Raw genomic sequence first — 49,396 nt, 5'->3', positions numbered from 1 at the left:
GTTCCCACACCTCTCGGTGGGCCGCAATGTGGCGTTTGGTATCCACCAGCTGCCCAAGGCTGAGCAGGCTGCCCGCGTGGCTGAGGTGCTGAAGCTCGTGGGGCTGGAAGGCAGCGAGCACCGCTACCCGCACGAGCTCTCGGGCGGGCAGCAGCAGCGGGTGGCCCTGGCACGGGCGCTCGCGCCGCGCCCGCAGCTCATGCTGCTGGACGAGCCTTTCTCCAACCTGGATGTGGACCTGCGCGAGCGCCTGGCGCACGAGGTGCGCGGCATCCTGAAAGCTGCAGGCGCCACGGCCTTGTTCGTCACGCACGACCAGTTCGAGGCGTTTGCGATTGGCGATGTGATCGGCGTGATGCACGAGGGCCATCTGCACCAGTGGGATGACGCCTACACCCTGTACCACCGCCCTGCCACGCGGTTTGTGGCCGACTTCATCGGCCACGGCGTGTTCGCCCCCGCCACACTGGAGCAGCGCGGCGACAACGTGGTGGCACAAACCCCGTTGGGCGAGCTGACCGACCTGGACGAATGCCCGCTGCCCGGCAGCTACCCCGGCGGCGCCTGCGACGTGCTGCTGCGCGCCGACGACATCGTGCACGACGACCATGCGCCGGTGCAGGCGCAGATCGTGCGCAAGTCGTTCCGGGGTTCGGAGTTTCTGTACACCCTGCGCCTGGCCAGCGGCCACACCCTGCTGGCCCATGTGCCCAGCCACCACGACCACGCGCTGGGCGAGTGGATCGGCATCCGCGCGCAGGTGGACCATGTGGTCACCTTTCCCCGCGAATCCGCACCAAGATTTGAATAAAAACAGGGCTTACCGCGCGTCCATCAAGCGCTGATAGCTATTATTTATATAGCAATCAAAGGTTTGCATCCTGCTCCAGAAACCGCGCCCGGTGCTCGGGCGCTGGCAGCATGCAGGTGGCAGAACGGCCCCAGATGCGGTAGCGGTTGCGCGCCACCCAGCGGTACAGCGCGTCGCGCAGCGGGGCGGGCACCAGCCAGCCCACCCAGGCCAGCCGCCACGGCCAGCCCAGGGCATGCAGCACGCGCAGGATGGCGGCCGTGTGTTGCCAGCTGCGCTCGCCGTCGATGACCAGCAGGGTCTGCAGGCCTTCGACCCGCAGCCCCGCCCGTGCCAGCAACTGCTGCCCAACGGCACTCTGGATGGAGACAAACCGGATGCGCTGAGACCGGTCATGCCGCAGCAGAAACTGCACCCAGCCATTGCAGAGCAGGCACTGCCCGTCAAACACCACGATCATGCGGGCGCCCCTAGCTCTACCCCGGCCGCGCCCGGCGGCACGAGCAAGTGCCCCTGGTAGCTGACCACGCGCCCCACGCCGGGCACGGTGGCCGACACGCGAAAGTGCAACGCATCGCCCACCCCGGATTCTTCGGCCACCACCTCTGGGCACAACCATGCGGGGCACGGGATGCCGCAGAAATGCAGCTGCTGCAACTGCATCACCAGCCGCCCATCGGCCTCATGCAGCACAAAGGTCAGCCGCGCGGCCCCCAGGTGTTCCACCACCCGGCCTGCGGCCTCGCGCAAGGTGGACTGCATGGTCTGGGCAGGAAAGCGGCGGGTCCACACCTCGGCATCGGGGCGCGCCTGCAGTTCGAAGGTGATCGCCCCCTGCACCGCGCGCTGGGGCGCGCCCAGGGCCCAGGCCAGCACACGGCCCGGCCAGGTGGCGGGCGCCTCGACCTGCACCTGGCCCACCAACCGGTGCGGGCCCGAAAGGCCATGGAACCGCGCCAGCGCGGGCGCCAGCCGCTGGTAGGCGGGGCCCAGGACTCGTTGGTACAAAGACAGGGGGAGCATGGAGCGAAGCGGGAGAAATGGATGACCCAGGCCAGTCTATCGCCAGCCACCCAGCCACCGTCCGCAGGCAGCAAAGAAAAAAGCCGACAGCCGTCGGCCCTCGTGCACGAATACGCGAGCCGTGCGAATTTAGAAGGTGTGAATGAATCCGGCGGGCCCGAGCAGGCCGCCAAAACGCGCTCGATCTAGGCGCAAAGCGCAGCCATAGCTCGGGCTATGGCGAGCATTTGCAACGACGAGCGGGCATGGCGGGTTCGTTCGCACCTTCTCAGGACTTGCCCTTGCGCTGCAGCCCCTCCAGCCCGTTCAGGTCCAGCTGCGACATCAGGCCCTGCAGCTCCTTCACGCCGATCTTGTCGCCCTCGATGCTGACCACCAGGCCGTTCTTCAGGATGGTCTTGAACTCTGCATGGCTGCCGTCCTTCTCGTAGCGGGTGTGCAGCGTGCGGCCGCCCTCCTGCCAGGTCTTCTCGGCGCTGGTCTGGTCTTCTTTTTCGCCCTGTGCCATGCCCATGGCCATCGCGGCCATCTGGCCCAGGCCGCCAATGTCCACGATCTCCAGGCGCAGCTGCTTGTCGTCGTTGCCATACTGCGCGCTGGCCTGGCTGGTGGGCAGGCCCAGGGCCGCGCCGTCCTGCACGTCAAAGCCGGTGCGCGGCAGGCCCGCCAGCTTCTCGGGCAGGGCCGCCTTGAGCGCCTGCGCCGCAATGGCCTGGCCGCCGCCCAGCATGCCCGCAGCGGCCTTGGCGGCGTCGCCCGTGGCAGCTGCGATGGCGGCAGGGTCCTGGCTCTTCTGGGCCTCTTCCATCTTGCGGGCGGCTTCTTCCATCTTCTTGCCCGCAGCTTCCAGGCCCGCCGTGTCGATGGACACCTTGCCGCCGGGCGTGTTCATGGTGATGGCCGGGGCCCCGGCACCGCCAAACAGCGCACCGCTGCGCGGCATGAACAGCGCGCTGACGGCACCGATGACCACGCCCATCACGATGGCGGCAACGATGACCACCACGGTGTAGCCCACCGACTTCTCGGGCGCGCTGCGCATGAGCACGGGCAGGCCCGTATAGAGCAGGTAGATGGAATACAGCGCCGCCAGCAGCCCCAGCATGGACAGCGCGGGCAGCAGGCTGAAGATGCCGCCCAGCAGGGCCGCCGTGCTGGCGTACACCGCCACCTTCACCGCCTGGATCTGGTTCTTCTGGCCGCCAAAGGTGGGCGCCAGCGCATCGATGATCAGGCCCAGCACGAAGATGCCGACGAGACTGAGCACGTACGAAATGACCATGTTCATCAGGCCCGAGACAAAGGGCACACGGATGGTGACGCCAAAGCCCCCAAAGCCGATCAGCGACATGCCGATGAAACCGCACACGGCGGGAATGGCCGCGAGGACCATCGCATAGCGCGTGAACAGCGTGGCCACATCGGTGCTCTCGCCATCGATGGTGGCCCAAGTGTCCTTGGGTTGCAGAAGAATGCTCTTGGTGCGTTCGATCAGGTTCATGGTGCCCTCCCGGCAATGTGGATGGGCCTGCCAATGCGTTTGCATGCGCTGGCAGGCCGAAAGTCGCGGACGATACGGGAAATTGCGCGGCGTTGGCGTGGGATGCGCGGCCCACGCAGCCACAAACGTGCAATATGCACGCTTTTGCGCACCGAAACCAGCGTGGACAGGAACCCGCTGGCGCACAGCGCCTCAGCGAAGTGGCTCAGGCCTTGCGCAGTTGGTCCACGGTGTCGTGCAGGTGCTGCGTCCAGGTGCGCCGGTCGCGCTCACCCGCCAGCTGGGGCAGGCCGTAGTGCACCACGGCCTCGATGGGCGGGGCGCTGAGCGTGCGCCAGATGGACCCCACCAGGGTTTCGTCGCCGATGTAGCTGGGCGCAAAGCTGGTAGCGCCCGTGGCCTGGTCGGCAAAGCGCAGGCCCACGGGCTGCACCGGCGCCTGCGCGGCCACGGCGGCCTGCAGCAGGTTGGCGTGGAAAGGCAGCATCTCGCGGCCATCGCCCGTGGTGCCTTCGGGGAACACGGCCAGCACCTCGCCGCGCTCCAGCGCCTCCTGCATGGACCGCACCATGCGCAGCGCGTCGCGGCGCGAGCTGCGTTCGATGTAGAGCGTGCCTGCGGCCGTGGCCAGGGTGCCGATCAGCGGCCAGCCCTGCACGTCGGACTTGGAGACAAAGCGGCAGTGGCGCGCAGCGTGCATCACCGGGATGTCGAGCCAGGAGATGTGGTTGGCCACCAGCATCACCGGCCCGGCGACGGGCGGTTGGCCCAGGATGCGCAGGCGGATGCCGGCGTGTGCGAGCAGCTCCAGCGACCACGCCTGCACGCGGGCGTGCTGCTGGTCGGGCGAGAGCGCAGGAAACCGCAGCGCCACGATGGCCAGCCCTTTGACGATGTGGCCGAGCAGGCGCAGCAAACGCCAGCTGGCACGCAAAGACTTCACCGCAGGGCCTCGCAGCGTCGCACCACCTCAGCCTCGATCAAAGGCGACCTGGCCACCCACCAGCGTCATGCGCACGCGGCCGGGCAGTTCGTAGCCCGAGAAGGGGGTGTGTTTGCCCTGGCTGCGCAGCGCATCGTCCTGCACGGTCCACGCGGCCTGCGGGTCGAAGATGCACAGGTCACCCACGCCGCCTTCCACGATCTGGCCCACGCTGGCCTGCAAGGTGCCCAGCGCGTTGCCCAGCACGCGTGCGGGCTCGGCTGTGACCACTGCCAGCGCGCGCTGCAAGGGCACGCCGCTGTCCCGCGACCACTTGAGCGCGAGCGACAGCAGCAGCTCCAGCCCCGTGGCGCCGGGCTCGGCCTCGGCAAACGGCAGGGTCTTGGCGTCTTCATCCACGGGCGTGTGGTCGGACACCAGGGCGTCGATGGTGCCGTCGGCCAGCGCGGCGTTGAGTGCGTCACGGTCGCGCTGCTGGCGCAGCGGTGGCGACAGGCGTGCACGGCTGTCGAAGAAGCCGATGTCCACGTCGGTGAGGTGCAGCGAGTTGATGCTCACGTCGGCCGTGACCTTGAGGCCCTCGGCCTTGGCGCGGCGGATCAGGTCCACACCCGCAGCGCTGCTGATGCGGCACAGGTGCACGCGGGCGCCCGTGGTCTTGAGCAGTTCAAAGATGGTGTGCAGCGCAATGGTCTCGGCCGCCACGGGCACGCCCGACAGGCCCAGGCGCGTGGCCAGCGGGCCGCTGGCGGCCACGCCCTTGCCCAGATGCATCTCTTGCGGGCGCAGCCACACGGTGTAGCCAAAGGTGGCGGCGTACTGCAGCGCGCGCTGCAGCACCTGGGTGCTGGCCAGCGGCACTTCGGCCTGGCCAAAGCCCACGCAGCCGGACTCGGTCAGCTCGGCCATCTCGGTGAGCACCTCGCCCGCCAGGTTGCGGGTGAGCGCACCGAGCGGGAACAGGCGCGACTGGTGCAGCTTCTCGGCGCGGAACTTGAGCATCTCGACCAGACCGGGCTCGTCGAGCACGGGGTCGGTGTCGGGCGGGCAGACCAGGCTGGTCACGCCACCGGCCACGGCGGCGGCCATCTCGGATTCGAGCATGCCTTCGTGTTCGTGGCCGGGCTCGCGCAGGCGCGCGGCCAGGTCCACCAGGCCGGGCAGCACGATGCAGCCAGTGGCATCCACCACGCGCTTGGGCGCGAAGTCGGGTGGCACGCGGTTCACACCCACGATGCGGCCTGCGGCAATCGCGATGTCACAGGTCTGGTCGAGGCCCGAAGCGGGGTCGATCAAGCGGCCGTTCTGGATCAGTATCTTCATGATTTCAAGCCAAATGGGCTGCTTGCGCGCATCTGACATGCGCTAGCAGCTATGAAAACAGGAGCATTCATTCCAAGCATCATGCTTCGTTACCAGCAACGATGGACATCACGGCCATGCGCACGGCGATGCCGAAGGTGACCTGCGGCAGGATCACGCTTTGTTTGCCATCGACCACGGCGGAGTCGATCTCCACGCCGCGGTTGATGGGGCCGGGGTGCATGACGATGGCGTCGGGCTTGGCCAGCTGCAGCTTTTCCTGCGTGAGGCCGAAGCTCTTGAAATACTCCTGGCTCGACGGCAAGAGCGCACCGCTCATGCGCTCGTTCTGCAGGCGCAGCATGATGACCACGTCGGCATCCTTGATGCCTTCTTCGAGCGTGTGGCACACGCGCACGCCCATCTGCGCCATGTCGGACGGCACCAGGGTGCGCGGGCCCACCACGCGCACTTCGGCACAGCCCAGCGTGGTGAGGCCATGGATGTCGGACCGCGCCACACGCGAGTGCAGCACGTCGCCCACGATGGCCACAGTGAGGTTGCTGAAGTCCTTCTTGTAGTGGCGGATGGTGTACATGTCCAGCAGCCCCTGCGTGGGGTGGGCATGCCGGCCGTCGCCCGCATTGATCACATGCACATGGGGCGCCACATGCTGCGCGATGAGGTAGGGCGCGCCCGACTCGCTGTGCCGCACCACGAACAGGTCGGCCGCCATGGCCGAGAGGTTGGCGATGGTGTCGAGCAGCGACTCGCCCTTGCTGGCCGAGCTGCGCGCGATGTCGAGGTTGAGCACGTCGGCCGACAGGCGCTTGGCCGCGATCTCGAAGGTGGTGCGGGTGCGCGTGCTGTTCTCGAAGAACAGGTTGAACACGCTCTTGCCACGCAAGAGGGGCACCTTCTTCACTTCGCGGTCGTTCACGCTCACGAAGTTGGCCGCCGTGTCGAGGATGTGCGTGACGATGTCGCGCGGCAGCCCTTCGATGGACAGCAGGTGGATGAGTTCGCCGTTGCCGTTGAGTTGGGGATTGCGCTTGTGCAGCACGGTCAGGCCTCTTTGACTTGGAATTGGAAGATGCCGCTGTCGTCGCGCGCCAGGGCCAGCGACTGGGCGGCAGGCAGGGCCACGCGGGCGGCGGCAAAGTCGGCCTGCACGGGCAACTCGCGCCCGCCCCGGTCCACCAGCACGGCCAGGCGCACGCTGGCAGGGCGACCATAGTCGAACAGCTCGTTGAGCACGGCACGGATGGTGCGGCCGGTGTAGAGCACGTCGTCCAGCACCAGCACGTCGGCGCCGTTCACGTCAAACGGCAGCGCGGTCTGCGCGCTGGCCGACAGGCCGCGCTGGGCGAAGTCGTCGCGGTGCATCACCGACGAGAGCACACCGGCGGGGCCTTCCAGGCCCAGGTCCTTTTGCAGGCGCTCGGCCAGCCAGGCGCCGCCCGAGGCAATGCCCGCCAGGCGCGTGGTGGGGGTGAGCATGCTGCGCACGCCGCGCAGCAGCTCGCGGTACAGCGCCTCGGCGTCGAGCACCAGACTGCCGGACATTCCGGGGGATGGGGTGGTCATGGGAGATTCCTCAAAAACTGTTCCAGGATGATGCAGGCCGAGGCGGCATCGGCATCCTTGGCACCACCGGCGATGGCTTCAGTGGTGCTGTAGCGTTCGTCCACCTCGAACACCTGCAAGCCGAATCGGCCGCGCAGCTGGCGGCCGAATTTGAGCGCGCGCTGGGTGTTCTCGTGGCTCGCGCCGTCGGGGTGGTAGGGCACGCCGATCACCAGCGCGTCGGGTTGCCATTCCTTGATGCGCTCGGCCACCTGGGCAAAACGGGCATCGCCCTCGGCCTGGATGGTGCGTTGCGGCGTGGCGCTGCGCAGCATGCGGTTGCCCGACGCCACGCCTGTGCGCTTGAGGCCAAAGTCAAAAGCGAGAAAGGTCTGGAAATGCGCAGGAACGGCTGGCGGCAGGATCGACTGAACGGGCGAACCGGTCATGCGTGCCCCGCCTCGGGCGACAGCATCCAGGCCTTCAGGCCCAGTAGCGACAAGGCCCGGTCGTAACGCTCGGGCACGGGGGTGTCGAAGATCACCGACAAATCCGCCGCCACGGTCAGCCATGCGTTCTCGGCCAGCTCCGATTCGAGCTGCCCCTCGCCCCAGGACGAGTAGCCCAGCGTGATGAGCACGCGGCGCGGCCCGGCGCCGGTGGACAGGGCTTCAAGCACGTCCTTGGAGGTGGTCATCTCCAGCCCGCCGGGGATGGTCATGGTGGAGGCATAAGCCGATTCGTCGGTCTCGGCCTTGTCCATGAGCATGGGTTCGTGCAGCACAAAGCCACGCTCGGTCTGCACCGGGCCGCCCTGGAAGACGGGCTCCCGGGTGAGGTCTTCGCGCCGCAGCGACAAATCGACTTTGTCAAACAGGCTTTTGAGGGTGATGTCGGAGGGCTTGTTGATGATGAGCCCGAGTGCGCCACGTTCGCTGTGCTCGCACAGGTAGACCACACTGCGCGCAAAAGACTCATCTTCCAGGCCGGGCATCGCAATCAGGAAGTGATGCGTCAGGTTGATGGGCGCAGAATCGAAAGACATTCCTCAATTTTAACGGTGAACATGGCGCCCTCTTCCAGGCCTTGCGGACCTTCCGAGTCTACTTACCTCAGCGGCCTTGTCTGGTTCCGCCGCGACCTGCGCACTGCGGACCACGCCGCCCTGTACCGGGCGCTGACGCAGTGCAAGCAGGTGCACTGCGCCTTCGTGCTGGACCGGGAGATTCTGGACGGCCTGCCCCGCAGGGACCGGCGGGTGGAATTCATCCTCGCGTCGCTGGAGGAACTGGATGCCTCGCTGCGCGCCCTGTGTGGCCACCCGCAGGGCGGGCTCATCGTGCTGCATGCCGTGGCCAGCGAGGCGATCCCGGCCCTGGCGCAGAGCCTGGGCGTGCAGGCCGTGTTTGCCAACCACGATGATGAGCCCCAGGCACTGGCACGCGACAGCCTGGTGCGCACCCGCCTGGCTGCTGCGGGCAAGGCGTTCCACACCTTCAAGGACCACACGATTTTTGAACGCAGCGAGGTGCTGACGCAGACCGGCAACCCCTACAGCGTGTTCACGCCCTACAAGAACGCCTGGCTCAAGAAAATCGACGCTTTCCAGCTCCAAAGTTACCCGGTAGAGCGCCACGCACACCGCCTGGCGCCGCGCCCCCAGGCGCACTGCCAACCCGTGCCCGCACTGGCGTCGCTGGGGTTCGAGACCAGTGTTTCGCCAGCCCCCGGGCTGCCCACCGGCGCCCGTGGCGCACAGCAGCTGTTCGACGACTTTCTGGGCCGCATCGAGCGCTACGACCATGCGCGCGATTTTCCCGCCGTCAAAGGCCCCAGCTACCTCAGCGTGCATCTGCGCTTTGGCACCATCTCGCCACGCGTGCTGGCGCGCACCGCGCACGGGCTGGCACAGGCAGGCAACCCCGGCGCCGCGACATGGCTGAGCGAGCTGATCTGGCGCGACTTCTACTTTCAGATCCTGCACCACCACCCCCATGTGGTGGGCCACAGCTTCAAACCCGCCTACGACGCCATTCAGTGGGAAACCGGCCCCGAAGCCGACGCCCTGTTTGCCGCCTGGTGCGAAGGCCGCACCGGCTACCCGCTGGTGGATGCCGCCATGGCGCAAATCAACCAAACGGGCTACATGCACAACCGCCTGCGCATGGTGGTGGCGAGTTTCTTAGTGAAGGATCTGGGCATCGACTGGCGCCGGGGTGAGGCCTACTTTGCCACCCACCTCAATGACTTCGACCTGGCCGCCAACAATGGCGGCTGGCAGTGGGCCAGCTCCAGTGGGTGCGATGCCCAGCCCTACTTCCGCATCTTCAACCCGGTGAGCCAAAGCGAGAAGTTCGACCCGGAGGGCAAATTCATCCGCCGCTACCTGCCCCAGCTCGCAGCGCTCCCGACCAAGGCACTCCACGCCCCCTGGCTGGCGCTCCCCCTGGAGCTGCAGGAAGCGGGTGTGCACCTGGGAGCCACCTACCCCTTGCCTGTGGTGGAGCACGATGCCGCACGGCAACGCACGCTGGAGCGGTATGCCGTGGTGAAAACGGCTGCAGGGTAGTAACACACGGCTCTGCGGATTGAAGCAGGCCGCCGCCGTGCATTAGCGATGCGCCACGGGCGGCGGGTCGCCCTGTGGTGGTTCCTCAGGCGACATCTGCATGCCCTCGCCACCCAGCGAGGCACCGGCTGCGAGCCGCAGGCGCAGACGCACATCGGTGCGGTTGTCGGCATTGGCTATCGCTTCTGCGGGTGAGATGACACCCAGTTCGACCATGGACAACAGGGACTGGTCGAAGCTCCACATGCCCTGCTCCCCGCTGCGGGTGATGGCCGTCTTGAGTTCGTCAATCTGGCCTTTCTGGATCAGTTCGGCCACGTAGGGGGTCAGCAACATGATCTCTGTGGCGGGCACCAGGCTCCCGGCCAGCCCTGCGACGAGCCTCAAGGCCACCACCGCGCGCAGATTGAGCGACAGGTCCATGAGCAGCTGGCGGTGGGCATCCTCGGGGAAAAAATTCAGGATGCGCTGCACCGCCTGGTTAGCGTTGTTGGCATGCAGGGTGGACACGCACAGGTGCCCGGACTCGGCATAGTGCAGCGCGTGCTGCATGGTGGCCCGGTCGCGGATCTCGCCGATCAGGATCACATTGGGGGCCTCGCGCATGGCCCGCCGCAGGGCCTCGTCATAGGACAGCGTGTCGAGCCCTACTTCGCGCTGGGTGACCAGCGACTTCTTGTGGGTGTGCAGATACTCAATCGGGTCTTCCACGGTCAGGATATGCCCGCCCGCGTGGGTGTTGCGGTGGTCCAGCAATGCGGCCAGCGTGGTGGTCTTGCCCGAACCCGCAGCCCCTACCGTCAGCACCAGACCACCTTTGAGAAACGCCAGTTGTTGCAGCACCGGGGGCAGGCCCAGCGTCTGCAGGTCGGGTATCTGCGCAATCACATGCCGTATCACCATGCCCACCTGTCCACGCTGGCGGTGCACATTGACGCGAAAACGCTCGCCCTCGGGGGTCTGGAACGACAGGTCGCACTCCATGGTGGTCTCGAACTCCTGCCGTTGGGCATCGCGCAAGATGGAGTAAGCCATCTGCCGCACGTCGTCCGCCGACAGCACCTGCTGGGCAATCGGCGCAAACGCGCCCTGCCGCTTGATGGTGGGCGGGGCACCCGCCAGCAGAAAAAGATCGGAGGCACGCTCCCTGGCCGCAAAGGCCAGGCACGCCAGCAAGCGAGGATCGGCAGTGTGCGACAGCTCTGCCGGGTCCATCAGCACACCTGCCATCTGCGAAAGGCGGGCTGCGGCGAATCAGCCCATGGACGCGCTTCACCACCTGCCATAGCGCCACCCATCACGGAAACATGGCACCCCAAAAAACCACAGCCCCGCCGGTGAAGGACGGGGCTGTGGGTGTTGCACATGGTCTTTCAGGCCTCGGCCGCTGCCGCGATGCGGGCGTAGTGCTGGATCAGGCTCAGCAGCTCCTCATCCGAGTACGGCTTGCCCAGATAGTGGTTCACACCCAGCTCCATCGCATGCTCACGGTGCTTCTCGGCGATGCGCGAGGTGATCATGATGATCGGCAGGTCGCGCAACGCACCGTCTGCACGGATGTTGCGCGCCAAGTCGAAGCCGTCCATGCGGGGCATTTCGATGTCGGACAGCACCACGGTCGGACGCTCCTCCTGCAGCCGCTCCAGGGCCTGCAGGCCGTCGGCCGCCAGGGCCACCCGGTAACCTTCGCGCTGCAGCAGGCGCTGCGTGACGCGGCGCACGGTGATGGAGTCGTCCACCACCAGCACCAGCGGCACCTGGCTGGTGCCCGCCAACTGGGGCGAGACCACCTGCTTGCCACCACCAGTGCCACCTTCCACCGCTTCCGGGGCAGGCGCCATGCCCACACTGGCAGCGCGCACCTGATCGCCGTACACCGTGGCCAGCGCCACCGGGTTGTAGATCAGCACCACGGCACCCGAGGCCAGCACCGACATCCCGGCCAGGCCTGGCAGGCGGGACAACTGGGGGCCGAGGTTTTTCACCACGACTTCCTGGTTGCCCAGCACTTCGTCCACATGCATGGCCACACGCTGCGCTGCGCTGCGGAAGATCACCACGGGGCGGGTCTTGCCTGCGGGCTCATGGCTGCGCGCAGACGCCTGCAGCAAGGCACCGGACCAGAAGAAGGGCACCTTCTCCATCCCGTCGTCAAACACGCCGGTGCGGTAGGCTTCCTCCAGGTCGGCCGCAGAGGTGCGGCGCACGATTTCCACCACGTTGGCAGGCACGCCCACCGCCAGATCGCCAGTGCGCAGCATCACCACCTGCGTCACCGCCGTCGTCAAAGGCAGCACCATGCGGAACGCCGCGCCCTTGCCAGCCTCAGTCGAGGTCTCGATGCGCCCCCCCAGGGCGTTGATTTCGGCACGCACCACGTCCATGCCGATGCCGCGTCCAGCCAGGCCGGTCACTTCGGATGCCGTCGAGAAGCCCGGCATGAAGATCAGGTTGGCGGCCTCGGCATCGCTGAGTTCCACACCGGGTTCCACGATGCCCTGAGACAGGGCCTTTTCGCGGATGCGCGGCAGGTTCAGGCCCGCGCCGTCGTCGCGGAACTCCACCGATACGTCGTTGCCTTCGTGGTGCAGATCCACGGTGATCGTGCCGGAGGCAGGCTTGCCCGCCGCCACCCGCACTTCGGGATCTTCGATGCCATGGGCCACACAGTTGCGCAGTAAGTGTTCGAACGCCGGGGTCATGCGGTCCAGCACGCCACGGTCCATTTCGATGGAGCCGCCGGTGATGTCCAGCTTGATCTGCTTGCCGGTCTCCTTGGAAGCCTGGCGCACCACGGCGTAGAGGCGTTCGGCAATGCCTTCGAACTCCACCATGCGGGTGCGCAGCAGGTCGCGCTGCAGCTCACGCGCCTGACGGCCCTGGGCGATCAAATCGTCTTCCGCGCCTTCCATGGCGCGTTGCAGATTGCGCTGCACCGTGGCCACGTCGTTGACCGACTCGGCCATCATGCGGGTGAGTTCCTGCACACGGGTGAAGCGGTCGAACTCCAGCGGGTCGAAACCGGCGGCCGAATCCTTGGACAAGGCCAGACGCGACTGCATCTGCGATTCGGCCTGCACCTCGATGTCGCGCAGTTGCTGACGCAGCCTGTCGAGGTTGCCCGAAAGGTCGGAAAGCGAGCTGCGGAACTGCCCCAGGCGCACATCCAGGCGCGAACGGCTGATCATCACCTCGCCCGCCTGGTTCACCAGGCGGTCCAGCAACTGGGCTCGCACACGCACCGACTGGCTGGCGGCCACACGCAAGGGCGCCAGTTGCGACGGGCCGGGCAGCCGGACCGCCGGAGCGGCTGGTGCGGCCGCAGCGGCACCCGCCACAGCTGCAGCAGGCGCCGTGGCCTGTTCTGCGACATCCGGACGGCCATGGGCGGCTTCGACGGGCAGTGTGACCACCGTGTCGGCAGGCGTCTGGCCAATGGCACGCAGGGCGTCGAAGTTTGCCTGCAGACCGTCAAAACTGCCCTGCAAGGGGTCGATCTGGTCGGCGGTGACGGTCTCGGCATCGAGCTGCTCGATGGCCGACTCCAGCCGGTGGGCCATTTCGCCCAGGCGCATGGCACCAGCCAGTCGCGAGCTGCCCTTGAGCGTGTGCAAGGCGCGCAGCACTTCGCTGCGGGCACCCAGGTTGTCGGGCCGTGCAGCCCATTGGCGCAGGGCGCCCCCCAGTTGGGGCAACAGCTCGGCAGCCTCTTCCTCGAAGATCGGGAAAAGGTCGGGGTCGATGACGTCAATCGCATCGATGTCGTCATCCACATCCGGAGACAGCGCCACGGCGTGGGCGATCGCGTCGTCGATCAGTTGGTCCTGATCGTGGGCCACCACCGACAGCGCGGGCGCCACATGGCCCTGCGGGATGATGAGCGGTGCAGGCTCCAGCGTCGCCTCGGCAAACGCCTCGGGTTCGTCGGCTGGTTCCATGGCGGGCGCGGGTTCCGACACCGACACTGGCTCGGTGGCCACAGGCTCCACCATCTCGATCGGGAAGGCTTCGGCAGCATCCTCTTCGGGCGGCGACAGGGTGGGAACCACCTCGGCTTCCAGGATCTGGCGCAGCTGCTCCAGAACCTCCTCGTTGGGCTCCTTGAGGAAACCCGCAGCAAATTGGTGCAGAAGGCGGCGGATGTCTTCGGCCGCACCCATGAAGGCCTGGGCCTGCTCCTGCGTGCCACCGGATTGCAGCTGCACATGCTGCATCGCGTGTTCCAGTGCCCGAGCCAACTCCGACAGGGCGGTGAAACCGACCGTGGCAGAACTTCCCGCCAGCGAATGTGCCAGCGCCACCGCCACGTCGGGCAGGGGCTCATGCAGCTCCAGCGACCACTCCTGGAGACAGGTCACCAGGCGGCGCGACCATTCGTCGGCCTCGTTCAGATAGACGTTGTACAGCGGGATGCTGATGCGCAGGGTATCAATCACCTTGACCGCATCGTCACTGGCGCCGCTGTCCTCTTGCGGCAGGGCGTCCAGAAGCTCGGCCATTTCAGAGTCCAGCTCGACATCGGCAGGTGCAGCCGCCTCATGGGCCTCAGCCACCACCGGCGCCTCCGCAGCAGCCGCTGCGGACTCTGCTTCCAGCAACCGTTCCAGGGCTTCGACATCCAGCGACGCCAGAGCATCCGATGCCTCTGGCACTTCAGCGTCGATGTCTGCGGGTACGGCGGCTTCTGGGGCTGCGCTCACTTCTGCTTCAGGCACAGCGGACGCTTCGACCGGAGCGTCCAGCAGCGGCTCCGGTGCGGCGGCCACGGCCGCAACCTCGGCAACAGGCGCCACATCGGGCAGGTCCAGATCGGGCAACTCCAGGTCGAGCACGAAATCGGCGCTGGACGGATCCACCACGGGCGCTGGGGCCGAGTCTGCATTCAGGGCGGCGGTGAAGACGGAGAAATCAATGTCCTCGGCCACCTCTGCCACGCCAGGTGCAGCGGCCAGTTCAGGTGCAACGGGCGCAGGCGGTTCAGGGACATGCTCCGAAATTTCGGTCGCCTGGAAGTCCATCAGACCCAGATCATCCTCAGGGGCCTCGGCCGCTTCGACCACCACGGCACCGGCAGGCACGCTGGCCGTTTCGGGCTCCAGCTCCACCAGGGCATCGATCTCCGAAACAGCCGCCAGGGGCTCACCACTCTCGGAGGGCACCACCAGAGGCAGCAGCGTGCCATCCAGGCGCATGGCATCTGCGGATTTGCGGAAGGACTCGGGGTCCCAGCCAGTTGCACGGCCTGCCGCAATGTCGTCGGCCCATCGGCCAAAGGCCCGCAAGGCGTCCGAGGACAGTGTCAACAAACCCGGTTGCATGGGCTTCTGTTCAGCCAGCCAGGCGTTGAGGATCTGTTCCATCGACCAGGCGGCCTCGCCAAAGTCGTTGAGGCCCACCATGCGAGAACTGCCCTTGAGCGTATGGAAGGCACGGCGCAAGGTGGTCTGTTCGCTCAGATTGCCAGGCTCTTCCTGCAGCAGGTCGGTGGCGGCCAATCCGTTGACCACCACTTCGCGTGCTTCTTCCAGGAAAACTTCCAGTAGCTCATCTTCCACATCGGGCACAGCCGCCTTGGCCGTGGAGGCGGGGGCCTCCGCAGCAGTGACAGCCGACGCGGGTGTAGCAGGTGCCGCCACATCGAAGGAAATGTCCGGAGCGAGGCTTTCAGGCTCTGCCGGAGCCACGGGCTCGCTGGCTGGGGCAGCCCCCAGATCCAGGATGGGGGCAAAGTCCGTGGGTTCGCTGACCGGCTCTGGCACAGGGAAACGCGGCAACACGTCAGGCACCAGAGTGTCTGTGCGCTCCTCCAGTTTGGCGGGCGCTTCCTCCATGGCATCCGATGCGCGCGCACGGGTCTTGCCCATGAGGATGCGCAACTCGCCAAGGTTCTCGTCATAGACAAAGAGCTTGCGCGCCATCGTGCGCTGGTAGCTCAGCATGTCGATCAGGAAACCCAGCGCACCCAGGCTGTTGCCGAGCTTCTCGAAAACAGCCTGGCGACCTTCTTCGGGCACTTCGTTGATGAGCAGGCGCTCCACCGTGTCGCGCATGCGTACCACCGCCAGGGAAGCCTGGTCCAACCCGAGCACCGACAACACGCCGCGCATCTGGGCCAAGTGCCCGGGCACCGTGGCCAATACGGCCGTGTCCTGCGAATTGCGGAAAAACTGATCCAGTGCCTTCTCGGCCTCGCCCAAGGTCAAACGCAACTCGTCCACCACACTGCCCATGGTCTGGTTGTCGCTGACCCTGCGGTACAGCTCTTCCATCCAGGGCTCCAGAGGCTCGGGTTCGGCTCCCGCAGTCACTGCATCCAGGCGCTCAGCCAGGCGGGTCGCTCGCGACTCCATCTGGTCGTCGGCCGCATCCAGCTCTTCAAACGCGGCTTGGAGGTACAGCACCGAGGTTGCCACCTCCATCGCCAAGGCGGCCGAGGGCGGCTCACCCGAGCGGGTGGTGAACTCCATCGCCCGCGTCAGCGCCTGGGCCAGGTTTTCGCTACCGGGGTGCAACTTTCTCAGCGAATCACACACCAGACTGAACTGGTCTGCCGCCGGTTTGAGTTTGTTGCGATCTCCACCAGCCAGCGCTGACCAGGTCTCGGTAGCCGACGCGATGCGCTTGCGCGCCTGCGCCAGCACTGCTGGATCAAAACGCCCGAAGCGGGCGGTTTCGTAATCAACGGGCTTGAAACGGTCCAGGGAAAACGCCTGGCGCACCGCGCGCAGCGAAGGCGCTGCCTCAGCAGGCAGCTCGGACGCCTTGGCCTGAGAGCAGAAAAAGAGCAGATCCTGCACCAGGCGGTCGGCGATGGTGGGATCCCCCTTGGCCAGGGTCGCGTACTGCATCAGCACCCGCGAGGCCACACGCTTGACGTACACGTCAGGCGCCAGCAAACCGGAACCAAATGCCTCGAAGAAGCCCGCGCAGATCTTCCAGAAGGCGCGTGCCTGGCGGTCCGTCTGGGCCGCCACAAAGCCAAGACAGGTGTCGCGCAGGTTCAGCGCAGCCCGGAGATCGCCGGACTTGACGATGCGCAGAACGGCCGCATCCAGCCGCGCCCGCGCCTCGGGGCCATAAGGCAATGGCGCAAGGGTCACCGTCCCTTCAGGCTCGCGGAAACGACGCTCCACAGGCCATAGGTCTGCGGGGTGTACACGGTCAGCGCCCGCCAGAGCCTGGGCATCACGGTACTGTGGGAACAGGGCGACCGGAGACACCGACTTGCCTGCCAGCACGGTCTCCAGGTACTCAATCAGCGCAAAGCTTGCGCGCTCGATCACGGCCGCAGCATCGTCGCTGCAGGTTTCAGGCCGTTGCACAAACTTCTGGACGGCCGACTCCATGGAGCGCAGCACCAGGGCTGGCGGGCCCATGCCCACCATCTCCAGCGCACCACAGGCCTGGTGCAATTGCTGGCGCGCAATGCGCAGAGCACCCGCATCCAGGGCCGCCAGATCGGATTCCCGCGCGACCTCCGCATCGCGCACAAAGCGGCGCATGGCCTTGACCGCACCGTCGAGTGACTTACGCAGTTCGTCAAGCACCCAAGCCAAAGGACCCAGGTCCTGATCTCCCTGGGTCCCTTCTGCGGCCGGTGCATTGTTGGCATCAATAGATGACATGGATTTGTCCCCGGCTGCAATGAGCCAGCTGGTTGATGACTACTGCTGTCAGGCGATCTTGAAACGTGCCACCGATTGGCGCAGTTCTTCGGCCATGTGCGACAACTCACGCACCTGTTGTGCCGTGGTGCGGGTACCTTCACCCGTTTGCTCGGTCACCGCAAAAATGTGCTGGATGTTGTCGGCCACTTCGTTGGCCAGAACGGCTTCGCGGGAAGTCGAAGACGAAATCTGCTCAATCAGTTCAGCAAGGCGGCGCGACACGCGGTCAATTTCGGTCAGTGCGGTACCGGCTGAGTCGGAGAGGCGGGCCCCTTCCACCACACCCTGCGTGGAGCGCTCCATAGCGGCCACGGCATCCTGGGTGTCGGTCTGAATGGCCTTCACGAGTGCCGAGATCTGGCGCGTAGCGTCTGCGGAACGTTCAGCAAGGCGCTGCACTTCTTCCGCCACCACCGAGAAGCCGCGACCGGCTTCACCAGCGGATGCTGCCTGGATGGCTGCGTTCAGCGCCAGCACGTTCGTCTGCTCGGTAATGTCGGAAATCAGCTCGGTGATTTCACCGATCTCCTGCGACGACTCGCCCAGGCGCTTGATCCGCTTGGAGGTGTCCTGGATCTGGTCGCGGATGGAGTTCATACCACCGATGGCGTTCTGCACGGCCTGCAGACCCGAGTCGGCAGCTTGCAGCGATTGGCGGGCCACAGTGGCCGACTCTTGGGCTTGTGTGGACACTTCGTTGATTCGGGTTGCCATGTCCAGAACGGAACGGCCGGTTTCGCGAATTTCGCGCAGCTGCTCGGTCGATGCGGCCAGCAGCTCGGTGGAGGTGTTGTCCACCTGCGCCGTCGTCTGCGCCACACGAGTTGCCGTGTTCTGCACGCTGCCCACCAGCTGGCGCAGCTCTTCCACCGTGTAGTTCACCGAGTCGGCAATGGCGCCCGTGATGTCCTCGGTCACCGTGGCTTCTTGCGTCAGGTCACCTTCAGCAACCGACTGCAGTTCGTTCATCAAACGCAAAATGGCAGCCTGGTTGGCGTCGTTGACGCGCTTGGCTTCCTGCTCCTGGCGCTTGGCGTCCTTTTGCTGCGTTTCGGCAGCCGCTTGGCGGCCCCGGCTGTCCAGCAGCTGCACGCGCGAAATGCCGATACCGCACAGCAGCACGAACAGACCTGCCAGTGCCAGGGCGGCAAACTGGCCGGCACCCAGACCGGTCTGGGCAGACAGCTTGCTTTGCAGGCCTTCCAGCTGGCGGCGCAGCGGTTCGCTGTCGGCAATGATGGCGGATTGCGCTTCACGGGCAGACACCAGGCCTTGCAGGTTGCCCAGAATGGCGCTGGCCTGGGTACGGGTCTGTTCGTAGAGCTTGACCAGGGCTTCGAGTTGTTCGCGGGTCTGGGCGTCCTTGGTGGCGGCCAGGCGCAGTTCCGGGCTGCCGTCCAGCAGGCCCTGGGCGATTTCCTTGAACGAGTTCAAGTCCTTGCCCAGCAGGAACACGGCCTCGGGGCTCACGCCTTCCATGGTCTGGAATTCGTTGGCCGACTTGCCGATACGCTGGGTCAACATCACGAGCTGACCAGCGGCAGAAATTTCAGCGGCCGGGGCATTCTGCTGGAGCTTCAGCGAGGACACGGTTTCGGCGATTTCCAGCAGGTCGGAGGACTGGCGGTTGATGGTGCGCAGAGCGTCACCCACCTGGGTCAGGATCTTCTGCTGGCCCATCACCACACTGGCGTTGCGCTCGGCGCGCTCCATCAAGGGATTGACGGCATCCAGATCGGGCTTGAACGGCTCGCCCAGCGACTGCACACCCAGCTCGCTGTCACCCGCATTCAGGGCGCGCACGTTGCGCGCCAGCACGCCCGAGCTTTCCACCACATCCGGAAAGGCCTGGGGGCTGCCCACCAGAGCCTGCGACACCGACTTGGCCAGACGCTGCGACTGCATCAGCGATTGACCGGTAGCGGCAAGCTGCTGCGCGGAGCGGTCCGCCTGCTGCAGCACCCAGAACGCAATCGCACCCAGCACCAACACACCCACCAGCAGCAGGGCCAGCAGACGGCGTTGGTGGCCTGCGGCCGTAGACCGGCCCAGCAAGGGCAGGGAGATCAGCTCCTCGTCCGTTTCCGAAGCTGCCAGCTCGGAGGGATAACCACCATCCGGGTCCCCCTGAACGCTGTTCATGGCCTCTGCCTGATAGGCATCACGCAACTGCGCGCCATCCAGGGCGCCCGTGGCCAGGACATCCTGTCCATCGTCCGCCGTGCCAGCGGCTGCGCCTGCATCCGGCGTAGCGGGTTTCCGGTTGAACAGTTTTCCAAATTGATTGACGACGGACATGGTGCAGCCTTACAGAAAAACTCAAGCACTGATGCTCAGGAATGCGGGATGTTGGGACAGGATCTGCAGGTTCAGCTCCTGCCAGCGTGTGCCGCTGGAATCGATATAGGTGGTGCCGAAGAAGCTGGGCGCATCTTCAGCCGGTGGCTCGGACGACACAAAGGCGTCGGTTCCGCGCAGACCCGCCAGGCGGTCCACCAGCAATGCCGCGTTGACATCCAGCGCGGCATTGAAGGCCAGCAGGCTGGACTCGGCCAGGGCCTGTTCGGTGCGGGGCGCTGCCGATCCCAGCAGGCCCGCCAGGTCCACAACGCCCACCAGCCCACCACGCAGGTTGGCAACGCCCAGAAACCAGCTTTGGGTGTAGGGCACAGCCTGGACGGAGGCCCAGGGGAAAATCTCCCCGGACTGCCCCAGGGGCAACAAGTAGAAACTCCCGGCGGACTCGACAGCCAGCCAGGATGACACAGAGGTCCCTTCGGTTCTTGCAGCCTGCAGGCGGCTGGCAAGTCGGGTCTGCAGCTCTCGCAGGGCTTCGCGGTTGGCCATGAGCGCGCCGCAGCCTCAGTTCAGAGCGTCGATTTTTGCCTGCAATTCGGCGGGATCCACCGGCTTGGTGATATAGCCGCGCGCGCCCTGACGCATGCCCCAGACACGGTCGGTTTCCTGGTTCTTGCTGGTGCACATGATGATCGGCACATCGGCATACAGCGGGTCGCGGGTAATGGCACGCGTGAGCTGAAAACCATTCTGGCCGGGCATGACCACGTCCATCAAAATCAGGTCGGGCTTTTCTTCAGCGAGGCGGCGGAAGGCTTCGTCGGCATTTTCTGCAGTACGGACTTGCATGCCTTTTTTCTGAAGCAGGTCCGTCAAAAACATCAACTCGGTCTTCGAGTCGTCGACGACCAATACTTTCTGAATGGGCATTACATGGCTCCTTGTTGGGAATTGCCAAACTGTTGAACTGCCTGCAACAGCTGGTCTTTGGTAAATGGCTTGGTGAGATATTCCTGGCAGCCGACCATGCGCCCGCGCGCCTTGTCGAACACGCCGTCCTTGGAGGACAGCATCACCACCGGAGTATCTGCAAAACGGGCGTTGCGCTTGATGATGGCGCAGGTCTGGTACCCGTCGAGCTTGGGCATGAGGATGTCGCAGAAAATCAGCTGAGGCTGGTAATCGTTGACTTTGGCCAAAGCATCAAAGCCGTCGTCTGCCAACAAGACTTCGTGCCCCCCCTGCTTGAGAAAAATCTCGGCGCTTCGACGGATGGTGTTGCTGTCATCCACCACGAGCACTTTGAAAGATGCGCCTGTTGTAGTCAATTGTCACTGCTCCCGATGGAGAAAATAAACAACGCCGCAGCAAGTGGTGCCGGGGCGTCTCAGATCTGAACCATCTCGAAATCTTCCTTGCGGGCGCCACATTCAGGGCAGGTCCAATTCATGGGGACCTGATCCCAGGGCGTGTTGGGTGCAATGCCGTGCTCAGGGGACCCCTCTGCCTCGTCATAAATCCAGCCGCAAATCAAACACATCCAAGTTTTAGAGTCGGTCACAGCTTAAAGGGCCTTCACATAGAATGCAACGATTGTATCTAGTCATCTCCATGGGCTGCGGCTTCGGTGCCCCCCTCAAGCAGGATCTGGTCCATGACCATCAAAGCGTCTCCTCCCCCCTCAGAAATCACAGAGATCGACGATGACGGTGCGGAGGAAGCAAGCCCTGCCTGTGTGCTTGTCTTCAATGCCAGCGACCCCAGCGGCGCAGGCGGGCTGACCGCCGACATCACCACCATTGCGTCTGTCGGCGGGCACCCGATTGCCGTGGTCACAGGCGCTTACGCCCGCGACACGGCAGAGATTTTTGACCACTTCGGCTTTGACGACGAGGCCGTGGCCGAGCAGGCCCGGGCCGTGCTGGAGGACCTCCCGGTCCAGGCCATCAAGGTCGGCTTCGTGGGCAGCCCCGAGAACATCAGCACCATCGCCGAAATAACTACGGACTATGACGAAGTCCCGGTGATAGCTTACATGCCCAACCTTTCCTGGTGGCGCGACGAGCTGATCGACGAGTACCTGGACGCCTTCCGCGAATTGTTGTTGCCCCAGACCTCAGTGTTGGTTGGAAACCACAGCACGCTGTGGCGCTGGCTGCTGCCCGACTGGAGCGGCGAGCGCAACCCCACGGCCCGCGACATCGCCCGGGCTGCGTCTGAAATGGGTGTGCCCTACACCCTGGTCACCGGCATCCCCCTGCCCGAACAGTTTGTCGAGAACGTGCTGGCTTCTCCCCAGACTGTGCTGGGCAGCGGCAAGTTCGAGCTGTTTGATGCCACGTTTGCAGGCGCGGGCGACACCCTCTCGGCCGCACTCACCGCCCTGGTGGCGGCAGGCAACGACCTGGGCGAAGCCACCAGCGAGGCGCTGAGCTACCTGGACCGCTGCCTGGACGCCGGCTTTCGCCCCGGCATGGGCCACATCGTGCCCGACCGCATGTTCTGGGCCCAGCCCGAAGACGGCGAGCCCGGCGTGGACGAAGAAGAAGAGACTCCGATCGACGAAGCACAGGCCCTGGAAGGCTTTGTGATGCCCCCCCATGACACCAAGCACTGATCTCAACATCCCCCTGTTCGAACGCGCCAAGGCGCTGATCCCCGGCGGCGTGAACTCGCCCGTGCGGGCCTTCAAGGCCGTGGGCGGCACGCCCCGCTTTGTGAAGCGCGCCCAGGGCGCCTACTTCTGGGACGCCAACGACCAGCGTTTTATTGACTACATCGGCTCCTGGGGCCCGATGATCCTGGGCCACGGCCACCCCGCCGTGCTCGAAGCCGTGCAAAGCGCCGCGCTCGAAGGCTTCAGCTTTGGCGCCCCCACCGAGCGTGAAGTGGAACTGGCCGAAGAGATCCTGGGCCTCGTGCCCTCCATGGAGATGATCCGCCTCGTCAGCTCGGGCACCGAAGCGGGCATGAGTGCCATCCGCCTGGCGCGCGGCGCCACGGGCCGCAGCAAGTTCATCAAGTTCGAAGGCTGCTACCACGGCCACGCCGACTCGCTGCTGGTCAAGGCCGGATCGGGCCTGGCCACCTTCGGCAATGCCACCAGCGCGGGCGTGCCGCCCGAGGTGGTGCAGCACACCATCGTGCTCGAATACAACAACGTCGCCCAGCTCGAAGAAGCCTTTGCCCTGCACGGCAAGGAACTGGCCTGCGTGATGATCGAGCCCATCGCGGGCAACATGAATCTGGTGCGCGCAAGCGTGCCTTTCATGAAGCGCTGCCGCGAGCTGTGTACCGAATATGGCGCGCTGCTGGTGCTCGACGAGGTCATGACGGGCTTCCGCGTGGCGCTGGGCAGCGCCCAGAGCGTATACGCCAAGAGCATCCCGGGCTTCAAGCCGGACCTCACCGTGCTGGGCAAGGTGATTGGCGGCGGTATGCCCCTGGCAGCCTTTGGCGGGCCACGCGCCATCATGGAGAACCTCGCACCGCTGGGCGCCGTGTACCAGGCCGGAACGCTGTCGGGCAATCCCGTGGCCACCGCCTGCGGGCTGGCCACGCTGCGCGAGATCAAGAAGCCGGGCTTCTTCGACGCACTGTCGGCCACCACACGCTCCCTGGTTGATGGCCTCGCCGCTGCGGCGGCGGCTGAAGGCGTGCCCTTCAGCACCGACAGCGAAGGCGGCATGTTCGGCTTCTTCCTGATGCCCGAGCTGCCCCAGAACTACGCCCAGGTGCTCCAAACCGACAGCGCGCGCTTCAACCAGCTGTTTCACGGCCTGCTGGACCGGGGGGTCTACATTGCGCCGGCCCTGTACGAAGCGGGTTTTGTGAGCGCCGCCCACACGGCCGACGACATTGCCGCCACCGTGGCGGCGGCCCGCGAAGTGTTCAAAACACTATAAAAACAATAGCTAACAGCGCTTACCCATAGCGCGGTAGCTGCCTTTTTTGTTCATATTTTCGACGGCAGGGTGGTCACAACAGCCCGCGCAGCTCCCGGGCTGCGTCCTGCAGCAGCGGCAGCATGTCGCGCTGCAGGCTGCCTTCATCGATCTGCTTGGGCGACGCCACCACGTTGAGCGCCGCCACTGTGTGGCCCTGCAGGTTGCGCAGCGGCACGGCCAGTGCGTGCACGCCCAGCTCGTGCTCCTCCACCGCCAGGCAGTAGTCATCGCGGCGCGCCTTGGCAATCACCTGCCGCAGCGGCCCGACCTGGGTGATGGTGTGGGGCGTGAGGCGTTGCAGCGTGTGGCCCTTGAGCCATTGCGTGAGTTCCACTGGCGACAACGCCGCCAGCAGCACCCGCCCGGTGGACGTGGGGTGTGCAGGCAGCCGCGCGCCCAGGTGCAGGCCATAGGCCAGCACACGCGACGGCGCGCCATACACCCCGCTGCGCGCCACGATCACCACCTCGTTGCCATCCAGCACTACGGCCGAGAAGGACTGCTGCGTCTGCGCCGCCAGCCGGTTCAGCGTGGGCTGCAGCACACGCGGCAGCCGCGCCGAGGCCAAGTAGCTGCCGGAAAACCGCAGCACCTTGGGCGCCAGCCAGAAGTAGCTGCCATCCGTCTCCAGATAGCCCAGGTGCGCCAGGGTGAGCAGATGCCGCCGTGCCGCCGCCCGCGTGAGCCCGGTGCGCTGCGCGGCCAGCGTGGCGTTGAGCCGCTGGCGCTCGGTGTCAAAACTCTCCAGCACGGCCATGCCTTTGGCCATGCCTTCGATGAAGTCTGCCTTGGCGATGGGGGCGGCGGCCTGCACGATGGTCATTGCGCGATGATCGCACAACACGACCGCCAATCGCACGCAACTGCCGCAGCGCCATGCTCTCTTGACGCAGATCAACCTACGCTTGGCAGCATCGAACTTCACGAGATTGCCCCACCATGCGTACCCAGGTTGCCATCATCGGCGCAGGCCCCGCCGGCCTGCTGCTCGGCCAGTTGCTCTACAAGTCCGGCATTGACGCCGTCATCATCGAACAGCGCAGCCCCGACTACGTGCTGGGCCGCATCCGCGCGGGTGTGCTGGAGCAGGTCAGCATGGACCTGCTGGACAAGGCCGGTGTCGGGGCCCGCGCCCATGCCGAGGGCCTGCCGCACGACGGCATCGAGCTGCTGTTCAAGGGCGCGCGCCACCGCATCGACCTGCACGACCTGACCGGCGGCAGCCGCGTGACGGTGTACGGCCAGACCGAAGTCACGCGTGACCTGATGGACGCGCGCGCAGCTGAAGGCCTGACCACCGTGTACGACGCGCAGAACGTGCAGGTGCACGATTTCGACGGCCAGAGCCCCCGCGTGACTTACCAGAAGGACGGTCAGACGCACGAGCTGGCCTGCGACTTCATCGCCGGTTGCGACGGCTACCACGGCGTGTGCCGCGCCAGCGCGCCGGCCAACCTGCTCAAGACCTACGAACGCGTGTACCCCTTTGGCTGGCTGGGCGTGCTGGCCGATGTGCCGCCCGTCTCGCACGAACTGATTTACGCCAACACCGAACGCGGCTTTGCGCTGTGCAGCATGCGCAGCGCCACGCGCAGCCGCTACTACGTGCAGGTGCCCAGCACCGACAAGATCGACAACTGGACCATCGACCAGTTCTGGACCGAGCTGGGCAACCGCCTGGACCCCGAGGCGCGCGCGAATCTGATCACCGGCCCGGCGCTGGAGATGAGCATCGCCCCGCTGCGCAGCTTTGTGGCCGAACCCATGCGTTTTGGCCGCATGTTCCTGGCGGGCGACGCGGCCCACATCGTGCCGCCCACGGGCGCCAAGGGCCTGAACCTGGCGGCCAGCGACGTGGGCTACCTGTGGACAGCGCTCACCGAGTTCTACACAGAGAAGTCCGCCGTGGGCATCGACACCTACTCCGACCGCTGCCTGCGCCGCGTGTGGCGGGCAGAGCGCTTCTCGTGGTGGTTCACCTCGCTGATGCACCGCTTTCCCGAGACCGGCGAATTCGGGCAGAAAATCCAGGAGGCCGAACTGGACTACCTGGTGAACTCACGCGCTGCTTCGGTGTCGCTGGCCGAGAACTACGTGGGGCTGCCGATGAATTTCGGCACCTGAACCTCACCTTCATCCTGACAACGGACATAAAAAAAGCGGCTTCCTTGGAAGCCGCTTTTTGTTGGGTGCCCGCCGCCGGTGGGATCAATGGCGGAAGTGGCGCACGCCGCTGAAGACCATGGCCACGCCGCGCTCGTTGGCAGCATCAATGACTTCGTTGTCGCGCATCGATCCGCCGGGCTGGATCACGCAGGTGGCGCCCGCATCGACCACCACATCGAGGCCGTCGCGGAAGGGGAAGAACGCATCGCTCGCCACCACCGTACCTTGCAAGGTCAGGCCTGCGTGGCCTGCCTTGATGCTGGCGATGCGGGCCGAGTCCAGGCGGCTCATCTGGCCAGCGCCCACGCCCATGGTCATTCCGCCCTTGCAGAAAACGATGGCATTGCTCTTGACGTACTTGGCGACCTTCCAGGCAAACAGCAGGTCTTCCATTTCTTCCAGCGTGGGCTGCTTCTGGGTCACGACCTTGAGGTCGATGAGCGACAGCTCGTGGTTGTCGGCCGTCTGCAGCAGCAGGCCCGAGCCGATGCGCTTGGCGTCCATGGCGTTGCGGCCGCGTTCCCAGTCCGTCTTGCCACCGTGTGCAGGCAGTGCGATCTTGAGCAGGCGCACATTGGCCTTGGCCTTGAAGATCTCCAGCGCCTCGGCGGTGAAGTCGGGGGCCATCAGCACTTCGACAAACTGCTTGCTGACCTGGGCTGCGGCCTGGCCGTCCACCACGCGGTTGAAGGCAATGATGCCGCCGAAGGCGCTGGTGGGGTCGGTCTGGAAGGCCTTGCTGTAGGCGCTCAGCGCATCCAGGCCCACGGCCACGCCGCAGGGGTTGGCGTGCTTGACGATCACGCAGGCCGCGGCGTCAAAGCTCTTCACACATTCCCAGGCGGCATCGGCATCGGCGATGTTGTTGTAGCTCAGTTCCTTGCCCTGCAGCTGCACGCCGGTGACCAGCGAGCCGGGCGCGGGGTGCAGGTCGCGGTACAGCGCGGCTTGCTGGTGGCTGTTTTCGCCGTAGCGCAGGTCTTGCACCTTGGTGAAGATGCCGTTGCTCTGGCCGGGGAACTGGGTGCGCGTAGGCACGTAGGTTTCCGACAGTTTTTCTTCTTCGAACGTGACGGACGAGAGGTAGTCGCTGATCGCGCCGTCGTACTGGGCGATGCGGTTGAAGGCGGCCACCGACAGCGCAAAGCGCAGCTTGTCGCTCAACTTGCCACCGGCCTTGAGTTCAGCCAGCACGGCCTCGTACTGGTCGGCCGAGGTGATCACGCCCACGTCCTTCCAGTTCTTGGCGGCGCTGCGCACCATGGCGGGGCCGCCGATGTCGATGTTCTCGATGGCGTCGGCCAGCGTGCAACCGGCCTTGGCCACGGTGGCTTCAAAGGGGTAGAGGTTGACCACCAGCAGGTCGATGGTGTCGATGCCGTGTTCCTTCAAGGCGGCCATGTGTTCGGGCAGCTCGCGGCGCGCCAGCAGGCCACCGTGCACCTTGGGGTGCAGCGTCTTCACACGGCCATCCAGCATTTCGGGGAACTGGGTGACCTCGGCCACCTCGGTCACGGGCAGGCCCTTGTCGGCCAGCAGCTTGGCGGTGCCGCCGGTGGACAAGAGCTTGATGCCCAGCGCGTGCAGCGCTTGTGCAAATTCGACAATGCCGGTCTTGTCGGAGACGGAAAGAAGTGCGTTCATGGCAGTGGTGGTGGGGAGGTTTTGAATAAAAAAGGGCCCTTGCGCCTGTCCATCAAGGGCCAATAGCTATAAATTAGATAGCAACCAGCACGACAGCATCAGAGCAGCTTGTGCTCGACCAGCTTCTTGCGCAGGGTGTTGCGGTTCAGACCCAGCCATTCGGCCGCGCGCGACTGGTTGTTGTCCGCATGGGTCATCACCACTTCCAGCAGCGGTTTTTCGACCACACGCACCAGCATGTCGTACATGCCATCGGGCGTCTCGCCGCCCAGGTCGCGAAAGTAGCCCTGCAGGCTCTCGCGCACGCATTCTTCTATGTGTTTCTTGCTCATGCAGCCAATCCCTCTTGTTCTTCTGGTTCTGCGTCCACGCCCGAGGCGGCAGGCAGCCGGTCCATCTGTTGCCCCAGGGCATCCAGGTAGTCGGCCACGGCCTGCCACTGCGTGGTGCAGTCTTCGATCGTGTTGATGTGTTGCCTGAAGGCCTCGCCACCCGGCAACGCGCGCAGGTACCACGCAATGTGCTTGCGCGCACTGCGCACCCCGGTCAGCTCGCCATACAGGCTGTAGTGGTCTTGCAGGTGGTCCAGCAGCAGGCGGCGCACCTCGGCCACCAGCGGTGGCGCCAGGTGCTCGCCCGTGGCCAGAAAGTGGCCGATCTCGCGGAAGATCCACGGGCGGCCCTGGGCGGCGCGGCCGATCATGATCGCGTCGGCACCGGTGGCGGCCAGCACATCGCGCGCCTTTTCGGGCGAGGTGATGTCGCCGTTGGCCACCACGGGCACCTTCACTGCCGCCTTGACGGCGGCGATGGTGTCGTACTCGGCATGGCCCTTGTAGCCCTGCTCGCGCGTGCGGCCGTGCACGGTGAGCATCTGGATGCCCACGCTTTCGAACTGCCGCGCCAATGCGACGGCGTTCTTGTGCTCCTGGCACCAGCCGGTGCGCATCTTCAGCGTGACGGGCACGTTGAAAGGCGCGCAAGCCTCGACCACTGCAGCGGCAATCTCCACCGCCAGGGCTTCGTTCTGCATCAGCGCAGAGCCCGCCCATTTGTTGCAGACCTTCTTGGCCGGGCAGCCCATGTTGATGTCGATGATCTGCGCGCCGCGTTCCACGTTGTAGACCGCGGCCTCGGCCATCATCGGTGCATCGGTGCCAGCAATCTGCACGGCGATGGGCCCGGGTTCCCCTTCATGGTTGGCCCGGCGCGAGGTCTTGAGGCTGTTCCACAGGTCCTTGCGCGAGGTCACCATCTCGCTGACCGCATAACCCGCGCCCAGCGCCTTGCACAGCTGGCGGAACGGCCGGTCGGTGACGCCCGCCATGGGGGCGACAAACAACCGGTTCGCCAAAGGAATGTGGCCGATGTGCATGGGAGGGGTGCGGGAGGGGGCGACAGCGAATGCTGAAAAAGGAGGCGGGATTGTACCTGCTCAAAATTTCAGCAAATGAAATGTTCCGGCAACGCTGGCTATCCCCGCGCAGGACCCCATTGGCGATGCACAAAACAGACTTTGAACAGGTTCTAGCGGGCCGCAAGATCGGCACCACCGGCTGGCTCAGGGATGGTGTCGCCATGGCGCTGCGCAAAATGCCACCAGGCATCCGGCAGGTTGTCGAACTGGTGGTGTGCCATGAGGGCGCGCAGCCACTGGCGGTTGTGCACCACGTCCGGCGAATGGCCCGGCGCCGTGGCCGCTGCCCCGGCTTGAAAGCTGCCGGATGGCGTCCCCATGTCCACCACCTGGCCATCGGCCAGCGGCCCCCGCACCACCTGACGGGCCTTCATGCCGTCTACCACCAGCACCTGCACCACCCAGCCGCCGGGGGCCAAGCAGGTGGCTTGCAGCGCCAGGCCCTGGGCCAGCAGCGCGTGGGCAGCGCGCCCAAGTTCTGCGCGGGTGGCGGGCTCGTCCCGGCACAGCGCCCTGTCTTGCGCGGTGTTGATCGCCACAGCTGGGCTGCCTGACCCGGTGGGCCCGGCATTGGACACCACTGCCTGAGGGTGGTGCGCACAAGCCGCCAGCATCAAGGCTGCGATGCCCCCAGCGCAGCCCACCACGCGGGGCCAGGGGGCGAAGCTGCCGGAGTGGCCGGAGCGCGGGCGGGTCTGAGGGGATGCAGCAGTGGCGGGCATGGCGTACTCCTGTCGCGAGATTCGGGGGTGACCAAGCTGCACCTTACAAAACCCCTGCACCCTCGCCCATGCCGGGACAGCGCAGACTGCTGTAGGACAGTGCGCCGGAGCCCCGCATCGCCGTCGGCCGGGAGCCGCACCCTACACTCCCCCCATGGAAATCTGGATGCACCAGCTGCTGGAATGGCTGGCCCTGCCGCAATTTGGCCTGAGCACGGTCTTTGTGGTGTCGTTCGTGTCGGCCACACTGCTGCCCATGGGCTCAGAGCCCGCCGTGTTTGGCCTTGTCAAGCTCAACCCGGACCTGTTCTGGCCCGCCATCGCCGTGGCCACCGTGGGTAACACGCTGGGCGGTGGCGTGAGCTGGTGGATGGGCCTGGGCGCACACCGGGCCGTGGACAGGGCACGCGGCAATGCCACGGAGCTGCGGGCACTGAACTGGCTCAAGCGTTTTGGCCCTCGCGCCTGCCTGCTGAGCTGGCTGCCGGGGGTGGGCGACCCGCTGTGCGCCGTGGCGGGCTGGCTCAAGCTGCCCTTCTGGCCCTGCCTGGCCTACATGGCGGTGGGCAAGTTCCTGCGCTACCTGGTCATGACCACTGCACTGCTGTACTTGATGCCGGGGCAGGTCGGGACGTAGGACAGCAGAGGCGGTCTTCCCCGGACCAGACTACAAAAACGCGTGGCCGCTGTGTTCTGAGAGCAGGGAGTCCCCCTTGGCGATGGGCTCTTCCACCACCACCTGGTTGCGGCCCCCTTCTTTGGCCATGTACATCGCCGTGTCTGCGCGCGAGAAGAACTCCAGCACCGACTCGCCCAGCACGTACTGCGTCACACCAATCGACACCGTCACGCGGCCCTTGAGCAGGCCGCTCCAGGCATGTGTCTCCACCTGGGCGCGGATCCGCTCGCAGGTGTTGAGCGCGGGCAGCAGCGAAGTGGCAGGGAAGATCAGCAAGAACTCCTCGCCGCCGTAGCGCCCGAACAGGTCGCCCCCCCGCACACCCTGCTGCGCAATGCGTGCAAAAGTGCGCAGCACCTCGTCCCCGCCCAGGTGGCCCAGCTCGTCGTTGATGCGCTTGAAGTGGTCGATGTCGAGCACGGCCAGGCACAGCGGGATGCCACTTTCGTCGGCCAGCTGTTTCTGCTCCTCCAGGGCGGCCAGGATGTAGCGGCGGTTGAAGCAGCCCAGCAGCGTGTCGCGCTGCGCGTCCTCCTGGATGTTCTTGATCTTGCGGCTGGCCCGGTACAGGCTGCGGTACAGGTGCTGTACCCGGCCCATGAGAACAATGAATGCGGGCACCGACACCGCCAGCGCCAGCAGGTGCAGCAGCTCCAGGCGCAGCAGCGCGGCATTGTGCTGGTGGCTGTGGTGCAGGCCGATCACCGCTGCATAGGCCACCAGTACCACAGCGGTCAGCGCCAGCAGCGTACGGCGGGGCACGGTAAAAATGCCATATGCCACCGCCACAAACATGAAGGGTGCAAACAGGATCTGCGTGACAGGAGCGAGATAGAACACCACCAGCATGCCGCCAATCGCGGTGGACACAATGGCCAGCTGCAGGTGCCGCAGCCGGATCTTCTGCTGCACGTCGGCACGGAGCACAAGCCAGAACGCCACAAAGCCCACCACCACCATCGCCGCCAGCAGCGCCAGGGCCTCGCCCGCCACCATGTCCAGGGCATAAAAGCCCAGCAGGGCCAGGGCGTAGAGGCTGATCAGCCCCCCAACGGCCCACCACTTCTTGCGCTCATGCCAGTCTCCCCGGGGCCCCAGGCCGTCCAGGGCCCGGCGCCCGGGCCGCACGGCGGTGGAGGCTGCAGACGACGAGTCGTCGAACTCCAGCACGGCGTCGGTCAGGGGGAAAGCGTCTGTCGCCGAGAACAGGTTTTTGCGTGCAAAGAACATGCGGGGGCAGGCACATGCCTGGGTTTGTTCGGAAAACAGGGGGCCGAATGGCGAAGGGCCCAGGCGCGGATCCTCAGCACCGTGCAGACGATCCCTTGGAACCGCGCGCGATCTTACGTGGAACTGACACAAACAATCTGCGCGTTTTCCAGTAGCGCCACCGCTTGCCCCGCCCCGTTCAGGCAGCCGCCACCCGCTGGCGCATCCACCAGCCTTCGAGGCTGTAGACCACCAGTGCCCCCCAGATCAACACGAAACCCACCAGCCGCGCGGGCTCGAAGGCTTCGTGAAAAATCCAGACCCCCAGAGCGAACTGCAGGCTGGGCGAGATGTACTGCAGGATGCCCAGCGTGGACATCGGGATCAGGCGCGCGCCCGCTGCAAACAACAACAGGGGCACAGCCGTCATGGGGCCCGCCAGCACCAGCCAGCCAATGGCGGCCGCGTCGCCTTGTACCAAGGCCCCCTGCCCTTGCCAGGCCCACCACCCCAGCACGGCGGCAGCCGCCGGCGCGAGCATCAGGGTTTCCAGCGCCAGCCCTTCGAGCGCGCCAAGCACTGCCACCTTGCGCAGCAGGCCATAGAACCCAAAGCTCAGCGCCAGCACCAGCGCGATCCAGGGCAGGCACCCGGCTTGCAGCGTGAGCCAGAGCACACCCGCAGCCGCCACGGCCACGGCCAGCCACTGGCCCGGGCGGGGGCGTTCGTGCAGGAACACGAAACCCAGCGCCACATTCACCAGCGGCAGAATGAAGTAGCCTAGGCTGGCATCCACCACATGCTGGTTCTGTACGGCCCACACATAGGTCAACCAGTTGCCGGACAACAGCACGGCTGACAACGCAAAGGCTCCCAGCACGCGCGGCTGGCGCGCCACGGTGGCCATCCAGGCCCAATGCCGGCGCACGGCCAGAAGCCCGAGCACCACCACCAGCGACCACAGCGTGCGGTGCATCACGACCTCGAGCGAGGGCACATCCGCCACCTGCCGGAAGTACAAGGGGAACAGGCCCCAGGCGATGTAGGCGAGCGCGGCGTAGAGAATTCCGGTGTTCATGGGCAAGCCCGCTGGAAAGTGGAAAGAGAGACGCAGAGAGGGCCGAAAAAAATCCCTGCCAGCCAAGCAGCCGGACAGGGACGGGACCATGGACCCATTCGCAGGTCCTCAGGCAGGTCAGGGGTGGGTCAGACGTTGAACAGGAAGTTCAACACATCGCCGTCCTTGACCACATACTCCTTGCCTTCGGCGCGCATCTTGCCCGCATCCTTGGCGCCTTGCTCGCCCTTGTAGTGGATGTAGTCGTCGAAGGCGATGGTCTGGGCGCGGATGAAGCCGCGCTCGAAGTCGCCGTGGATCACACCGGCCGCCTGGGGCGCCGTGTCGCCCACATGGATGGTCCAGGCACGCACTTCCTTCACACCGGCCGTGAAGTAGGTCTGCAGGCCCAGCAGCTTGAAGCCTGCGCGGATCAGGCGGTTCAGGCCGGGCTCTTCCAGACCCAGCTCCTGCAGGAACATGTCGCGGTCTTCGTCTTCCATCTCGGCCATTTCGGCTTCGATCTTGGCGCAGATGGCCACCACCGGCGCACCCTGGGCTTCGGCATAGGCCTTGAGTTTGTCCAGCAGCGGGTTGTTCTCGAAACCGTCCTCGGCCACGTTGCCCACAAACATGGCGGGCTTGGCCGTGATCAGGCAGAACTGCTTGAGCAGGGGCGCATCTTCCTTGCTCACGGCAATCGTGCGCGCGGGCTTGCCCTGGTCCAGCGCAGCCTGGATGGGGGTGAGCAGCGCAACGATCTTGGCGGCCTCCTTGTCGTTGCCGGACTTGGCCGCCTTGCTGTAACGATTGAGCGCCTTCTCGACCGTGGCCAGATCGGCCAGGCACAGCTCGGTCTGGATGACTTCGATGTCCGCAATCGGGTCCACGCGGCCCGCCACGTGAATCACGTTGGGGTCTTCAAAGCAACGCACCACGTTCACGATGGCATCGGTTTCACGGATGTGCGCCAGGAACTGGTTGCCCAGGCCTTCGCCCTTGGATGCCCCCGCCACCAGGCCGGCAATGTCCACAAACTCGACGATGGCGGGCACGATGCGCTCGGGTGAAATGATCTGGGCCAGCTGCTGCAGGCGCGGGTCGGGCACTTCCACCACGCCGGTATTGGGCTCGATGGTGCAGAAGGGGTAGTTTTCGGCGGCAATGCCGGCCTTGGTCAGCGCGTTGAAGAGGGTGGACTTGCCGACGTTGGGCAGGCCCACGATGCCGCATTGGAGGCTCATGGCAGGGCTTTCTGGAATTCGGAGACAAACCGCCGATTTTACGGGGCTGCCAGCTCCCCCCTTCCATCGCCCCCGGTTACTGCGTCACTCGAACCGCAAATCGGCCGCCACGCGCTGCCCCACACGCAGCACCTGGCCCGCGCCTTGGCGCACGATGGCGTTCATGCCAAAGGTGATGGCGCCATCCACGCGCTTGTCCTGGCGGTAGGTGCGCAGGGTGTCGCCCACCTCGGGGCTGGAAGTCGCCGTGGCCGGATCGATGTCGGGGATGGGGCAGCGCGCGCAGGGTTTGACCGGCTGCAGGTGAATTTCGCCGTCCGCGCCCCCGTCCACACGCACCAGGTCCACCCGGTCTTCATCGTGGGCATCAACGCCAGCCAGTACCACGTTGGGCCGGAAGCGTTCAATGCCCACTGCCGTATGGCCTGCAGCGGCCAGCCGTCCATTGAGCTCGTCCATCGAGGCCTCGCTGGCCACCAGGATGGGGAACCCGTCTGCAAACTGGTTGGGCACCTCCAACCCGTTCGTCCACTCCAGGCTCGACAAGCGCCGGTGCTCGGGGTCAAACCGCACCAGCCGGCAGGGTTGCCCGAGGAAGTCCGTGAACCACTGGGCAGCGACGGCCCCCATGTCCCAGGCGGGTACAGTGTCGCGCCACACGGTCACGGTGGCCGGTGCCTCGACGGCGTCCACCGCCACATGCAGGGCCAGCATGCCGGGCGCACGCAGCACCATCTCGTCGCTCTTGAGCTGTGGCCGGATCAGCGCCATGCGCGGCAGGGCGCGCTGGGTCAGGAACATGCCGTCGGCATCCACCACCATCCAGGCCCGGTCCAGGTCCAGCCCGGTGTCCGTGAGCAGTGCTTCCTGCACCTCGATGCCCGCACAGGACTTGATGGGGTACACAAACAGCCGCGCAATGGTGCCGGACAAATCGGAATCGGGGTTGAAGCTCACAGCCAGGGGTTCCTCTTGAGAAATGGCGACAGGGCAGAAACCGCAATTCTGCCTTGTGGCTTTGGGGTGCAGGCGCCCTCCTACAATGGCCGCCATGGCCCAAACCTTTGATATCTGTATACGCGGCGCCGGCATTGTGGGCAGGACCTTGGCATTGTTGCTGGCACGCGAGCGGCTGAAAGTGGCCCTGGTGCCTGCCCCCGCCCCGGTCAGCAAGGCGGCCGACGTCCGGGCCTATGCCCTGAACACTGCGTCGCGCCAATTGCTCGAATCCCTGCGCAGCTGGCCGGATGCCGAGCACGCGACGGCCGTGCGGCAAATGCAGGTGCAGGGAGATCAGGGCGGCGCCGTGGTGTTTGAGGCTGGGTCGCAGGGCGTGGACGCGCTGGCCTGGATCGTGGATGTACCCGCCCTTGAAGCCCGCCTTGCCGAGGCAGTGCGGTTCCAACCCCAGGTCGAGGTGGTAGACGCCCCGGTGGCCGCGCCACTGACCGTGGTCTGCGAGGGCCGCGCCAGCAGTACCCGGGCCGAGTTCGGTGCCCGTTTCGAGGTCACGCCCTACGCCCAGCATGCCATCGCCACCCGCGTGCGCTGCGAACACCCCCATGGCCAGGTTGCGCGCCAGTGGTTCCTTCCCGATGGCATCCTGGCTTTTTTGCCCCTGGATGGCGCCGAGGGGAACTCTGTGGCCGTTGTGTGGTCCGTCCCACAGGAGCAGGTCGCATCCTTGATGGCCCTGCCCCCCGAAGATTTCACCCAGGCGCTGCAAACCGCCAGCCAACAAGTGCTGGGCACGCTGACCTTGTGCGCAGATCGTGCCAGCTGGCCTTTGCAGTTGGCCAAGGCAGACCGCTGGTGTGGCAGCACGCCCGCTGCCGGGGCCAGCCCCCGCAACGAGGGCAGTTGGGTGTTGGCAGGCGATGCAGCCCACAACGTGCATCCCCTGGCGGGGCAAGGGCTCAACCTGGGGCTGGCCGATGTGCAGGCCCTGGCCGAGGTGCTGCGCACGCGTGACTACTGGCGCAGTGTGGCCGACTTGCGGCCGCTGCGGCGCTACGAACGCGAGCGCAAGGCGGCCCTGGTTGCCATGGGTTTGGCCACAGACGGACTGCAGCAGTTGTTTGCACGTCAGGAAGCCCCCTGGCAGGCGCTGCGCAACTGGGGCATGAAGGGCTTTGAACGCAGTGGCCCGCTGAAGGATTTTGTGACCCGCCGGGCCATGGGGATGCGCTGAAAACACGTTGGGACGCCCATGCGTCCTGCAAGGTATCGAGACTGAACGAGAACACCATGAAACTGACCAACTGCCTGCTGGCCATTGCCGCCATGACCCTGAGCCTGAGCGCGACAGCGCAAGAGGCCACCATCCGCAAGGCGCTGGCTGAGCGCATTCCCCAGATGGACAAGATCGACGAGGTCCGGCCTACGCCCATGGCGGGGTTGTTTGAGGTGCGCATCGGCACCGACCTTTTCTACACCGACGCCAAGGGCAACTATGTGATCCAGGGCGAGTTGATCGACACCAAGGCGCGCCGGAACCTCACGGAAGACCGCATCGCCAAGCTCACGGCCGTCGACTTTTCGGCCTTGCCGCTCAAGGACGCGTTCACCATCGTACGCGGCGATGGCAAGCGCAAGGTGGCAGTGTTCGAAGATCCCAACTGCGGCTACTGCAAACGCTTTGAGCGCGACATGCAGAAGGTGGACAACGTCACGGTGTACCTGTTCCTCTACCCCATCCTGAGCCCCGACTCTGCCGAAAAATCACGCAACATTTGGTGCTCGAAAGACCAGGCGGGTGCCTGGCAGGACATGATGGTGCGCGACAAGCCTGTCGCCTCGGCCAGCTGTGACACCAGCGCCCTGCAGCGCAACCTGATGTTCGGCAAGAAACACAAGATCACCGGCACGCCAACGCTGATCTTTGCCAATGGATCCCGCGTGCCTGGCGCCATCGGTACGCAAGAAGTGGAAAAACGCCTGGCGGAAGCCAGCAGCGAGACCTCTGGCACAACCAACTGATTCCGAGCACCTCCGCCCCGCCCCCATGCCCTCCCCACGCAGCACCCAGCCCGCCGAGGTTCACTACCGCATCACTCCATCCGACCTGCATGCGCACCTGTTCCGCGTCTCGCTAACCATCGCCCGTCCTGCAGCGCTGCAGGAGCTGTCCTTGCCCGTCTGGATCCCGGGCAGCTATCTGGTGCGGGAGTTTGCGAAAAATCTGCAGGAGCTGGGCGCGCGCCAAGGCAAACGTGCGTTGCCCCTGGCCCAGCTTGACAAGCATCGCTGGCAAGTGGCCTGCACGCCGGGCAAGCCGCTGGATCTGACTTACACCGTCTGCGCCTACGACAACTCGGTGCGCACGGCCTGGCTGGACGCCTCGCGTGGCTTCTTCAACGGCACCAGCCTGTGCCTGCGCGTGCATGGCCAGGAAAAGTACCGCCACACGCTGGACCTGGCCCGCACCGCTGCCACCGCGCAGTGGTCCGTGGCCACGGGGCTCCAGGCGCTGGCCACCGACAAGCAGGGCTTTGGCCTGTATGGCGCTGCCGACTACGACGAACTGGTGGACTGCCCTGTAGAACTGGGCCCGTTCTGGGTGGGCCGCTTCAAGGCCAGCGGCGTTCCCCACCAGTTTGTGGTGGCCGGTGCGGCCCCCTCTTTTGACGGCAAGCGGCTGCTGGCCGACACCCAGAAGATCTGCGAAACCGCCATCCGTTTCTGGCATGGCGCCGAGGGCAAGGCGCCGTTCAAAAGTTACGTGTTCATGCTCAATGCCGTGGCGGACGGCTATGGCGGGCTGGAGCACCGCAACTCCACGGCCTTGATTTGTGGCCGCCGCGACCTGCCCCGCCAGGGAGAGCCCCGGGCCAGCGAGGGCTACACCACGCTGCTCGGGCTGATCAGCCACGAATACTTCCACACCTGGAACGTCAAGCGCCTGCGCCCTGCCGAGTTCGCCACGTACGACTACAGCCGGGAGAACTACACCGAGCTGCTGTGGTTCTTCGAAGGTTTCACCAGCTACTACGACGATCTGCTGCTGCGCCGCGCCGGGCTGATCGATGACGCCACTTACCTCAAGCTCATCACCAAGACCATCAACCAGGTGCTGCAAACCCCGGGCAGGGCCGTGCAAACCGTGGCCCAGGCCAGCTTCGATGCCTGGGTCAAGTACTACCGCCAGGACGAAAACACGCCCAATGCCACGGTGAGCTACTACACCAAAGGCTCGCTGGTGGCCCTGTGCCTGGACCTGGCCCTGCGCCGCGAAGGCAAGACTACCCTCGACGCCGTGATGCGTGCCCTGTGGGCCCGCACGGCAGGCGGCCCGATGGCCGAGGCCGACCTGCGGGCGGTGCTGGAACAACTGGCGGGCCGCTCCTTCGATTCGGAGCTGGCGCAATGGGTGCACAGCACCTCTGAGCTACCGTTGGCCGATCTGCTGGCCGCTCACGGCGTGACCCTCAAGGCCGAAGCCCCCCAACTGGCCCAGCGCCTGGGCCTGCGCGTGGCAGAGAACCACAGCGTGCAGGTCAAGACCGTGTTGCGCGGCGGCGCCGCCGAAAAGGCCGGCATGGCGGCAGGCGACGAGTGGCTGGGCCTGGAAGTGCAAGGCCAAGGCTGGCGCATTGGCAAGCTGGATGACGTCACGTTCTACGCAGGCACCGAGACGGCCTTGACTGCCATCGTGGCCCGGGACGGGCGCCTGCTGCGGCTGCCGCTGGCACTGCCCTCCACCGCTGGCGGCAAGGCTGGTGAGGCGGCCACCAGGACGCGCGGCAAAGCCGCCCCTGCGCAGTTGGCACAGCCTGCAGTGGACACGGTCAGCCTGACCCCCACCGACACGGCGGCGCTGGTGCGCTGGCTGGCCTGACGGCGTGACCGGGTTGGGTATATTCCCTGCGCTGTCACAACAATCCATACACAGGAGATTTCATGGCCTACGAAACCATCGAGGTTCGCGTTGATGCGGACAAGGTCGGCGTCATCACGCTCAACCGCCCCAAACAGCTCAATGCACTGAACGACCAGCTGATGAACGAGCTGGGCGCAGCCCTCAAGGCGTTCGATGCCGACGAGAACATCGGTTGCATGATCGTCACGGGCAGTGAGAAAGCCTTTGCAGCGGGCGCCGACATCGGCGCGATGGCCAAGTACAGCTTTGCCGACACCTACAAGGGCGACTACATCACCCGCAACTGGGAGACGATCCGCTCCATCCGCAAACCCGTGATTGCCGCCGTGAGTGGCTTTGCACTGGGCGGTGGCTGCGAGCTGGCCATGATGTGCGACTTCATCATTGCCGCCGACAACGCCCGCTTCGGCCAGCCAGAAATCAAGCTGGGCGTGATCCCCGGCGCTGGCGGCACGCAGCGCCTGCCCCGCGCCGTGGGCAAGTCCAAGGCCATGGACATGGCCCTCACCGGCCGCATGATGGACGCCGCCGAAGCCGAACGCGCCGGACTGGTCAGCCGCGTGGTGCCTTACGACAAGCTCATGGACGAGGCCTTGGGCGCGGCCATCATCGTGGCGGGCTTCTCACAGATCGCCGTGATGGCCGCCAAAGAGTCGGTGAACCGGGCGTTCGAAGGCACGCTGTCCGACGGCGTGATGTTCGAGCGCCGCCTCTTCCACGCGCTGTTTGCCACCCAGGACCAGAAGGAAGGCATGGACGCTTTCATGAACAAACGCACAGCCAACTTCACACACCAATAATTTTTGTTCTATAATATTGGTCTTGCGGTCGTATAGCTCAGTTGGTTAGAGCGCAGCATTCATAATGCTGATGTCGGTGGTTCAAGTCCACCTACGACCACCATATCGAAACCCACAGTGCGGCAACTCACTGTGGGTTTTTTCTTTGAGGTACCGGCTTTCGCAGCCCGACAGTCTGCCGGTGGGGCCTCCCCGCACCGCCTCCCCTAAAATCGTGACTTCAGCCCCTGGATGTAAACCATGAACCGCTGCAACACTCCCACCTCAACCCCTATCTCCCGCCGTCGGCATGCATGGCTCGTGGCCCTGGCCTGCGGCACCCTGATGTCTGTCGCCTTGCCAGCGGCCGCCCAGGTGGAGCCCGGACTGGGCATGAACCGTCCCTTCCCGGAAGCCGCGCTGCGCGGCACACTGACCCTCTCGACCACCGCCGAAGCCGTGCTCAACGGCAAATCCATCCGCATGGCGCCCGGGATGCGGCTGTTCAGCCCCCAGAACACCCTGGTCATGGCGCACACCGTGCTGGGCCAGACCTTCAAGGTCAACTACGTGCTGGAAGCCAGCACCGGCATGCTGCACGCGGCCTGGATCCTGACCGAGCGTGAGGCGGCGCAACCCCGCAAGGGCAGCGACAGCACAACCAGCAACATCACGACCGGCTCTGGCGCCGTTCTGAAGTAATTCCTGCGGGTGCGGCCCTGGCGGCCACGCCCTTGCGACCTCCACAGCCCCTCTCCGCGCCCTGCTGGCGACGGTGACCATTTGCTATTTGCGACATTGCCATGGCCAAAAAAGTCTTTATCAAAACCTTCGGCTGCCAGATGAACGAGTACGACTCGGACAAGATGGCCGACGTGCTCAATGCCGCCCAAGGCTACGAGCCCACCCAGAACGTGGACGAGGCCGACCTCATCCTCTTCAACACCTGCTCGGTGCGCGAAAAGGCGCAAGAGAAAGTGTTCAGCGACCTGGGCCGCATCAAGCACCTGAAGGCACGCGGCGTGAAGATTGGCGTGGGCGGCTGCGTGGCCAGCCAGGAAGGCGCCGAGATCATCAAGCGCGCACCCTATGTGGACGTGGTGTTTGGCCCGCAAACCCTGCACCGCCTGCCCGAGATGTTGAACCAGCGCGAGCAACTCGATAAGCCACAGGTAGACATCAGCTTCCCCGAGATTGAAAAATTCGACCACCTGCCGCCCGCCCGCGTCGAGGGTGCCAGCGCCTTTGTGTCGATCATGGAAGGCTGCAGCAAATACTGCAGCTACTGCGTGGTGCCCTACACCCGTGGCGAAGAAGTGAGCCGCCCGTTTGACGACGTGCTGGTGGAAGTGGCGGGCCTCGCCGACCAGGGCGTGAAGGAAATCACCCTGCTGGGCCAGAACGTGAACGCCTACCTGGGCAAGATGGGGGGCACGGCCGAGATTGCTGACTTTGCGCTGTTGCTGGAATACGTGTCGGACATCCCCGGCATCGAACGCATTCGCTACACCACCAGCCACCCCAACGAGTTCACACCCCGGCTGATCGATGCCTATGCCAAACTGCCCAAGCTGGCGAGTCACCTGCACCTGCCCGTGCAGCACGGCTCTGACCGCATCTTGATGGCCATGAAGCGCGGCTACACCGCCATGGAATACAAGAGCACGGTACGCAAGCTGCGCGCCATCCGACCCGACCTGGCCATGAGCAGTGACTTCATCGTGGGCTTCCCCGGCGAGACCGAGGACGACTTCAACAAGATGATGAAGCTGATCGACGACATCCACTTCGACAATAGCTTCAGCTTCATCTTCAGCCCCCGCCCCGGCACACCCGCGGCAGGCCTGCACGACGACACACCGCACGACGTGAAACTGCGCCGCCTGCAGCACCTGCAGGGCGTCATCAACGCCAATATCAAGTCCATCAGCGAAAGCCGCGTGGGCACGGTGCAGCGCATTCTGGTGGAGGGCGCCTCCAAACGCGACGCCACCGAGCTGATGGGCCGCACCGAGTGCAACCGCGTCGTCAACTTTGTGGGCCAGCCCCGCCTGGTGGGCCAGATGGTGGATGTGACCATCACCGAAGCCAAGGCCTACACCCTGCGCGGCGAGGTGCTGGTGCGTGAGGGCGCCGCCCTCCCGGCCTGACCCCTCGGCGCATGGCCCCAAACCCCACGAGCCCTCCGCAGGCTCGCCCACACGGCCCATCGTTTCAGCAACTGCTGCTGCTCGCCTTCTTGCTGATTGCGGCTGTGCTGGGCGCCAGTGCCCTGCGGGCAGTGTTCACCCTCGAAGCCTTGATGGGCCAAAGCCAGGCCAGCGCCGCCCAGGCGGCCGCGCTGAACGTGGCGGCCCAGGCGCTCAACCAGCGCGGCCAGGCCATGGAGCGGTCGGCACGGCAGTCGCTGGTGCTGAACGATCCCCTGCTGCGCCAAAGCTTTGACGACATGGCCGCCGATGCCCAGGGCATCGTGCGCCAGCTGAGCGACGCGGGCCTGCCGCCCACCCAGGCACAGCAGTGGCAGGCCCATATGCAAACCGTGCACGACTTGCTGCGCGCCCCGCCCTGGCAGTCGCTGGAAAACGAACGCAGCGTGGCCGAAGAGTTCGTGGCGCTCGACACCCTGCATGCAGCCATCACGCAGTCGGTGCAAGAACTCAACGCCCGCCAGGCCAGCGAACTGCAGGCGCGGGTGGACGCCAGCCGCCGCACCGTGATGCACCAGCTGGTGGGGGCGATTGTGCTGGCGCTGGTGCTGGCGCTGTGGCTGGGCATCTGGCTGGCGCGCCCCTTCAAGCGGCTGGAGCGTGCCATTCGCCGCCTGGGCGAGAACCAGCTGGAACAACCCGTGGCCATCACCGGCCCTGCCGACGTGCGCCGCGTGGGCCAGCAACTGGAGTGGCTGCGCCTGCGGCTGGTGGAGCTGGACGCCGACAAGGCGCGGTTTTTGCGCCATGTCTCGCACGAACTCAAAACCCCGCTGGCCGCACTGCGCGAAGGCGTGGCCCTGCTGCAAGACGGCGTGACCGGCGCGCTCAGCGAGGGCCAGAAAGAAGTCACACAAATCCTGCACCAGAACACCCTGGTGCTGCAAGGCGAGATCGAGGCGCTGCTGCGCTTCAACGCCGCCGCGTTCGAGGCCCGCCAGCTGCAGCGGCGCGAGACCGACTTGGTCGCCCTGCTGGAAGACCTGGTGGAGGCCCAGCGCCTGCAATGGCAGGCCCGCAGCCTGCGGGTGGAGGTGAGCGGCGAGCGCACCGTGCTGCTGCTGGATGCGGAGAAAATCACCTCGGCCATGGGCAACCTGCTGTCCAACGCCATCCGCTTCTCGCCCGAGCAAGGCACCGTGCGCATGGCCGTCTCGCGCGCCCCCGGCCAGGTGCGGGTGGATGTGACCGATGAAGGCCCCGGCGTGGCCCCCGCCGACCGGGCCCATGTGTTTGAACCCTTTTACCGGGGCGAACGCCAGCCTGAGAACGCCGTGCGCGGCACCGGCATCGGGCTGTCCATCGTGCAGGAATACATCCATGCGCATGGCGGCCGGGTGCAGGTGCTCCAGATGCCAGGCGACGCTCCCCGCTCTTTTTTCCGGATTGAATTGCCCGATGTTTCCTGAACCACAAGCCTCGCCGACCCACCGCCCAGCGTACCGGGGGGTGCCCTGGTGCCTGCGCGCCGCCCTGTGCGTGGGTGCAGCATGGCTGGCTGGTTGCGCCACAGCCCCTACACCGCCGGATGGGGCCCCGGTGGCGACAGCTGCCCCTGCGGTTGAGCCGGCCCCGGAGCCCGCTGCCACCCCGCCCGAGCCACTGGCACCTGAAAGCGATGAGCCCACCACACCGCCCAAAGACCTGCTGCGCGACACTCTCGCCTATGCCGACCGCACCCTGGGCGCGAGCGGCATCGAGCTGGCACGTGAGGCCGCCCGCCTGTCGGACCTGGACGAGAACAAGCCCTCGCGCGCGCTGCGCCTGGCGCTGGTGCTGGCCCAAAGCCGCCAGCCCGCAGACACGGCGCGCGCTCTGGGCCTGGTGCAGCGCACCCTGACCAACCCTGCCGCCCAAGACCTGCACCCGCTGGCCCGCCTGCTGGAGGCGCGCCTGACCCAGCAGCGCCGCCTGGAAGAGCAGCTGGAACGCCAGGCCCAGCAGCTGCGCGATGCCCAGCGCCGCAACGACCAGCTGAGCGAACGCCTGGAGGCCGTGCGCGCCATCGAACGCAGCCTGACCACACGCCCCGCACCGGCAGCCCCGGCCACACCGCCCCCGGGCGCAGCGGCCAGCGGCGCAGGCAACAACGGCAACGCCAAACCCTGAGGCACCACGCCATGCCAGCATCCACACGTCCATCCGAGCCGCGCAGCACCGCGCACCGCATCCTGGTGGTGGATGACGATGCCGACATGCTGCGCCTGCTGTCGCTGCGCCTGAAGGCAGCCGGGCACGAGGTGGTGGCCGTGGGTTCGGCCGAGGCCGCGCTGGCGCAACTCGACATGGCCCGGCCCCAGCTGGTGCTGAGCGATGTGCGCCTGCCGGGCAAGGATGGCCTGGCGCTGTTTGACGAGGTGCACGCGCGCCACCCTTCGCTGCCAGTGATCCTGCTCACGGCGCACGGCACCATCCCCGATGCGGTCGAGGCCACATCGCGCGGTGTCTTCACCTACCTGACCAAGCCCTACGACGGCAAAGAGCTGCTGGAAAAAGTGGCGGAGGCCCTGGCCCTGAGCGCCCCTGCCCTGCACCAGGCCCATGCCAACGAAGTCTGGCGGGCCGACATCGTGAGCCGCTCGGCCCGCATGACCGACCTGCTGGCCGAGGCCTACCTGGTGGCCCAGTCGGACGCCAGTGTGCTGCTGCTGGGCGACAGCGGCGCCGGCAAAGAGCTGCTGGCCCAGGCCATCCACCGGGCCAGCCCGCGTGCCAGCAAACCCTTCGTGGCCGTGAACTGCGGCGCCATCCCCGAGGCGCTGCTCGAATCCGAGCTGTTCGGCCACGTCAAGGGCGCATTCACCGATGCGGTCAGCAACCACAAGGGCCTGTTCCAGGCGGCCGAGGGCGGCACGCTGCTGCTGGACGAGATTGGCGACATGCCACCCGCCCTGCAGGTCAAGCTGCTGCGTGTACTGCAAGAACGCGCCGTGCGGCCCGTGGGCGCAAGCCAGTCCATCCAGATCAATGTGCGCATCATCTCGGCCACACACCGCAACCTGGAAGCAGCCATGGCCGCAGGCCAGTTCCGCGAAGACCTGTACTACCGCCTGAACGTGGTGACCTTGCAGCTGCCCACACTGGGCGAGCGGCGCGAGGACATTGCGCTGCTGGCCAACCATTTTCTCGACAGGCTGGCCCGCAAGTACGACAAGCGCCTGTCGGGCTTTGCGCCCGAAGCCCTCAAGGCGCTCACGGCCGCCGCCTGGCCCGGCAACGTGCGCCAGCTGTACAACGTGGTCGAGCAGGTGTGCGCCCTGTCCACCACACCGCTGGTGCCGCTGTCGCTGGTGCAGCGCGCCCTGCGCATTCCCTCGGCGCAGGTGCTGAGCTTTGCCGAGGCGCGCCAGCGCTTTGAGCGCGAGTATCTGGTGGACCTGCTGAAAATGACCGACGGCAATGTGGCCGATGCCGCGCGCCTGGCGCAACGCAACCGCACCGAGTTCTACCGGCTGCTGCAAAAACACGCGCTCACGCCCGGAAACTTCAAGACCGACGCGCCCGAATCCGACGACGTCGCCGATGAGCGACACGATTAAGTCATTGATTTTTCTAAGTTTTCTCTGGTGACGTCTCCATGCCGTCGCCAAATGGCGACAAAAAGACCGATTTTTGGCGGCTGCCAGTACCCCGCACAACTGCTTACGTGCAGATGGCAGCGTAAGTCACTGATTTAAAACAGTTTTCTCAAGCTGGCACAGGGTTTGCCCTAGTGCCGGCATGCAAGCTGTTTTTTCCTGCCGCCTACGTGCCACTGGCCACTCCCTGTGGACTGCGGTGGTGCTGCTCACCACCCTGCTGACCGGGGTAGCCCAGGCACAGACACCGGGCCCGGCCTTCGATTTCGACACCGTCACCCGCATCGCACGCGAGCGGGCCGAAAAGCCCTACCAAGCCGCCAGCGACACGCTGCCTGCAGACCTCGCGCAGCTCGACTACGACCAGGTGCGCGACATCCGCTGGCGCCCCGACCGCGCCCTGTGGCGCGCCGACAAGTTGCCGTTTGAAGCGATGTTCTTCCACCTGGGCCTGTACCAGAAAGAACCCGTCCTGATCAACGAAGTCACGCCCCAGGGCGTTCGCCACATCAGCTACCGCAGTGCCGACTTCGACTACGGCAAAAACAAAGTGCGACCCGACGCCTGGGGCGACCTGGGTTTTGCGGGCTTTCGCCTGCACAACCACCTCAATACCAGCGTCTACAAGGATGAGCTGGTGGTCTTCCAGGGCGCCAGCTACTTCCGCGCTTTGGGCAAAGGCCAGCAGTACGGCCTGTCGGCCCGAGGGCTGGCCATCGACACCGTGGGCGGCAGTGGCGAAGAGTTCCCGCGCTTCACCGAGTTCTGGCTGGTGCGGCCCGACCCGCTGGCCACCCAGGTCACCGTGTATGCGCTGCTGGACTCGCCCCGCGCCACCGGGGCCTACCGCTTTGACATCCAGCCCGGCACGCAAACCACCACCACGGTGCGCAGCCGCATCTTTGTGCGCCCCCCCACGGGCAACGGCAGCGCCAAGTCCATCGCCACGCTGGGCATTGCGCCGCTGACCAGCATGTTCTTCTTTGGCGAGAACCAGCCCCGCAAGGGCGACTTCCGACCCGAGGTGCACGACTCCGACGGCCTGATGGTGGCCACGGGCGACGGCGAATGGCTGTGGCGCCCGCTGCAAAACCCGCAGCAGACGCTGGTCACCTCGTTCGCCACCCACAACCCCAAGGGCTTCGGCCTGATGCAGCGCGACCGCCAGTGGGCCAGCTATGAGGACGTGGAGGCCCGCTACGAACGCCGCCCCAGCGCCTGGGTGCGCCCGCTGCACGACTGGGGCGCAGGCCGCGTGGAGCTGGTGCAGCTCAACACCCCCGATGAGACGCACGACAACATCGTGGCGTACTGGGTGCCCGCCCAGATGCCGTCACCCGGCCAGCCGCTGGAGTTTGCGTACGAGCTGAGCTGGCAGGGCGATACGCAGCAGCGCCCGCCCAGCGCCTGGGCCACGCAATCGCGGCGCGGCATGGGCTACTCCAAACAGCCCGCCGAAGCACTGCGCCAGCAGGTGCAGTACGTGGTCGATTTCGACGGCCCGGCCCTCCAGGCCCTGCCCGCCGACGCCACGGTGAAGGCGGTGGTGACCAGCGATGCCAATGGTCAGGTGCTGGAAAACATCGTCTACCGCAACCCAGCCACCAGCCAGTGGCGCATGACCGTTCGCATCCAGCGCCAGCAGGCCGACCGGCCCATCGAGCTGCGCGCTTTTCTCCAACACGACAACCACGCTGTGAGTGAAACATGGACGCACATCATTCTTCCCGAGTAAGCCCCCCGGTGCCCGCCCATCCGCCCCGCAGCCCCCTGCGCGAGGAGCGGCACCCCAATGCCGTCACCGCGCCACCACTGCAGCGAGGATCCATGGTGCCCCTGCCCTGGCGCGGGTTCTGGAACAGCGTCGGCACGGCACTGCTGCTGCAGCTGACCGGCCGGGGCCGCAGCAATGCCCCCCATGCATCGCCAGCCGACCGCCCCCCACAGGCCTGGGAACAGGCAGCGCAGCGCCGCCGCTGGACCTTTGCCCTGCTCACCGTGCTGGCCACGGCGCTGGCGAGTTTTCTGTTTGCAGGCGTGCAGCCCGACTACGACAACGCCTGGCTGGGCTACGGCCAGATTGCGCTATTTGCACTGCTGTCGGCCTGGGTGGTCACCGGCTTTCTCACCGGGTTGATGGGCTTCTGGGTGATGTTGCGTGGCGACCCCCATGCGCTGTCGGTGCGCAGCGTGGCAGGGCATGCGCTGGCCCCGGAGACACGCACTGCGATCATCATGCCGATCTGCAACGAGGATGTGGCCACGGTGTTTGCCGGGCTGCGTGCGACCTGCGAGTCGGTCGCCTCCACCGGCCACGGCGCCAGCTTCGACGTGTTCGTGCTGTCCGACAGCAACGACCCCGCCATTGCCGCCGCAGAGCGCGCGGCCTGGGAGGCCCTGCGCAGCGCCCTGGCGCAACACAGCCCACAGCCCCAAGTGCAGGTGTACTACCGCCTGCGCACGCGCCGCACGCACCGCAAGGCGGGCAATGTGGCCGACTTTTGCCGCCGCTGGGGCAAGGACTACCGCTACATGGTGGTGCTGGACGCCGACAGCGTGATGAGCGGTTCCTGCATCGTCTCCATGGCCAAGCTGATGGAGGCCAACCCTTCTGCCGGCATCATCCAGACCGCCACGCAGGCCATTGGCCACGTCACGCTGCATGCCCGCGCGCAGCAGTTTGCATCGCGCGTCACGGGCCGCCTGTTCACGCTGGGCATGCAGTACTGGCAGCTGGGCGAGTCGCACTACTGGGGCCACAACGCCATCATCCGCGTGGCGCCCTTCATGCAGCACTGCGCGCTGGCGCCCATCCCCGGCAAGGGGGGCCTGGCGGGCGGCATCATGAGCCACGATTTTGTCGAGGCCGCGCTGATGCGCCGCGCCGGTTACCACGTGTGGCTGGTGTCCGACCTGGTCGGCAGCTACGAGCAACAGCCGCCCGACCTGCTGGCCGAGCTGCAGCGCGACCGCCGCTGGTGCCAGGGCAACCTGCAGAACGCGCGCCTGATGGCCGAGCCCGGCATCCACCCCGTGCACCGCTCCATGTTCGTCACCGGGGCCATGGCGTACCTGTCGGCGCCGCTGTGGCTCGCCTTCCTCACGCTGGGCACGGCGCTGTGGCTGTCGGGCGCCAAGCTGGTGGCCGACTGGCACATCCTGCCCGCCGAATTGCTGGCGCTGTGGGCATGGACGCTGTGCCTGCTGTTCCTGCCCCGCATCCTGGGCGTGGCCGCCGTGTTCATGCGGCGCGAGCAAAAGGAATATGGCGGCACCTTCAGCCTGCTCAAAAGCGCCGCGCTGGAGAGCGTGCTGGCCATCTTGCAGGCCCCCATCCGCATGCTGGCGCATTCGCTGTTTGTGCTGATTGCGCTCACCGGCCTGAAGCTGGAATGGAAGTCGCCCCCGCGCGAAGCCCATGCCGTGCCCTGGCGCCACGCGGTGCGCCAGCTGGCCCCGATGAGCGGGGTGATCGGCCTGCTGGCCCTGGGCGTGGCCCTGATCGACAGCAGCGCACTGCTGTGGCTGATGCCCGTGGGCCTACCGCTGGCGCTGGCGATTCCGCTGGCGGTCTGGACCAGCCAGATCGCCCTGGGCCAGGCCTTGCGCGCACAGCGCCTGCTGCTGATCCCCGAGGAATCCTGGTCTCCCCCGGTGCTGCGCCGCGCCTGGCTGCATGCCAGCCGCCTGGCCCGGCCCGCGCCGCTGGCGGCTTTGTGACAATGTGAAAAATCAGGCACAAACCACAAGCCGGTGTCCGCACCGGCTTTTTCGCATTTACTATATATTTGATAGCAATAAAGTGTTTACCATCGAGCGCAGATGCCTTAGAAACCTTCAAACTTTGGGCCTCTATGCCCTGTAACCCGTGCCTGGCAAGTCGTTACGATGCGTGTCCTTTTCACCTGGCCCCTGCGCCCAGACCGTTCTGCCTGACGGTGGTCTGCGGCACTGCGCGGCCCCGCTATCGATGCCACCTCTTCTGTTGTTCCCTGCCGCCCGCTGGCGGCTGATCCAGGCCAGCGCACTGGCCCTGACCCTGGCCCTGGTGGGCTGCGCCCAGCCCACCCCGGCGCCGCCCCACAAGCCCGTCCCGATCGCCACCCCGGCGCCCCCACCTCCGCCCCCCGAACCGCCCGGGCGCATCATCTTTGCGGGCTTTGCGATGCACTCGCAGGCCAAGGC

42 protein-coding genes, 1 tRNA gene and 1 pseudogene are annotated in these 49,396 nt (G+C 65.9%); 19 read left to right on the top strand and 25 right to left on the bottom strand.

Annotated features, from left to right (window positions below):
* Positions 1-811: ABC transporter ATP-binding protein (locus AC07Z7_RS08485; protein WP_494765983.1), on the top strand; the 811-nt coding region annotated here is incomplete at its 5' end.
* Between the two features lie 55 nt (positions 812-866).
* Here AC07Z7_RS08485 and AC07Z7_RS08480 read toward each other — a convergent pair.
* From AC07Z7_RS08480 to AC07Z7_RS08440, 9 genes are all read right to left on the bottom strand, one after another.
* Entirely contained in the window at positions 867-1,271 is a 405-nt protein-coding gene (locus AC07Z7_RS08480; protein ID WP_494765982.1) for a thiol-disulfide oxidoreductase DCC family protein, read from the bottom strand.
* Complete coding sequence (locus AC07Z7_RS08475; protein ID WP_494765981.1) at positions 1,268-1,834, bottom strand: DUF4166 domain-containing protein; 567 nt, start codon at positions 1,832-1,834, stop codon at positions 1,268-1,270. The genes AC07Z7_RS08480 and AC07Z7_RS08475 overlap by 4 nt, the downstream gene beginning before the upstream one ends.
* A gap of 268 nt (positions 1,835-2,102) precedes the next feature.
* Positions 2,103-3,335, bottom strand: coding sequence for a Yip1 family protein (locus tag AC07Z7_RS08470; protein WP_494765980.1), 1,233 nt, complete (start codon positions 3,333-3,335; stop codon positions 2,103-2,105).
* Between the two features lie 205 nt (positions 3,336-3,540).
* Positions 3,541-4,278, bottom strand: coding sequence for a lysophospholipid acyltransferase family protein (locus tag AC07Z7_RS08465; protein WP_494765979.1), 738 nt, complete (start codon positions 4,276-4,278; stop codon positions 3,541-3,543).
* Between the two features lie 27 nt (positions 4,279-4,305).
* Entirely contained in the window at positions 4,306-5,601 is a 1,296-nt protein-coding gene (locus tag AC07Z7_RS08460; RefSeq protein ID WP_252659062.1) for a dihydroorotase, read from the bottom strand.
* A 79-nt stretch (positions 5,602-5,680) separates the two neighbouring features.
* Entirely contained in the window at positions 5,681-6,643 is a 963-nt protein-coding gene (locus AC07Z7_RS08455; RefSeq protein WP_008903259.1) for an aspartate carbamoyltransferase catalytic subunit, read from the bottom strand.
* Positions 6,644-6,645: 2 nt separating this feature from the next.
* Positions 6,646-7,167 (bottom strand): bifunctional pyr operon transcriptional regulator/uracil phosphoribosyltransferase PyrR, encoded by a 522-nt coding sequence (gene pyrR / locus AC07Z7_RS08450; RefSeq protein WP_228896299.1) that lies wholly within the window; start codon positions 7,165-7,167, stop codon positions 6,646-6,648.
* Positions 7,164-7,595, bottom strand: coding sequence for a Holliday junction resolvase RuvX (gene ruvX / locus AC07Z7_RS08445; RefSeq protein WP_494765978.1), 432 nt, complete (start codon positions 7,593-7,595; stop codon positions 7,164-7,166). The genes pyrR and ruvX overlap by 4 nt, the downstream gene beginning before the upstream one ends.
* Positions 7,592-8,191 (bottom strand): YqgE/AlgH family protein, encoded by a 600-nt coding sequence (locus AC07Z7_RS08440; RefSeq protein WP_094291428.1) that lies wholly within the window; start codon positions 8,189-8,191, stop codon positions 7,592-7,594. Before AC07Z7_RS08440 ends, ruvX begins: the two co-directional genes overlap by 4 nt.
* A gap of 21 nt (positions 8,192-8,212) precedes the next feature.
* On the opposite strand from AC07Z7_RS08440, the gene AC07Z7_RS08435 reads away from it, so the two are divergent.
* The gene (locus tag AC07Z7_RS08435) at positions 8,213-9,715 is read left to right on the top strand and encodes a cryptochrome/photolyase family protein (RefSeq protein WP_494765977.1); all 1,503 of its coding nucleotides are present in this window, start codon (positions 8,213-8,215) and stop codon (positions 9,713-9,715) included.
* Positions 9,716-9,757: 42 nt separating this feature from the next.
* Here AC07Z7_RS08435 and AC07Z7_RS08430 read toward each other — a convergent pair whose 3' ends face one another.
* The 7 genes from AC07Z7_RS08430 to AC07Z7_RS08400 form a co-directional block, all read right to left on the bottom strand.
* The gene (locus tag AC07Z7_RS08430; RefSeq protein WP_494765976.1) at positions 9,758-10,930 is read right to left on the bottom strand and encodes a PilT/PilU family type 4a pilus ATPase; all 1,173 of its coding nucleotides are present in this window, start codon (positions 10,928-10,930) and stop codon (positions 9,758-9,760) included.
* A 158-nt stretch (positions 10,931-11,088) separates the two neighbouring features.
* Complete coding sequence (locus tag AC07Z7_RS08425) at positions 11,089-17,340, bottom strand: hybrid sensor histidine kinase/response regulator (RefSeq protein ID WP_494765975.1); 6,252 nt, start codon at positions 17,338-17,340, stop codon at positions 11,089-11,091.
* 48 nt (positions 17,341-17,388) lie between these two features.
* The gene (locus AC07Z7_RS08420; protein WP_094291431.1) at positions 17,389-19,680 is read right to left on the bottom strand and encodes a methyl-accepting chemotaxis protein; all 2,292 of its coding nucleotides are present in this window, start codon (positions 19,678-19,680) and stop codon (positions 17,389-17,391) included.
* A gap of 21 nt (positions 19,681-19,701) precedes the next feature.
* Positions 19,702-20,229, bottom strand: a complete 528-nt coding sequence (locus AC07Z7_RS08415; RefSeq protein ID WP_094291432.1) for a chemotaxis protein CheW — start codon at positions 20,227-20,229, stop codon at positions 19,702-19,704.
* Between the two features lie 15 nt (positions 20,230-20,244).
* Positions 20,245-20,610 (bottom strand): response regulator, encoded by a 366-nt coding sequence (locus AC07Z7_RS08410; protein ID WP_010459520.1) that lies wholly within the window; start codon positions 20,608-20,610, stop codon positions 20,245-20,247.
* The gene (locus AC07Z7_RS08405) at positions 20,610-21,008 is read right to left on the bottom strand and encodes a response regulator (RefSeq protein WP_005796099.1); all 399 of its coding nucleotides are present in this window, start codon (positions 21,006-21,008) and stop codon (positions 20,610-20,612) included. The genes AC07Z7_RS08410 and AC07Z7_RS08405 overlap by 1 nt, the downstream gene beginning before the upstream one ends.
* 59 nt (positions 21,009-21,067) lie before the next feature.
* A complete protein-coding gene (locus AC07Z7_RS08400) occupies positions 21,068-21,241 on the bottom strand; it encodes a rubredoxin (protein WP_082836248.1) in 174 nt (57 codons plus the stop codon).
* A gap of 93 nt (positions 21,242-21,334) precedes the next feature.
* On the opposite strand from AC07Z7_RS08400, the gene thiD reads away from it, so the two are divergent.
* Complete coding sequence (gene thiD / locus AC07Z7_RS08395) at positions 21,335-22,297, top strand: bifunctional hydroxymethylpyrimidine kinase/phosphomethylpyrimidine kinase (protein WP_094291433.1); 963 nt, start codon at positions 21,335-21,337, stop codon at positions 22,295-22,297.
* Entirely contained in the window at positions 22,281-23,585 is a 1,305-nt protein-coding gene (gene hemL / locus AC07Z7_RS08390; RefSeq protein WP_494765974.1) for a glutamate-1-semialdehyde 2,1-aminomutase, read from the top strand. Before thiD ends, hemL begins: the two co-directional genes overlap by 17 nt.
* A gap of 73 nt (positions 23,586-23,658) precedes the next feature.
* Here hemL and AC07Z7_RS08385 read toward each other — a convergent pair whose 3' ends face one another.
* Positions 23,659-24,450, bottom strand: a complete 792-nt coding sequence (locus tag AC07Z7_RS08385) for an IclR family transcriptional regulator domain-containing protein (protein WP_494765973.1) — start codon at positions 24,448-24,450, stop codon at positions 23,659-23,661.
* A 116-nt stretch (positions 24,451-24,566) separates the two neighbouring features.
* Between AC07Z7_RS08385 and pobA the strand changes: the two genes are divergently transcribed.
* Entirely contained in the window at positions 24,567-25,751 is a 1,185-nt protein-coding gene (gene pobA / locus AC07Z7_RS08380; RefSeq protein ID WP_494765972.1) for a 4-hydroxybenzoate 3-monooxygenase, read from the top strand.
* 84 nt (positions 25,752-25,835) lie between these two features.
* On the opposite strand, the gene purH is transcribed toward pobA, so the two are convergent.
* The 4 genes from purH to AC07Z7_RS08360 form a co-directional block, all read right to left on the bottom strand.
* Positions 25,836-27,437: a bifunctional phosphoribosylaminoimidazolecarboxamide formyltransferase/IMP cyclohydrolase gene (gene purH / locus AC07Z7_RS08375; RefSeq protein ID WP_494765971.1), complete on the bottom strand. Its 1,602-nt coding sequence runs from the start codon at positions 27,435-27,437 to the stop codon at positions 25,836-25,838.
* 98 nt (positions 27,438-27,535) lie between these two features.
* On the bottom strand, positions 27,536-27,769 hold the full coding sequence (locus AC07Z7_RS08370; protein WP_063458953.1) for a Fis family transcriptional regulator: 234 nt from the start codon (positions 27,767-27,769) through the stop codon (positions 27,536-27,538).
* Positions 27,766-28,812: a tRNA dihydrouridine synthase DusB gene (gene dusB, locus AC07Z7_RS08365; RefSeq protein ID WP_494765970.1), complete on the bottom strand. Its 1,047-nt coding sequence runs from the start codon at positions 28,810-28,812 to the stop codon at positions 27,766-27,768. The genes AC07Z7_RS08370 and dusB overlap by 4 nt, the downstream gene beginning before the upstream one ends.
* Before the next feature lie 152 nt (positions 28,813-28,964).
* Positions 28,965-29,576: a M15 family metallopeptidase gene (locus AC07Z7_RS08360; RefSeq protein ID WP_494765969.1), complete on the bottom strand. Its 612-nt coding sequence runs from the start codon at positions 29,574-29,576 to the stop codon at positions 28,965-28,967.
* 154 nt (positions 29,577-29,730) lie between these two features.
* Here AC07Z7_RS08360 and AC07Z7_RS08355 point away from each other — a divergent pair, with 154 nt between their 5' ends.
* Positions 29,731-30,213, top strand: a complete 483-nt coding sequence (locus AC07Z7_RS08355; RefSeq protein WP_094291440.1) for a YqaA family protein — start codon at positions 29,731-29,733, stop codon at positions 30,211-30,213.
* 30 nt (positions 30,214-30,243) lie between these two features.
* Here AC07Z7_RS08355 and AC07Z7_RS08350 read toward each other — a convergent pair whose 3' ends face one another.
* The 4 genes from AC07Z7_RS08350 to AC07Z7_RS08335 all read right to left on the bottom strand — a co-directional run bounded on the left by AC07Z7_RS08350 (position 30,244) and on the right by AC07Z7_RS08335 (position 34,722).
* Positions 30,244-31,485, bottom strand: coding sequence for a GGDEF domain-containing protein (locus AC07Z7_RS08350; RefSeq protein WP_252659051.1), 1,242 nt, complete (start codon positions 31,483-31,485; stop codon positions 30,244-30,246).
* A gap of 178 nt (positions 31,486-31,663) precedes the next feature.
* Positions 31,664-32,542, bottom strand: a complete 879-nt coding sequence (gene rarD / locus AC07Z7_RS08345) for an EamA family transporter RarD (protein ID WP_494765968.1) — start codon at positions 32,540-32,542, stop codon at positions 31,664-31,666.
* Positions 32,543-32,670: 128 nt separating this feature from the next.
* A complete protein-coding gene (ychF, locus tag AC07Z7_RS08340) occupies positions 32,671-33,765 on the bottom strand; it encodes a redox-regulated ATPase YchF (RefSeq protein ID WP_094291443.1) in 1,095 nt (364 codons plus the stop codon).
* Positions 33,766-33,849: 84 nt separating this feature from the next.
* Positions 33,850-34,722: an MOSC domain-containing protein gene (locus AC07Z7_RS08335; protein WP_494765967.1), complete on the bottom strand. Its 873-nt coding sequence runs from the start codon at positions 34,720-34,722 to the stop codon at positions 33,850-33,852.
* Between the two features lie 94 nt (positions 34,723-34,816).
* Between AC07Z7_RS08335 and AC07Z7_RS08330 the strand changes: the two genes are divergently transcribed.
* The 13 genes and pseudogenes from AC07Z7_RS08330 to AC07Z7_RS08270 form a co-directional block, all read left to right on the top strand.
* On the top strand, positions 34,817-35,956 hold the full coding sequence (locus AC07Z7_RS08330; RefSeq protein WP_494765966.1) for an FAD-dependent monooxygenase: 1,140 nt from the start codon (positions 34,817-34,819) through the stop codon (positions 35,954-35,956).
* A 56-nt stretch (positions 35,957-36,012) separates the two neighbouring features.
* Entirely contained in the window at positions 36,013-36,744 is a 732-nt protein-coding gene (locus tag AC07Z7_RS08325; RefSeq protein ID WP_094291445.1) for a DsbC family protein, read from the top strand.
* A 25-nt stretch (positions 36,745-36,769) separates the two neighbouring features.
* Positions 36,770-38,602 (top strand): M61 family metallopeptidase, encoded by a 1,833-nt coding sequence (locus AC07Z7_RS08320; protein WP_494765965.1) that lies wholly within the window; start codon positions 36,770-36,772, stop codon positions 38,600-38,602.
* Between the two features lie 62 nt (positions 38,603-38,664).
* Complete coding sequence (locus tag AC07Z7_RS08315) at positions 38,665-39,444, top strand: enoyl-CoA hydratase (RefSeq protein ID WP_494765964.1); 780 nt, start codon at positions 38,665-38,667, stop codon at positions 39,442-39,444.
* A 26-nt stretch (positions 39,445-39,470) separates the two neighbouring features.
* A tRNA-Met gene (locus tag AC07Z7_RS08310) sits at positions 39,471-39,547 on the top strand.
* Positions 39,548-39,684: 137 nt separating this feature from the next.
* A complete protein-coding gene (locus AC07Z7_RS08305) occupies positions 39,685-40,125 on the top strand; it encodes a hypothetical protein (RefSeq protein ID WP_252659045.1) in 441 nt (146 codons plus the stop codon).
* A 101-nt stretch (positions 40,126-40,226) separates the two neighbouring features.
* Positions 40,227-41,573: a tRNA (N6-isopentenyl adenosine(37)-C2)-methylthiotransferase MiaB gene (gene miaB, locus AC07Z7_RS08300; protein WP_252659044.1), complete on the top strand. Its 1,347-nt coding sequence runs from the start codon at positions 40,227-40,229 to the stop codon at positions 41,571-41,573.
* Between the two features lie 11 nt (positions 41,574-41,584).
* On the top strand, positions 41,585-43,042 hold the full coding sequence (locus tag AC07Z7_RS08295) for a sensor histidine kinase (RefSeq protein WP_252659043.1): 1,458 nt from the start codon (positions 41,585-41,587) through the stop codon (positions 43,040-43,042).
* Positions 43,032-43,742 (top strand): hypothetical protein, encoded by a 711-nt coding sequence (locus tag AC07Z7_RS08290; protein ID WP_494765963.1) that lies wholly within the window; start codon positions 43,032-43,034, stop codon positions 43,740-43,742. Before AC07Z7_RS08295 ends, AC07Z7_RS08290 begins: the two co-directional genes overlap by 11 nt.
* Before the next feature lie 11 nt (positions 43,743-43,753).
* Positions 43,754-45,172 carry a sigma 54-interacting transcriptional regulator gene (locus AC07Z7_RS08285; protein ID WP_252659041.1) on the top strand — a complete coding sequence of 473 codons (1,419 nt, stop codon included), beginning with the start codon at positions 43,754-43,756 and terminating at the stop codon, positions 45,170-45,172.
* 238 nt (positions 45,173-45,410) lie between these two features.
* Positions 45,411-46,946, top strand: coding sequence for a glucan biosynthesis protein G (locus AC07Z7_RS08280; protein WP_494765984.1), 1,536 nt, complete (start codon positions 45,411-45,413; stop codon positions 46,944-46,946).
* The gene (mdoH, locus tag AC07Z7_RS08275; RefSeq protein ID WP_494765962.1) at positions 46,919-48,931 is read left to right on the top strand and encodes a glucans biosynthesis glucosyltransferase MdoH; all 2,013 of its coding nucleotides are present in this window, start codon (positions 46,919-46,921) and stop codon (positions 48,929-48,931) included. The genes AC07Z7_RS08280 and mdoH overlap by 28 nt, the downstream gene beginning before the upstream one ends.
* 250 nt (positions 48,932-49,181) lie before the next feature.
* Positions 49,182-49,396: pseudogene (locus tag AC07Z7_RS08270) on the top strand (peptidase C13); the annotation flags it as partial.

Source organism: Acidovorax sp. GW101-11A03, from assembly GCF_059424825.1.
Note: the sequence above shows the minus strand (reverse complement) of the source record. Positions and strands in the feature narration are given on the sequence as shown.

Coding starts and splice junctions, on each gene's coding strand:
- AC07Z7_RS08480 (WP_494765982.1), bottom strand. CDS start 1,271: ATGATCGTGGTGTTTGACGGGCAGTGCCTGCTCTGCAATGGCTGGGTG.
- AC07Z7_RS08475 (WP_494765981.1), bottom strand. CDS start 1,834: ATGCTCCCCCTGTCTTTGTACCAACGAGTCCTGGGCCCCGCCTACCAG.
- AC07Z7_RS08470 (WP_494765980.1), bottom strand. CDS start 3,335: ATGAACCTGATCGAACGCACCAAGAGCATTCTTCTGCAACCCAAGGAC.
- AC07Z7_RS08460 (WP_252659062.1), bottom strand. CDS start 5,601: ATGAAGATACTGATCCAGAACGGCCGCTTGATCGACCCCGCTTCGGGC.
- pyrR (WP_228896299.1), bottom strand. CDS start 7,167: ATGACCACCCCATCCCCCGGAATGTCCGGCAGTCTGGTGCTCGACGCC.
- ruvX (WP_494765978.1), bottom strand. CDS start 7,595: ATGACCGGTTCGCCCGTTCAGTCGATCCTGCCGCCAGCCGTTCCTGCG.
- AC07Z7_RS08440 (WP_094291428.1), bottom strand. CDS start 8,191: ATGTCTTTCGATTCTGCGCCCATCAACCTGACGCATCACTTCCTGATT.
- AC07Z7_RS08435 (WP_494765977.1), top strand. CDS start 8,213: ATGGCGCCCTCTTCCAGGCCTTGCGGACCTTCCGAGTCTACTTACCTC.
- AC07Z7_RS08430 (WP_494765976.1), bottom strand. CDS start 10,930: ATGGACCCGGCAGAGCTGTCGCACACTGCCGATCCTCGCTTGCTGGCG.
- AC07Z7_RS08425 (WP_494765975.1), bottom strand. CDS start 17,340: ATGTCATCTATTGATGCCAACAATGCACCGGCCGCAGAAGGGACCCAG.
- AC07Z7_RS08420 (WP_094291431.1), bottom strand. CDS start 19,680: ATGTCCGTCGTCAATCAATTTGGAAAACTGTTCAACCGGAAACCCGCT.
- AC07Z7_RS08415 (WP_094291432.1), bottom strand. CDS start 20,229: ATGGCCAACCGCGAAGCCCTGCGAGAGCTGCAGACCCGACTTGCCAGC.
- AC07Z7_RS08410 (WP_010459520.1), bottom strand. CDS start 20,610: ATGCCCATTCAGAAAGTATTGGTCGTCGACGACTCGAAGACCGAGTTG.
- thiD (WP_094291433.1), top strand. CDS start 21,335: ATGACCATCAAAGCGTCTCCTCCCCCCTCAGAAATCACAGAGATCGAC.
- hemL (WP_494765974.1), top strand. CDS start 22,281: ATGACACCAAGCACTGATCTCAACATCCCCCTGTTCGAACGCGCCAAG.
- AC07Z7_RS08385 (WP_494765973.1), bottom strand. CDS start 24,450: ATGACCATCGTGCAGGCCGCCGCCCCCATCGCCAAGGCAGACTTCATC.
- pobA (WP_494765972.1), top strand. CDS start 24,567: ATGCGTACCCAGGTTGCCATCATCGGCGCAGGCCCCGCCGGCCTGCTG.
- purH (WP_494765971.1), bottom strand. CDS start 27,437: ATGAACGCACTTCTTTCCGTCTCCGACAAGACCGGCATTGTCGAATTT.
- AC07Z7_RS08370 (WP_063458953.1), bottom strand. CDS start 27,769: ATGAGCAAGAAACACATAGAAGAATGCGTGCGCGAGAGCCTGCAGGGC.
- dusB (WP_494765970.1), bottom strand. CDS start 28,812: ATGCACATCGGCCACATTCCTTTGGCGAACCGGTTGTTTGTCGCCCCC.
- AC07Z7_RS08360 (WP_494765969.1), bottom strand. CDS start 29,576: ATGCCCGCCACTGCTGCATCCCCTCAGACCCGCCCGCGCTCCGGCCAC.
- AC07Z7_RS08355 (WP_094291440.1), top strand. CDS start 29,731: ATGGAAATCTGGATGCACCAGCTGCTGGAATGGCTGGCCCTGCCGCAA.
- AC07Z7_RS08350 (WP_252659051.1), bottom strand. CDS start 31,485: ATGTTCTTTGCACGCAAAAACCTGTTCTCGGCGACAGACGCTTTCCCC.
- rarD (WP_494765968.1), bottom strand. CDS start 32,542: ATGAACACCGGAATTCTCTACGCCGCGCTCGCCTACATCGCCTGGGGC.
- ychF (WP_094291443.1), bottom strand. CDS start 33,765: ATGAGCCTCCAATGCGGCATCGTGGGCCTGCCCAACGTCGGCAAGTCC.
- AC07Z7_RS08330 (WP_494765966.1), top strand. CDS start 34,817: ATGGCCCAAACCTTTGATATCTGTATACGCGGCGCCGGCATTGTGGGC.
- AC07Z7_RS08325 (WP_094291445.1), top strand. CDS start 36,013: ATGAAACTGACCAACTGCCTGCTGGCCATTGCCGCCATGACCCTGAGC.
- AC07Z7_RS08320 (WP_494765965.1), top strand. CDS start 36,770: ATGCCCTCCCCACGCAGCACCCAGCCCGCCGAGGTTCACTACCGCATC.
- AC07Z7_RS08315 (WP_494765964.1), top strand. CDS start 38,665: ATGGCCTACGAAACCATCGAGGTTCGCGTTGATGCGGACAAGGTCGGC.
- AC07Z7_RS08305 (WP_252659045.1), top strand. CDS start 39,685: ATGAACCGCTGCAACACTCCCACCTCAACCCCTATCTCCCGCCGTCGG.
- miaB (WP_252659044.1), top strand. CDS start 40,227: ATGGCCAAAAAAGTCTTTATCAAAACCTTCGGCTGCCAGATGAACGAG.
- AC07Z7_RS08295 (WP_252659043.1), top strand. CDS start 41,585: ATGGCCCCAAACCCCACGAGCCCTCCGCAGGCTCGCCCACACGGCCCA.
- AC07Z7_RS08290 (WP_494765963.1), top strand. CDS start 43,032: ATGTTTCCTGAACCACAAGCCTCGCCGACCCACCGCCCAGCGTACCGG.
- AC07Z7_RS08285 (WP_252659041.1), top strand. CDS start 43,754: ATGCCAGCATCCACACGTCCATCCGAGCCGCGCAGCACCGCGCACCGC.
- mdoH (WP_494765962.1), top strand. CDS start 46,919: ATGGACGCACATCATTCTTCCCGAGTAAGCCCCCCGGTGCCCGCCCAT.